Source organism: Pontibacillus salicampi (assembly GCF_042434395.1).
In the GTDB taxonomy this organism is placed as follows: Bacteria; Bacillota; Bacilli; order Bacillales; family BH030062; genus Pontibacillus; species Pontibacillus salicampi.
In genome coordinates this window covers 461374-518333 of sequence record NZ_JBHLTP010000003.1, presented here as the reverse complement: position 1 = coordinate 518333, position 56960 = coordinate 461374, and the positions used below count along the sequence as shown (strand labels likewise).

Here is a 56960-nt window from a genome sequence, read left to right as displayed (position 1 = left end):
ATTTATTCGGCGAAGTGACGAACGTGAAAGGATTCCATAATAGTGAGGGAGCTCATATTTCTCAGTGTCTTACGGTACAGTGTTATAATGGTATAGTAGGCAGTCTCTATTTCTCTGGGATGACAGCCTGGTCAAGAGAAAGCGAAAAGGTTCAAGTTACGTTTAATAACGGGTTTGCTGAAAGCGAGGAACTGAACACCCTTCGTACACACCAATCTCAATCTTTCACAGATCTGCCGTGGAAGAGCTTAGAGGAAATGGATACCGTTTTCACTCCTTCAGCTTCTCCCATGTCAGGAACAATGAGGGATTTGTATTTGAGAGGTTTCGTTGGAGAGATGAAGCATTTTCTTGCTTGCTGTGAACAAAATAAAACTCCACTTTCCAATGCCAGGGATAATGTTCATACGATGGCACTATGTGAAGCTATTTTGAGAGAGTTAGAGTCATAACCTATGAGAAAGGCATTGTCATTTATTTGTGTACCGCTCTTATGAGGAAAACTTGAAATCGGGGTATTATGTTTTTTCTAAAAGGCGAGTAGAATGGTCAGATAGCTGTGCTTTCCCGATCACTCAACTCGCCTTTTTATCTTCATAATCGAGTATCTCGAATTCATTTCCCCCAGCATCTCTCCATCATGTTAATCAACAATGGTCTTCCTGACCTTCCTCTTCTTCTAACTTTTCTTCAGTCGAATATAATAGAAACGTAATAGAGCCTCATCTGATAAGCTAGTTGGTTTAGATAATTTCGGGTTTCGGAAATGTCTGATATGATAGAACCAATTATAAGGAATATATTTCTAATAAACAGATTAAAGAGAGGGGTTTCCTAATTGAAAAAAATAGCTATTTTATTCCTAGCTACCATAGCTGTACTGGTAATTGGATGTTCTAATAAGCCGCAGCCTGAAACAACCTTTACGAGTTACATACAAGCATGGGAAAAGAAGCAATATGGCGAGATGTATGAACATATTTCCAAGGAATCCAAGCAGGCAATCTCCAAGTCTGAATTCATCGAGAGATATGAATCAATTTATCAGGGTATCGAAATGAAAGGATTACAACTGTCATATACCCTGCCAGAAGAAGACATGTCATACAAAAAAGAGGATTCTCCTTCTTTTGACTACGAAGGTAGTATGGAAACGCTTGGAGGAAAGATTTCCTTTTCTCATGCTTCCTCCCTTGTGTATGAAGAAGGGGAAGATCAGGATAAGTGGTCAATCAGCTGGAGTCCAGATATGATTTTCCCCTCCATGGAAAAGGGTGACGTTGTCAAAGCAGAATCGGAAGCCCCTAACCGTGGGCAGCTATATGATAAAAACGGAAAAGGGTTAGCAGTAAATGGCGAAGTAGTAGAAGTTGGACTAGTCCCTCAATGGATGAAAGAGGATAAGGAAGAAGTTAAACAAACACTATCCAAGTTATTAAATATGTCTGTTGAGGATATCAATAGCAAATTGAATCAATCATGGGTAAAGGAAAATTCATTTGTTCCGCTCACCTCCATACCTAGAGACTCAGAGGAGCTTATTGAAAAAATCCGCCCTCTAAACGGTACAAAAATGCCCACTAAACCAGCTAGGGTGTATCCACAAGGGAAAGCTGCTGCTCATCTAACAGGCTATGTTGGTCCTATCACCGCTGAACAGTTAAAAGAATGGAAAGATAAAGGATACACCAAGAATTCTGTAGTTGGAAAAGCCGGATTGGAGCTATTATTAGAAGATAAGTTGAAGGGCTCTCCTGGGGGCAAAGTATATATTGAAACAAAAGAAGGAGAGCAGAAGAAAACTCTCGCAAAACAAAATCCCGTCAATGGAGAAGATGTGACATTAACAATTGACGCTTCTATCCAGAAAGCCATCTATAAGCAGATGGCCCAGGACGCAGGATCAGCAGCAGCTATTAATCCGATGACAGGTACGGTGGAGGCGTTAGTCAGCTCCCCAGCCTATGATCCTAATTCCTTTATTTTAGGCATGAATAATAACCAATACAATGCTTTAAAGAGTAATCCAAAGAAGCCATTAACAAACCGATTTCGACAAAGCTATGCCCCCGGCTCTACGTTCAAGCCGATTACAGCAGCGATTGGATTGGAATCGAATGCTATCTCTCCCTCTGAGGAGGTTTCTATCCATGGACGCTCCTTCTCTAAGGATGGGTGGGGAGATTATTCAGTCAATCGTGTAGAAAGCGCAAGCTCTGATAATGCTGTCAACCTAGCAGAAGCGCTGTATCGCTCTGATAATATTTATTTCGCCAAAGCTATTCTTTCAGTGGGAGAAAGCTCGTTTTTGAAAGGGGCAAAGCCATTTGGATTTGCAGAGGACATCCCCTTCCCATATACTATTACCTCGTCCCAAATTACCGGGGAGAATGGCTTCCAAAATGAAATTCAACTAGCCGACACCGGATATGGCCAAGGGGAAGTAGAAATGAGTACGCTGCACCTCGCCCTTTCCTACACTCCGTTCATCACAGAGGGGACATTATTGGAACCTGTATTATTGAAGAAGGACGAAACAAACAAGGCTTGGCATCAAAATGTCATAAGTAAGGATACCGCAGCTATCATTAAGCAAGGACTTACAGAGGTTGTGACTAACCCATCTGGAACAGCTTACAATCCACAGGTAGAGGGAATTTCCTTAGCTGGTAAAACGGGTACAGCAGAACTGAAAACGGAGCAAGGAGAGCAAGGGAAAGAAAATGGCTGGTTTGTAGCTTGGGATACCGGTTCCTCTGACTTACTCGTATCTATGATGATTGAGGATGTAAGAGAAAAGGGCGGCAGTCATTATACAGTGGAAAAAGTGAAGGAAGTATTTAAGGAAATTTCATCTAATTAATATAAGGAGGGCCAGTTCACCCATAACTGGCCCTTCCTTTTTCGTTGATAAAAGCAGGCTATGAAGAAAACATTTACCACATAAACCTTACTTGCTTTGGTTGGAAAAAGCGATGGAGCTTCTGATTAATTCCTTCAGCACTTCTTCATCGATATCAGCTAGCTTATTAACATATAGACATGATTTCCCTGTTGAATGTTTGCCTAGCTTCTCTAATAGTTCTTCTCGATTAGGATCTCCACTTTCTAGATAAAGGCTTATTTTAGCTTTTCTCGGGGAATATCCAACAAGCGGTGCATCACCTTCATGGCCTGACTCGTATTGATAATGGAAGCTCCCAAATCCAATTATACTAGGCCCCCACATTTTAGCCGGGTACCCACTAATATTAGTAAACATGTCTAACAAACGGTAGGCATCTTCCTTTTTCCGTTTACTTTCTACTGCTTCTATAAACTCAATTACACTATTATCGTTTTCCTTCGTTTTTAATTCGTACATAATTTCTCTCCCCCGTCTATAAGGTGTTACTATGTACTTCGAGATGCATACTTCATTTCCTTCCTTTCATCCAGAAAAAAGGCTGTTCTATATAGACATCCCCTACCATCCTCATTTTCTTTTTCTCCAAACTGTAATTTCTATTGCTATAATACACATAATTAACCATGATAACCCCAGTAGGAAGCCAGCAGCAATATCCGTTACATAATGAACTCCTAGATATACTCGACTTAAACCAATTAAAAGTATCAACACTGTTAACATGATATTTACTATCGTTTTCCAAATCCGATTCCATGGAGACAGGGAAACAAAGTAGATGAGAAACCCATATAACAGTAACGAACCTGTAGCATGTCCACTAGGAAAACTAAAGCCTGTTCCATCATATTGATCCAATACATCAGGCCTTTGTCTTTCAAATCCTACCTTGAGTAGTTTAGTCATTAAACTAATTCCAAGCATCCCAATGGCAAAATATATAACATTCCACATACTTTTGTTAGAAGAAAAGAGTAAGAACACGGCAATAATGACGGAAACAATCGTTAACCATAACACAGAACCGGCCTCCGTTATATAACGGAAGGCAGTATTAAGCCAAGGAGTTTGGAAGCTGTTTACTTGGTTCTGAACTACTTGGTCTATTGCGAATTTTTCCTCCTCTAACACGTCTTCTGCAAGCTCCCCAAACAAGTAAAAACCAAAACCGATAACGATAAAGCCTATTAACAATAAGCTGATAGAAAGCTTAGGTAATTCAGAAGGTCTAGCCTTGCGTAACTCCATATACATCCTCTCCTCTTACATTCTGAGCTGATGCAATTCTTTACCTTTCCTTGACAAGAATTAAACTATTTCTATCGTATTTGGAACGATACCCTTACAATGTTATAATGATGAAGCTAATGACATCACCAAACGGAGGACCTATGCTGACATTTGAAGAAAAGCAAAATATATTAGATACCTTTACAGAATTAACAAGAAGAGAAATTTCTCTGGGAAGAATTAATTATCATTTTGAGGATAGCGCTATAGATAAGAAGAATGTTGTCTATCACCTTCACCCAAACGGTAATGGCTTTGTTTTTGCTGAGCTAGTGGATGGGTATGAAACCGATGAACGAGGTATGGTCAATATTCGCGACTACTCAGAAGAACAACTAATTACAATCGTGCGTGCCTCTATCGATTCCTTATCTGTTGATCCGGAAGAAAAGGATTTCCTGGGGTTAGAAGAGGACTATATCAACCAAGAATACCAGGTATTAACGCTTGTATATGATTTCGGATTGTTTAACATTTATGCTGACGATATGCTAGATGCCTCCTTCCCAACCTATAACGAAGCAGTTGATTATCTGGACCAAGAAGGGTTTCAAAAGAAGTAAAATAACGTGGTCTGTTAGCTTGTAGCAGCAGTTCAGCAAGTTGAAGGAAACTCAAGAAGCTATTATGGATGGCAGCTCCCGTTCCTTAAAGGAATGGGAGCTTTGTTGTATAAGTCCGCTGTCAAATAGGCTTAAACGAATTTATAGTTTTAGAACATAAACAAGAGGAACAGCCTTCTCTATGCAGAAATACAAAGATTTCTCTATCCTCCCCCTCCTGCTATGAATAACATAGCAGGATTTTTTCATTAGTAATAAACTCTATCCAAACTTCCATCTCCTTACATTTGAAAAACAAAAAAAAGTAAGATAACATGAGAAAATAAACAATTTTCTTACAATAATATTTTAAATGCAATAAAATAGGAGGGATTGTCATGCAATTCCAATTATCACCACTTGGAGATCACGCAATTGTTATTGAATTAGGAGAAGAAATTAATCTGAATACTCATGAAAAAGTTAAACGGGTATCAGCTTACTTAAATCAAACCCCATTCAGTTGGATGACAGAATATATTCCAGCTTTTACTACTGTTACGGTGTTTTATGACCCCCTCGCGGTTATGGAATCTAGTAAGGAACCTATCTCCCTTCCCTACGAGGGCGTTTCTCGTAAACTGGAACAAGTATTGGGTACATTAGAAGTTTCTAGTTCTGGTGAAACAAGGACTGTTGAAATACCAGTTTGCTACGGAGGAGAGCTAGGACCAGATATTGCTGAGGTAGCTTTACACAATCAAGTTAGCGAAGAAGAGGTAATCCGTTATCATACCAATGGGGATTATCTTGTTTATATGATAGGATTTGCTCCAGGATTTCCCTACATAGGAGGAATGCCTGAGGAAATTGCTACTCCTAGAAAAGAATCTCCACGACTACACATTCCTGCTGGCTCTGTTGGGATTGCAGGGAAGCAAACCGGAGTCTATCCCATTGAAACTCCAGGTGGATGGCAACTAATTGGCAGAACTCCATTAGCCTTATTTGAACCTTCCGAGCAGTCCCCTACCTTATTACAAGCGGGGGATAAGATTAAATTCACTTCTATTTCCAAAGAGGAATACAATCAATACATAAAGGAGGCTTCGTTATGATTAAAGTACTAAAAACAGGTCTCCTAACCACCATTCAAGACAAAGGGCGTATCGGGTATCAGAAACAGGGGATCATTGCTAGCGGTGTAATGGACCCTATTGCTCAACGAATTACCAACCTTCTAGTCGGAAATAATGAATATGAAGCAGTATTGGAAATGACGTTAGCCGGCCCAAAGCTTGAGTTCCAATCTGATGCTCTCATTGCCATTAGTGGTGGTGATTTATCTCCCTCTATTAATGGAAAGGCTGTCAAGCAGTGGCGTCCTGTGTATGTTAAAGCAGGCAGTGTCCTCACTTTTGGACAAGCCAAAAAAGGTTGCCGAGCATACTTAGCTATTGCCGGGTCTATTGATGTGCCTATTGTTATGGGAAGTAAATCTACCTATTTAAGAGCTGGTATTGGAGGGTTTGAAGGGAGAGGATTACAAAGTGAAGATCTCCTTTCTACTGGCTCACCTTCAGATATTGCCCAAGAAAGGGTTGCTGAATTGGCGAAAGAGGCGAATGGGAACGCGTTTTTAGAAATGGACTGGTATGTTGCCTCCGATTTTGCCCCTAACTTTAATGAACAGCAAGAAGTTAGAGTGATAAAAGGGAGAGAATATGAATGGTTCTCGGCTAAAAGTAAGGAGGATTTCCTTACCTCTTCCTACACTATCAGTACACAATCAGATAGAATGGGGTATCGATTAGAAGGGACCTCCCTATACAGAGATAATGAAGCGTCGTTACTTTCCGAGGCGGTGGCATTTGGAACGATTCAAGTACCGTCTAATGGTCAACCTATTATTCTGCTCGCTGACCGACAAACCACTGGGGGTTATCCAAAAATTGCTCAAATTGCAAGTGTAGACTTACCCATAATCGGCCAAATAAAGCCAGGCTCTACGATTCGATTTACCGAGATATCATTGGATGAAGCGCAGGAACTCTATTTGCAAAGGGAAAAGAAAATACAAGAACTAATACAAGGAATACAGTTAAAAACGAAGTCACGTTAGGAGGAAGCAATATGCATAAGGTGGATATTAATTGTGATATGGGAGAAAGCTTTGGCACCTATACAAAGGGGCGAGATGAGGAAATAATGCCCTACATTACCTCTGCAAATATAGCATGCGGCTTCCATGCCGGTGATGCAGCAACTATGAGAAAAACAGTCCAATTAGCCTTGAAGCACAATGTTGGAATAGGTGCTCATCCAGGCTTAGATGATTTAGTAGGCTTTGGCAGAAGGCCGATGGATATTTCGCCTGAGGAGGCATACGATATCGTTCTCTATCAGATTGGAGCATTACAGGCCATCTCCCATGCAGAAGGAGGAAGCTTACAGCATGTAAAGCCTCACGGGGCTTTATATAATATGGCCGCTAAAGATCCATCCTTATCTAAAGCAATTGCTGATGCTGTTTACGATGTGGATCCCAGTTTAATTTTATTCGGACTTGCCGGACAGGAATTATACAATGCCGGGAAGGAACGTGGGCTCCGTACTGCTAGTGAGGTATTCTCCGACAGAACATACCAACACGATGGCTCCCTTACCTCCAGAAGAGAGGAGCATGCGTTGATAACTGATCAGGAAACATCTGTAAACCAAGTTATACGAATGATTAAGGATAACAAAGTCCACTCTTTGCAAGGTGTAGATGTCGATATTGAAGCAAACACTATTTGTATTCACGGCGACGGACTTCATGCTTTAGATTTTGCACGCTACATTCAGGCTGCATTACAGGAAGCAAACATAAATGTGCAACCAGTTAATCAATTTCTTTAATCACACAACCAAGGAGTGTAGCATATGGACAAACGAGCAAAACTGAGGTTATTATTAGGAGCTGCTTTTTTAATGGCAACATCTGCCATTGGACCTGGATTTCTAACCCAAACCACCTATTTCACAGAGCAGCTAGCAGCAAGCTTTGGCTTCGTTATCCTTATTTCCATCATCATCGATATAGGTGCACAATTAAATATATGGCGTATCATTTCCATTAGTGGTAAACCCGCTCAGGATATAGCCAATAACCTACTCCCCGGCCTTGGTTTTGTCTTATCCTTTTTAATTGTAGCTGGAGGCTTAGCATTTAATATCGGAAACATTGCTGGTGCAGGTCTTGGGACAAATGTGCTATTCGATATGTCTCCTAAAATGGGTGCCCTTTTCAGTGGTGTAGTAGCAATAGGAATATTCCTTGTCAAAGAAGCAAATCGACTAATGGACCGCTTTGCTCAAATATTAGGCTTTGTAATGATTGGTTTGACAGTATATGTAATGTTTACAGCCCAGCCGCCTATCGGAGAAGCAGCGGCTAGGACGGTCGCTCCAGACACGATTGATATCATGGCCATCATTACGCTAGTAGGTGGAACCGTTGGGGGCTATATAACCTTTGCTGGAGGGCATAGACTCCTAGATGCTGGTATTAAAGGAAAAGAGTCGTTAGGATACGTGAACAGAAGTGCTATTTCCGCCATAGGAATTGCTTCTATCATGCGCATATTCTTATTCCTGGCAGCACTAGGCGTTGTAGCACAAGGGATAACTCTAGATGAAGCTAACCCGCCTGCATCTGTTTTCCAAGCAGCTGCAGGGACCATTGGTTATAAAATTTTCGGGATTGTCATGTGGTCTGCTGCTGTCACTTCTGTTGTAGGAGCAGCTTATACTTCCGTTTCCTTTATTAAGACATTTAGTAAGACGATTGAAAAGCAGCAAAAATGGTTTATTGTTGGTTTTATTGCAGTATCCACTATCGTATTTGTATCTGTAGGAAAACCCGTCAGCATTCTTATATTAGTAGGTGCCTTGAATGGTCTTATCCTTCCATTAGCATTAGGCGTTATGCTAGTAGCAGCTTATCAATCCAGAATAGTTGGAGATTACAAACACCCGCTTTGGCTGACAATTTTTGGAGTAATTATCGTAATCGCGATGTCTTATATGGGTATTATTTCCATGATAAAAGAAATACCGAAATTATTCTCTTAATTATGTTGTTATATGTACCATTAAAGCCTGGAGCAGACTCCAGGCTTTGTTAATAGTATGCTATTCATGAGAATAACGAACGAATTGTAAAACGAGTAAAATACTCATCGAGCTTATGAACATCTTGTTCTTCCGCAGCAAACGCCACATAGCCATCTGGACGCAGCAAATATACTGCATGCTCCTTAAATCCCGCCTTCTCCATCTCTTTACTCCAAGGAAATACATGAAGGTCGATGTGTTTAGATTGGAGGAAGTCCCTCATCCTTTTTTCAACTACACCATATACATGTACCTGCCAATCAAAAGACTGTAGTGGCTTGAAATTGTCTCCAGAATCCAGCTCTACCCAAGGAAGGCGTTCACCTGCTTTTACATTACCAGCTTCTCCTTCACTTATGTCGCTATCCTGATAGTGGATTCTAGTTTGAGATAATGTTTTAAATGCTCCCTTCTGAGCAAAGGAAAAACCAAGCAAAAATGGTATTACATACGGAAACACTATAGTTCTAATAAGGCGCCCTCGCAGGTGATTACCAATTATATTGGTGAAAGCCTTATCCGTAGTTGAAACAAGGGTTTTGGCAAATCCAATCCGCTCCGTTTCATACGTATCTAATAAGGTGACTGCAGCTTTCCCTTTTACCACACTGGCAAGTTTCCACGCTAAATTGATGGCATCTCCAATACCAGTATTCATTCCCTGTCCACCTGCCGGGCTATGAATGTGCCCCGCATCGCCGGCAATAAACACTCTCCCTTTTTTAAAGTGTTCGCTAACTCTGTGATGGACTCGATACTTAGAGAACCAATTCACATTGGTTACATCCACATGTATCTTTTCTTTAACAGAAGGATATATGTCCCAAAATCCCACTTCCTCCTGCTGTGAAAATTGTTCTGGAACAATACCAATAATACGCATTATTCCTTTTCGTCTGACCGGCATAAATATGAGAAATCCTTCTCCATCCATATACATATAAAAATCTCCCATTATCAGCTCTTCACTGTTTGCTTCTACATCTGCGACAAAGAAAAGCTGATCATACGTTCCACCTGGAAATTCAACCTTCATTCTATGACGAACTGTACTATGTGCACCGTCACATCCGCATAGATACGCAGCTTTGATATGCTCCTCTTCCCCGTTCTGTTCTAGAATGGCATGAACTTCGTTTCCTTCATCGGTAAAGGAAACAAGCTCTGTGTTCCATTCGATTTGGACGCCACTTTTCTCCAATTCCTTTACGAGCAGCTGTTCATGTACATCTTGCGGCAGGCTTAGCACGTACGGGAAAGGACTTAGGCTTTTTCCCATATTGGAAAGCTTGAATGCAGCCTTTTCTTCATTACCTTCTCTAAGGTGGACGGATGTTAGAGGGATACCAGCTTCTACAAGCTTATCTGCAAAACCTAGCTGCTGATAATGCTCCAAAATGCGAGCTTGGACAACAAGTGCCCTGGAGGCTTCTCCTGGTCCGCTACGCTTCTCAATTATTCGAAATGAGACTCCGGTTTTCCATAGAGTTAATGCCATAGCCAGCCCAGTTGGCCCTGCTCCAACTATGAGAATCGGGTTATCTTTTTCCATTGTATCACCCTTTCAACCAAACCTATTCACCTTCCATACTTTCCCTATAAGAAGAACAGTCCATATACCTATAAAATAGGTAGTAATGTTTAAAAGAAACAACCTATAGTCTATTTTGCCAGCTTTCTCGTATTCAAATCCAAATGTATATGGCAAAGGCGGGGTTAAATTAGACCGATTCATTGTTAAAAAAGGGAAGGGATATCCTAATCTAATCTCCCCTTATGATGCATGAGCATAGTACTCCTGTAACTCTTCTTCCGTTTTCACCTCTGTACCATCCAGAAGACCACTCATGATGGTCAAAAGAATGGCAACTACTAATACTGATATATATTTCTTCATAAATGACATCCTTATACAACGTTGGTTATGGCAGGATTCCTATGGTGAATACTATTATTTGTTCACAGAGGCAATAGCCAATATAAATATAATGAAGAATACAACTCCGACTCCTAACAGAATTTGTATGATACTCACCATTATCCTCCTCTTTCTTTAACTATCTTTTATAGAGATTGCTAATTACAGTGAACCCTAAAATCAATCCTGATATTGGAAGATAAGAGTCGGCAGATTGGAACAGCCACGGTGGTGAAAGTACCCCTGGCATTATACCTAAAATAGTTAACAGAGGTAGCATAGTAACATATAGAAGAGGCAGACTAATAGCAAGCACCTTCACCCAATCATACCTCCACACTCCTTCTTTTGTAACAGTATGGTAGAGCCTGGGAGCACCGAGTACTATTCCCATAATAATGGGAAGAACGGTATTTGCAGTGACCATAGGTACCACCATGAACTGATCTCGGTAGTGATTTTCGATTCGAAATTCCATTACAATCAGGCCTAAAAACAGTAACCCAATTACCAGTGTTGTCGTAAAATATATAACAAACCGCTTCAAAAACAAACCTCCGTCTTTATTAGTCCATTTTTATGTATTGTTCATGAATGCTATGAAACATCATCTTTCCATCTTCCCATAATAATGGTGTTATAAAATTTTCCATCCGATAGCCTTTTATCAAATTTAAGTAATCCTTCTATATTAAATCCATACCTTCTATACAGGTGGATTGCTTTTATATTCGTTTCAAGAACGCGCAAATTAATCTTAAGGATATTATTATTATCCGCCCAGGCAATGGATTGAAGGAGTAAATGCTTTCCGATACCAAATCCCCAATAATCTCGTAGTACCCCTACTCCAAATTCAATGTTGTGATGTAATCTTTTCAACTCGGTTCCTTCACATCTAGAAAAACCTACTAACCTATTTTCTACTTCAGCAACTAAACATAAATTCTTTTCTTTAATAGTATCTTGTTCTATCAGTTTCCTAAATCCTATTTCATCTAAAAATGCTTCTCCTGGTTCTCGATCTAGATAGTTTGTTTCCATGTCTATCCTATTTCTTATCTTGGACATCTGTCTCGCATCATCGGGCACAGCACTCCTAATAGTATATGACAGGCTTTTATGGTTAAACGTCATGGAAGGTATAATCACCATTCTCTCCTCCTACATCCTCACTACTAAAATAAAGTGATTTTGAAAAAAATATCGTAATACCTAGTAGAATAGTAGAAATCCCCGATAAGAATATAGTATTCGAGGCCCCAATAAGATCACCTAATACTCCATATTTCATACACGAACCAAGCCAAAGCAATCCATGACACCTTTCTTCCTAAATCCAACATAAAACGAGCTAACACAAAATAAACAAAATAGTTTGTGTACTGCATAGATTTATTTTGCTTTCGTTCCCTGATGAAAAATCATTTGCCATGTATGGTTTGTTCTTTTCCAAATAGAGCTGCGTAAAGACGTTTCCCCTCTTGTTCGATCATTAAGTTGGTAGGTTGCAAGAATGACATCGGGTGCTAGCAGCTGAACGTCGAATTGGGAAAGATGCATATCTCTTACATTAATACCGTTTGGCTTAACACAATCCTTTCTGTGCCATATCACTCCAGATATACCATATTCAAAAAAGGTAGGACCTAGCAGCTTGCCCAACTCTGTTTCATTCGTTCGAACCTCTGGAGTTAGCAGCTTTTCCTCCAAGGCTTGAACATATTCTTTAAGTTCTGAAAGTTCCATATGTCAGGTCACCTCGCTTTTACCTATTGGCTCTGTTAGTTCTTGTTGAACATATATAATAATGGAAAATACTTTCTTAAATGGTCATTTTACCTTACCCCTATCTCTAAATTCAACTGTTCTTCTTACCAAGTGTCAGGACGCTTTAGCAATTACCTAATACATCTGATTATCAATTGACATCTTATGACTGATAATGATACTCTTTATCAAGAGATAAAAAAATGAGCAGCCAAAATGGCTACTCTTAAACAACAACTTAATTTTCTTGTGGTTCAAAGGTCTGGCAATCAGTTTCTTGTTGGGAAGAAGCTGTTTTGCCTACTTCACTTATTATGGAAATTTCAGATGCTCCGCACTTTTCTCCTTCGAGGTTATATACACAGTTAGCCACTTCACAAAGTACCTCCATATATTTCACCCCCTATGGTTATTTTCAGATTAACACAGCCTATATAAAACGACAATTGTTATCTATTGTATTTTAATAACTTAATAGACTGTAATCATTAGCTGCCTTGTGTATGAAATCGCACCCGCATAGTATAAAATCCCTTATGCAGGATAAAAATATCCTATTTAAGGGATTTTTTGATACTAATTGCATGAACATGTAACTAATCCTCTCATCGGAGAGGCGTTTAAGCTCATCAAATAATTGATTCTAAATATTAGCTGCTACAGGCATTGTTAAACTAGCAGTTTCTATTCTGTGGCGGCTGTACAAATAATGGTGAATCAGTACTTCTTTGATGTGCTGTCTTTCCCAATTGAAGTTTACTTTCTATCCCTTATTAGGCGGTTAAATGTTACTTAACAGTAATGCTTACATATGATATGTAGGAACGTATTTTTCACGCTACTCATATGTGGGGGTTACATGATGGATAGATTTGATCAGGAGGATCACTTACCTAAATCTGCATCAATGGAAAAGAGCAGAGACATTATTTCTTTAATTGAGGAGCATGCAGTTAGAAATAATTGTTCTAGGCTAATTTTTTTAGGTTGCAAACATATGAAAATACTTAAGCAGTTATCCAATCGACACACTGTTATATGTTTAGATCAGTTTGAGGAATGGAGCAAGTCAGGTACGGTTTCTTCTCCCACACTAAAACTAGTCCCCTTTACCTTTAATCAACAGAAGCAGCTTCCCATACACCAATCAGTATTAAAGCATTCTATGGTTGTGTGTTTAGATACAATTGATACGATGAATAATCCCCAATACGTATTTGAAGCATTTAATACAGCAATGAACCATGCATCGATAGGGCTGATTACAAAATGTGAACCTACAGACACTTCACCCGGAATGAGAGATATTGATACGTTCAAAACTATGATGGACCATTACAACTGTAACGCACAATTCGTTGGATATTCATACACAGATACAGGAAATAAACGAATCGTTGGTATTATAGGAAACACTCATAATTATAGAGCTCCCATAAATAATAGTTCTTTTAAAGTTATTGCTCTCATGGCTGTATATAACGAAGAAGACATTATTGAATACTCCTTAAATAAACTTATTGAACAGGATATCTATGTTTATGTGATAGATAATTGGTCCACCGACCGTACGCTGGAAATCATACAAACCTTTAGAGATGATCCTCATATAATTGGATATGAATCCTATCCTTCCAAAAATAATGCCCAGAAGAAATTTCACTTCCTAGAGATTTTACACAGGAAAGAAATCCTTGCAGCCACTCTAAATGCTGATTGGTTCATTCATTGTGACGCTGATGAAATAAGAGAATCGCCTTGGTTTGACCTAAACCTAAAGGAGGGTATCCAGTATATTGATTCTTTAGGTTACAATGCTATAGATCACACTGTATTGAACTTCTCTCCTACAAACGATCATTTTATTAGCGGAAATTTCGAGGAGCACTTTCGTCATTTTGAGATTGGTGTGTACATCAGCGGTCAAGTTAAAACGTGGAAAAAGACAGATAATAAAGTGAGCCTTGCTGTGCATGGCGGTCATCAGGCTATGTTTGAAGGCAGGAGGGTGGCTCCTTTTAATTTTCTCTTGAAGCATTATCCTCTGAGATCTCAACAGCATGCAGAACGAAAAATTTTCACAGAAAGAAAACCTAGATATAGGCTGGATTTAAAAAATATCGGCTGGCATTCGCACTATGACCAATACGAATGGGGCGCCCCTTTTATTCGTAATCCTGAAGAGCTACTAGTATATGACAAGGAGTCCTTTTACAAGAATTATGTATTAGAAAGACTGATAGGTTTCTAGTATGGAAGGAGGGAGATGCATCAATGAATGCATCCATTAGCAAAATCGCTGTTATCGGCTTAGGTAATGTCGGTTTACCCATGTCTCTATTATGCTTGCAGCAAGGTTTTGACGTAATCGGTGTAGACCTGAAGCCTGATAGTGTAATGACAAATATAAAAAACCATTATCCAGAATTGCTATCGTATATCCAGCAGGATGCCTTTCACATCTCATCACATTATTGTTATGTAAAAGAAGCCAGTGCCGTATTGATTTGTGTCCCCACCCCCCTCCGTCAAGAAGAGCCTGATTTACACCATGTTACAGATGCTTTAGAGGCTCTCCTCCCCTACCTGCAGCCTAATCAATTAATCGTACTGGAAAGCTCCACTTATCCTGGTACTACAAAAAAGGTTATGCTCCCAATCTTAGAGAAGAGCGGTCTTCGAGTTGGTAAAGATATCTTTGTCGGATATTCACCTGAAAGAATTGATCCTGGATCAGATTATACATTGAAAGAGATCCCGAAGCTCGTAAGTGGCACAACCAATGACTGTTTAGGCAAAATTTCCACCCTGTATTCCACCATGTTTAGTACAGTAGTCCCTGTATCCTCTACTGAAATTGCTGAAATGACCAAACTGCTGGAAAATAGTTATCGACTTATCAATATCTCCTTTATTAATGAGCTTGCCATTCTTTGTGATGCACTTCAATTAGATATTTGGGAAGTGATTGATGCAGCTAAAACAAAGCCCTTTGGGTTTGCTCCGTTTTATCCGGGTGCAGGTATTGGCGGTCATTGTATTCCTGTTGATCCGCTTTACCTTAATTGGATTGCAAGTAAAGCTGGAAAAAGGAGCAAGTTTATAGAGGCTGCCAAGGAAATTAATGGCCAAATGGCTCAGCATATTGTTTCACAGCTGCCAAAAGCTCTGTCAACAGCTGAATCAGGCTTGAAAGATACAACAGTACTAGTAATAGGTGTCACCTATAAGAAAGATTATCCGGATATTAAAGGATCAACAGTACTGGACTTATTCACATTATTACAACAGAAACAAGCTGTAATATCGTACCATGATCCGTATGTACCACTTCTCACAATTGGAGACAAGGTTCATTACAGTACACCACTCACCGTACAGACGTTAGCATCCATCGATTGTGTTCTTATCCATACCGACCACTCCTCCATCCCCATCCAATTCCTACTAGATCATGCAAAGGTCATATATGACACGAAAAATGTCACGAAGAATTACACTGGTAAAGCTCGTGTTTTTAGAATGGGAAGTGGAAGGAACCAACAAGACCAATCATAAAATAGATATGAATTACTGCCTATTTAAAATAACTTGTGTACTAGTACAACCCGACCTTCCTTTACTTTTATATAGTATGGATAGGGAAATAATAAAAGCCCTTTATTCCATATTGGAGAGGAGGCACTAAATGGGTTCTCCAAGCTTTTATGAGGTAACAGTACGAGGTGATATTAACAATTGCTGAACCTAAATTAGTGTCACCTGGAGGTATAATAAGCAATATAGAGGTCGTCCTGATTGATGGATTAGGTACGATTACTCTGAACGGGATTCCTTGCCCTACTATTATTATAAACTTAAATCTAGGCTCCAATTTAGTCGGTACCATAATGGTTGAAGTACGAGAGATTCCTTAACCACCTTCCGAATGTTCATGGTAGAAAGCAGACATAAGCTAGCTAACTTAGTATTCTTATGTAATCTTTATACCACCAGCCTATTTTCTCGAAACTACACAGAAGTACAACCAATCCCCCTTTTTCTTCCATATAGTAATAATAGGGACATAGCAAAAGCCCTAGTACACATTATTGGAAGGAGGTACAATATGGGCGCACCTAGCTTTTGTGAAGTAAACGTGTCTGGTGATATTAATGGAGTGCCGCTGCTCGCAGACCCTCTTTTAGTGTTACCAGCTGATATATTAAATAACGTACAGGTAAACTTACTAAATGGGGTTGGTACCATTACCCTAAACGGAATCCCTTGCCCTACTATTGACCCAGTTGTTATAGAGTTAAACCTATTAGGATTGGCAGTAGGAACTATTGTAGTTAACGTAACAGAAGTGCCTTAAATGCTAGAAGCCACCAACATGTTGGTGGTTTTTTACTAACAGCAATTTCATATAAGACAATCTGTAAAGAGCAGTTCTAAGCGCCTATTTGCTTCAAGAATAAGCAAATGGTACAACCGGCTTCCCTCTTCTTTCATATTGTAATAATAAGGCCAATACAGATACCTATGGTCTCATTATAGAAGGAGGTATAGTATGGGAGCGCCTACTTTTTGTCAGGTAGAAGTAACAGGTGTCTTAAATGGGGTAGAAATTATATCTGATCCAGTTCTAGTTACTCCAGCACCCATTCTAAACGGCGTAGAAGTGGACCTTGGCACCTTAGGAACAATCATCCTGAATGGAATTCCCTGTCCAACAATTGAGCCTATTACTCTTAACCTTGAATTGCTTGGATTATCAGGAGTTATTTCCATCTCGGCAACAGAGGTATTTTAAAGCATGAAAAACCACCTCCTTATTGGTGGTTTTTCTATGAAGGATTGGAGGGATTATATTGGAGGATTATATTGGCTTTTGTGTGTCAGAGGAACACTATCCTGGTTTACGATTAAGACTTTCAGAGAGAATCAACACGTCTTCGATAAATCGTACATTCATTAGATTTGAATCACATTTAGTAGATTTCCACCATCAACTAGTGGCTGGAGAAAGGTATGACCACAATCAAAACGAATGGGTCATAGGGACATTTCCGATACCAAGAGTCATTTTTATACAATGCAAAGCTTCTCCCGTATTTATTCGTAAAATAAAAGAAGCGTCAGGTGCTATTGTTTTTAACGACTTTATATTTGATAAATGGCAAAGTTGGATGATTCTATCCCGTAATCAGCATTTATATCCCCATTTGCCCGAGACAAGAATATGCAGGTCTGTTGAAGATATAAACTATTTCATGGAGTCCTATAAGGATTTTTTAATTAAACCTATTATGGGGGATAGCAGCCAGGGGATTGTTCGCATTAACAAGAAGGACAGCGGTTATAGTGAAATGTTTGTTACCAATGAAAAAGATGTTACCAGAAAATGGTTCACTCCTTCGAAAGAATTTCAACACTATTTATGTACACAGTATGGAAATGGAGAATACGTCCTGCAGCAAAAAATCCAAACCATTTCCCAAGGAGAACAGGTAACAGATATCCGAACAAACATGAACAAAAATGGGGCTGGAGAGTGGGAACAATCTCTGCTATTATTCAGAATTGCTACCAATAGTTCTGTCGTTATCCCTAAATCCATCTCTGCGTATTTATTAAAAGGGTTTCTTAACTCCAGACTTTATGATCAAGCAACAATGGGAGACATAGAACAATCTATTCTTCATTTAGCTAGAGAAATATGCCATACCTTCGACCGTTCCTCATTCCATATGGCCGACTTTGGTATTGACTTGGGATTAGATAAGGCAGGAAAGCTGTGGATTTTTGAAGTCAATCCCCTCCCCTTCCCTACAAATGGAGCAGCTGACAACCGCCCTTTATCTTTACCAATACAGTATGCTGACTACCTTATTAAGCAATAAAGTAATCAAGGAGAAGCTGAGTTATCTGAACTCAGCTTTGTTTATGAATAGTAGGAGATTAGGGGCTATTATAAATTACAGCTGAAGCTTCCATGGTATTAACCAAATTCAAATGCTGCTTACGAAGATGGAAGCTATTTTCATTGCATAAGAGAAGTTACTATGATTGCAATCCCATTCATTGCTCCATGGATAATAATAGCGGGGATTACCGATTTAGATTGCTCATATGTCCAACAAAAAACGACACCAGAGATGAAATTGATAAGTAAAGTGTTATAGGTTGGAATATGAGCTATAGTAAAGATAATAGAACTTCCCAGCACACCACCAGCAACGCCCCACTTGGAGCGAAACCATTTATATAGAAATCCCCGATAAAAGATTTCTTCATAAACAGGTGAAATCACAGCAGCTGATAGGATGCCTACACCGAAGCGAAACCAGTTCCAATCCGTAGTTAAAGCGGTTGTTTTACTATTTTCTACTCCTAGCTGCAAGAGGTCCATTATTATAACAATAATGGTACTGATAGTAAGTATTGCTAATATCCAGAATACAATCCACTTCCAATACTGTTTAGAAAAAGCACTCATCCCAACATTGGACCATCCGATTCGGTTAGGTCGTAGCACTATATAATACACTCCCATTACAAATACGACAGCCATAACAAAGCCTGTAATGGTACCAGCATACAATTCATCTTGCAGCATATGTAAAAGCCAGGCATGAAATGCATATTCAATCCCGACTGGCACTAGTACCAAACAAAGAAATAACAATAATATCCCATCTCTATCCCTCATACTACCGTTATCCCATATACTCTTCTTCATTTAAAATCCTCCTATACTAGTTGTTACCCTATACTTTACAAGGTGACGTAACGTTACCTTCAACTAGTTTATGTGAAAAAATATCTTATTTTACATAATTTTGGTAGGATGCTAGATAAGAGGTAAAGTGTAGCCATATGGAATGTACCCCACTCATGCACCATAGTTTAGTGGACATAGATTTCCTTAACCGGCTAATACTTTAGTCATCCATTACTAAAGGAGTGATAAGGTGAGTAGGCTGAATAATAATAGTAAACCTGAACAAACCAAGGTGGAGTCACAATTTTCTTCTCCTTCTAAAGTAAATAATCAGCCTTTAGAGAAAGAGGACATCAAGAACTTTCATTCACAAAATGAAGAAACTAAGAAACAAATGACGAGCTTCCTACTATCCCAAATGACGCCGGAGGAAAAAATAGGACAGCTTGTTATGCCTTCTACACACGACGAACAGAACCTAATGCCTAACGAGCTTACAAAAAAGCTTATACAAAAATATAAGGTAGGGTCTGTCATTATATATGGTTCTAGTGACAGCAGTAGTCTAGCGGAATATAATAATCAATTACAAAAATGGGCGTACGAGACAAGGTTGCCGATTCCTTTGTTCACTACCACTGATTTGGAATACGGTGTAGCTCAACACGTCACAGACGGAACAGCCTTTCCAAGGCAGATGGGATTAGGTGCTACCTGGCAGCCGGCATTGGCTGAAAAGGCTGCCAGCATTATCGCCAAAGAAGCAAGAGCAATCGGATTCAATTGGAATTACTCTCCTGTAGCGGATGTGAATACGAATCCCTCTAATCCTGTGATAGGTGTTCGCTCTTTTAGTGAACAAACATCACTAGTCAGCGATATGGCTGAAGCCATGGTATTGGGGCACCAAAGCAATAGAGTCATGGCAACCGCTAAACATTTCCCTGGACATGGCGATACGGAGGTAGACTCTCACCTCGGTCTTGCCAAAGTGACGTACAGTAAGGAAACATTAGCATCTGTACACCTGCCACCCTTCCAACGAACCATTGATGCCGGTGTCGATTCTATTATGACAGCTCACGTCATCATTGAAGCGATTGACCCAGACTTACCAGCAACCTTATCAAAAAAAGTATTAACCGGTTTACTACGTGAAGAATTAGGATTTAACGGAATTATTGTTACGGACGCTATGAGTATGCACGCTATCCAAAAACATTTTGGTGCTGGACAAGCGGCTGTGATGGCAGTTCAAGCAGGAGCAGATATTGTCATGGCTACTGGAAGCTTTGATGAACAAATAGAAACCTATGAAACACTATTAACAGCATATAAAACGGGTGCTCTCTCCCATGAGCGAATTCACCATTCCTTAGAGCGAATTCTCATGAAAAAAATGGACTACCAACTCTTTGCAGATAGATATACTTCTCCTTCTGAAGCTAAACAAGTGACAAATGAACCTTCTCATAAACAAGCAGCTAGGGAAATCGCCAACCAATCCATTACATTGCTTCGAAATGATGGGGCACTTCCTTTCTCAAACCAAGCAAGCGAAACGACACTCGTGGTAGGACCCATTATATATTCTAAGGACACACATGTGCTAAATATTGCTAAATCAATAGAACGGCATACAAGTGGTACCGTTACAACTTGTTTGACAAATACAGATAACCCTACGGAAGAAGAGATAAAGCATGCATTGAATCAGGCGCAAAACGTAGATAGAATCATTGTAGCTACCTTTTCGTCCAGCAGCTTACCAGAAGGACAAAGAAAACTGGTGAATGCGTTAGTGAAGCTAGACAAGCCAGTAGTCGCGATATCTTTAGGATTACCTTATGATATTAAGCATTTCCCACAAGTTAACGCTTACCTTGCTACTTATGCACTCGATAGATGGGGATCGCCTATTGATTCTTCCATCTTAAAAGCAGTGGACGTACTTTTTGGTGAACAACCTGGCGGTAAACTATCAGTGTCCATTGATGGACAGTACCCTCTTCAATTCGGGCTGCAATATAACCAATAAACCCTTTCCTAAAAAACAGGCTGACGTCCCCTTATCGTCATCCTGTTTTTTTATGGTTGAAAGAAAGCAGTCAGCGTATTCTATGTGATAAGATATAGAGGTCAGAACAATTATGATATGTCCGTAAAGGATGTGATCTATTCCAATCTACATTTATGATAAATTTCCATACTAACCATATAAAACCATCGTACTATTAAAAGTACAAAGGAGCTCTAAGCCTCTAGTTGGATTCTTTTGTACGTCAAACTAAGTATAATAAACTCTAGAAGGAATAAAGTGAAATGATAAAGGGTGAGAATACAAAATGAAACAATGTATATCCATTTTGTTCACAATATTGCTAGTAATAGGACTAGGGAGCAATTCTGCTAGTTTTGCCTCCACTAGTAATAATGAAGGAATAAATGAGAAGTTAGGAGTACCTATCGCAGTATATGGCGAAACATTATCTGATTCCCAGGAAGAAGAGGTTCGTGAATTACTAGAGGTACAAAATAGAGAAAACGTAGATGAATTTCGTGTAAATGGACAGGATATCGCCAATTATATTGGTGGAAATGCTAATTCCAGAATGTTCTCCTCTGTGAAAATCACTCCACAGGAGACAGGTACAGGGCTTACCGTAAATCTCGTAACCCCTGATAATATTACACAAGTTACAAAAGAAATGTATGCTAACGCCCTATTAACTGCGGGTGTGGAGGATGCAGTTGTGGATGTAGCTTCCCCAGTCAAAGTTAGCGGCCATTCAGCATTAACTGGTATATATAAAGCATATGATTCTAAAGGTGCCAAGCTTAATGAAGACCGAATGAAAGTTGCTAGCGAGGAACTGGATGTCGCTACAAAACTCGCTGAGCAATCTGGGATGGATCAAGAGAAAGTTAGCGAGCTGCTTACAGAAATTAAAAAAGAAATAGCCAATCAAAATCCTGCAACTAGAGAAGAAGTAGAGCAAATTGTTAAAGAACAGCTCAACTCCTTAAATATTCAATTAAGTGATGAGAATATAAAGCTTCTAACAGACCTCTTTGATAAAATAAGAAACTTAAACATTGATTTTGGTCAAGTACAAAAGCAACTTAACGATATAACTGCCAACGTAAAGGAACTGTTAAACGACGAAGGATTCTGGAATAGTATCGGTAACTTCTTTTCCACTTTTATCAGCGCTATCGGCAAGCTGATTAGCGGATTAATTGATAGTATTAGCAGTGCTTTTTCATAGAAATGAACTAAAACGACCACCATATCCCAAACTTATTGGATGCTGAAGCTCCCTTTCCGCTTAAAGGAATGGGAGCTTTATTGTGCCTTTCTGATACAATTTCCTTCTTACATATGTAAAATCCTCATTCGTTTTTCCATGTGAGATTTGGTAATTCCAGCCCAATCAACGCTAAAAGGAACGTTCAAATCCCAGAGATAGTAGTTTTTAATCTACTAATAGAAGAGAATGAAAATAATTTCCCGAGATTAATTGAATTTCCTCTTCCCGTTCCTTATTGTACGAAATAATAAAACAACTGGATGGTCCTGCTGATTTTTGAACATTTACTTCTGCCATTATGGTTCTGTCCAATGGTAAATGATTATCCTCTAACACCGTATTCAATTCCTGTTCTATACCTCTGGAGCCGACAGGAAGGATTTCATAAACGTGCTCATTGTTTAACAGCTGTTGAAATAACCTTAATGGCGCCATATCCTCTTGTTTTGTTAGCACTTCTTCTCCCACTAGCGGCTCGCCAATAACAGCAAACGCAGCATGATTAGGCGTATTTCGCTGGAAGCTTGCATGCTTTGGTACTTTACTAATGATGGAGAGACCAAATGCAGATTGCGGTAAAGGAAAGTTCGTTTCTGTACTACCCGTAATGGGAACCGAGTAACCTAATGAAGCGGTCATATTCTGAATAGCTTCCACGAATACATCCCATACTTTATGATCTGAAAAATTAAAGAGAAGTGCAGCTACCGGAACTCCACCAAGCGCCATACCTTCCATGATTGCCACCCTACACAAGGATAAGGCAACGATGGAATATGGTGCTTTAATTTGGTCTAGCTGCTGCTCTCCAATGTTAGCCGCATTATCTGACGTAATGACGAGATTATATGTTTCGTCTAACGGTAATATTTGTCCATCTCTCATTCATCAACCCTCCATTTTATAAATCGCGCTGAAATTCGCTTGTAATTTAGGAAGGACTAGTATCGTTACACCAATATTACATAGTGCTCCAATCAATAAAGATGGAGCGATGGTTATATAAAACGTCTGACCAATAATAAGATGAAAAGGCCCGAGAGGAAACCCTCCTGTTAATGCAGAAAGGAAGTGCCCCGCTCCAGCCACCAAGCCTCCTGCCATAGGACCGAGAAATAGAGATGCAAGTATAGCTGGCGCAGAATCGAGAGCTATACTACCAAATCCAACAGGCACTTTCAGTATGCCACCCATAGCAGCTAATGCTATCCAAAGAGCTAGCATGACAAATCTTCTCATTCCTCCTGCTTACTCTGTTTGCTGCGGAATACCTCTTCGCTCCGAACATACTCTACGTCTGCTACACTATTTGCATAATTAACATACCTACTCAGCGCAAAAAAGTAATCAGATAAGCGGTTTAAATATTGCAAGCATACCGCAGAAGTATCTTCTACCTTCATAAGAGAGACAACTAACCGTTCTGCTCTTCTCGTTATAGTTCTTGCTATATGAAGCGTTGCAGCAGCATCATTCCCTCCAGGCAGAATAAACCGCTTTAAGTCAGGAGTCTCCTCCACATAGAAATCCATTCTTTCTTCAAGCCACTTTACACTAGTATCCTCAAGCTTGAAGGGACGATTAGATTGTTTGTTAGCAAGATCTCCACCGCAATCAAACAACTCATGCTGAATTCGTTCCAGCTCTTCATCTACTTGTTTATCCGCTGCTTTACCAGCTAATTCTGCCCTTGCTTTTCCGACGAAGCTGTTTACTTCGTCGACCGTTCCGTATGCTTCGACACGTACGTCATCTTTATCGACCCTTCCACCAATAATGCTCGTCTGTCCCTTATCCCCGGTTTTAGTATATAATCTCATTTTCATTCCTCCTTCATTATTTCAACTGCTCCGAAAGCCCAAACCAAATAAGAAAAACTCTATTTGCTTGCTGTATAAGATACTGATAAATGAATCCAACTGTGTCCCGCCATGTGCGGTCTGCTTTTTCTAAAGGGACGATTCCTTTTGTAATATCTGTCCCGATAAAAATAAGCTGATGCTCCTTACAGCTTTTCTCCCATTCCAGCAACTGGTCTACGTGCTCTGTAAGCAAGGACTGTTGAAGTTGCTCTATATATGTATTTATGACACTCTCCAAATGATATATAACTACGACGGAAGTATGAATGTCTTGGCTATCTGGTAATGTAGAAAGATTGCTGCCATCTATCCAACTGTACTCCTCCTGATCGTGCAGCAGCTGTTCTTTTACCCACTTCCCTTTGCCATTATAGACTCCACCTGTAATAAAATCCATTTATCATCCTCCTTCTTTGTAATGGTAAGCTTATATCCTTCTCCAGGTTGACAATGCCATTCCCAAGGAGATGAAGACGAGCTATGCAACCTATATATAATTTCCCTCAAAGGGCCGCCATGAGTAATGACAGCAGTGGATACTATTTTCTCCTCACAGGAAAGGAGATGCAGTAACGCTTTTAGCCACTCTGAAACCCGCAACCGAAAAGCTTCGTACGATTCTCCATTATTAGGATGAAAAGAATCAGGGGATTGCAGCCATTCGTTATAATCAGACCGATGCTCTACCTCTTGGAAGGTGCAAAGCTCCCAGTCTCCAAAATGAATCTCTCTTAATTGACTTGTTTGATAGACGGAGCAATTTGGAAAAAGGAGAAAAGCTGTTTCTACACATCGCTGTAAATCGCTGCTATATACCCTGTCACATTTATCGGGGAGAGACGGCAGAATAAAACACAATTCCCTTTTTCCTTCGTCTAGTAACGGTACATCTGTCCACCCTAGATACCGTTTTTCCTTGTTTGCAGCTGTTATACTATGACGAATAAGGTACAAATCCACAGTACGATCCATAAAACAGCTTCTCCTCCTTCTACCACTGCCCCTAATACATCCCCTGTTATACCGCCGAATGATTGACGTATAACATATCTCCCTAGAAAGAACATAGCTATTGAACATCCAAACAATAGAATAATAGGAAGGAGCAAACTAGACCAAATGGATGTTAGGACAATACCAATAATCATCATACAGACAAAACTAGTAATAATGTGATTAGCTTGCATGGAGCGAGAAAATAGAAAGCTTAACCCTTCGCGTTTCGCTAAAGGTGTCCAAACAAAATGAGCCAGTATTTTCATTCTTGCCACAAAAGGGATACCTATTATTCCTATAACAAAATAGAAAAAGGATAAATTCAGTACTTCCATCATAAAAATAAAACGAAGTACGAGCAGAACGATAACAGATATTACACCAAAGGCCCCTGTTCGAGGATCATCCATTATCTTCAAACGATCAGCAGTCGGCTGGTACGAGAAGAAAGCATCACTGGTATCCATCCACCCATCCAAATGTATTCCACCTGTCCAAACAATCATAGTTACTAAGCTGATTGCCGCTACACCCGCCATGCTCATTGTCGTATAATTCACTAATAAATAGGAAATGAGTAGCGTTAAAGAACCCAATAGACTACCAAGCCAAGGAAGAAATAAAATAGCACCTCTTAATTGAGTGGTATTCATTGGAATTTCTCTTCTAATAGGGAGCACAGAAAAGAATTGGATAGCTAACAAGATGCCTTGCCACCTCTTGTTCATAACGAATTCTCTCTTTGATTAATGATGTCCCACAATTCATTCATGTTCATATGTGCAGCGAATATGTGCGCCATTTCATCATAAGGGTCCTTCTTCCTTACCGTGTACTCACGGATGGGGAAACCGTTTTCTCCTCTAATTCGATTCAACCACGATGTTCGAAACGTATCATTATGAAAGCAATGGTGAAGGTGCGTTCCGATAATCCTTCCATTATCCACCACTACTCCCTCTTTCTTTTCATTAATTTGAAATAATGGTGGGAATCCATGCTCCCAATGGTCCCATTTACTATCCCCGAGATGTATTTCAAAACCTTCTATACTATAAGTCCCAAATCCACTCTTGGGATGGAGATTCCCTTCCACCCTCCTTGTCACCTTTTTTCTATGAAAATACGTGGTCATGGGTAGAATGCCTATTCCATCCATCACTTTCTCCTCTTCAACTAAAGTAGTTGAAAGCATCTGATACCCTCCACAAATACCTGCTATGGTGCCACCCTGCTGTATATAGTTCATGATAGCTTGCTCAAGGCCGCTGCTTCGAAGCTGCTGAAGATCCTCCATTGTACTCCTAGTACCTGGTATGATTAAGGCATCAGGGCTACCAAGATCTTCTTGTCTATACACATATCGAATATCAACATCCGCTTCTAAATAAAATGGGTCTATGTCTGTGAAATTTGATAGGTATGGCAGGGCTACTACCGCAAGATCAATCTTTGTTTTATGTGGTGTAGTTCTCTTTTCGCGGAGGGATAAACTGTCTTCCGCTTCTATGTGATGGTCTACATGAGGCATAATCCCAAGCACTTTAATACCAGTATAGTTTTCAATCCATTCTACTCCATCCTCAAATAATTGCCGATCCCCTCTAAATTTATTAATTATTATCCCCTTCACACGCTTACGCTGATGTTCAGAAAGTAACTGTAAGGTACCAACAATAGAAGCAAATACACCCCCGCGGTCAATATCGGCTACCAGGATAACCGGTACATCCGCCATTTCAGCAATAGACATATTGACAAGCTCTTTATCGTTTAAATTTACTTCAACAGGACTACCGGCTCCCTCGATAATGATATAGTCAAATTGCTTCTCTAGCTGCTGTAAGGAGTGGAGAATAGACGCTTTCCCCTTGTCATAAAATGCATCACGGTATTCCATTCCTGAATATGTATGAATAGACTCGCCTAAACAAATAACTTCAGCACGTTGATCATTTCTCGGCTTTAATAATATGGGGTTCATTTCTGGTATAGCAGTTGTCCGCGAGGCTTCTGCTTGCACTCCTTGTGCTCTTCCAATTTCGGTCCCGGCACGGGTTACGTAGGAGTTATTAGACATATTTTGAGATTTAAAAGGAGTAACTTTATATCCATGGTTGCTTAACCAGCGGCATAGCGCAGTTACAACAATACTTTTACCCACATTCGAAGACGTACCTTGAATCATTACACCCTTCATGTTCGTACTCCCTTTCTAATTCGTTTCTGCCCAAATTCCATTTGGATGACGGTATCTGCCCCTTGAACGAGCTTTTGATGTAATCCGCCCATGAGAGACAGATAGCTTTGAACGGAATCTGAAAATGAAATAGCATCAGAGAACAAATCATTAGATACGATGATTAACTCCTTACCATGTTGATGGATTTTTTCAATTTGGCCCATGATGGAAGAAATAAGAGGCTGAATATCGTCATGGCTTGTTTCCATCCATTCATTAGCCGCCCAAGTAGTCAAACAATCCAGCACGATAACTGCACCCTTTGGAATAGGTGCCTTTAATAGATTGGTAGAGTGTTCATATGTTAACCATGCTTCACTGGCTGCCTCTCTTTTAACTTGATGATTACGTATTCTTTGATTCATTTCATCATCTGTTGGGACGCTTGTTGCGATATAGTGAAGCACACTAGCTCCTGTTTCTGCAGCAATTGTTTCTGCAGCAGTACTTTTTCCGCTTCGTACCCCTCCAATAATTAAGGTAAGCATACTTGTTTCCACCTTTGTAGAGCATCGAGTAATAAACTATTCTCCTCTTCCCTTCTTACAGCAATTCGAATATATCGGCCATTAAGGGGATGGAAGTTGTATGTATGACGGACAATCAACCCGTTTTCTAGTAAAAAACGAAATAACTCCTCTGTATCGTGATGGTACGGATCTTGTAAAAGAAAGAAATTGGTATAGCTTGTCTCTGGTTCATATCCCATCTCTCTCAAATAGGAAAAGACCTTTTGTTTATTCGCTTGTATGGATGTGGAACATGTTTTCCGATAAGCTTGTTCCTCTAGACAATACAATCCTGCTTCTTGTGCAAGACCATTAAGACTCCATGTCGGCTGTAGCTGGTGCAGCTTGTCTACGATTGGTTCGGGGGCAACAAGATATCCTAACCGCATACCAGGAATAGCGTACATTTTCGTTAAGGAACGAAGAAGTATAACCTTTGAATAACTACTAATTTCCGGTGTGAAAAACGCACCCTCTTCGACAAAATCATGAAAGGCTTCGTCGATTACAAGCCACACTCCCTTTTGCTCACATTGCTGTATTAAATTTTTTAGAATCAAGGGGTTATACACTTTTCCTGTTGGATTATTTGGATGACAAAGGAATAGCACGTCCAACTTATCAAGCCAGTTTATATAATTCACTTGCCTTAGCTCCCAATCATGTTTGTCATCAACTGGCAAAGAATAAACTGTACATCCGTTCGCTATGCAGGCTTCCCTATACTCAGAGAAGGTTGGCTCGAATACACCTATGCTTTGACCTCGGAATAACTGCGCCAGCAGGTATATTAATTGAGATGCTCCATTCCCAACTAGGATATGTGATTCTCTAATTCGGTAAGCAGACGCTAGGGCGGCAGTCAGCTTCTTACTGTCATGATCCGGATAGGAATAACATTTATCCATATGTAGCTGAAGATGCTCTGTCAACCCAGGTGGAGGGCCATATGGGTTTGTGTTCACACTAAAGTCAATATAGTTTTTCTCGTTTTCATCTAGTTTCCATTGCTGCAATAGCAGTTGTGGATTAGCTCCATGAGATGGCCAATGCACGTATACCCCCTCCTATCCAAAGTAGTATTATCCAACAGAATACAGTTCTTTGTAACAAAGTATTCATGGATGGAATGTGGCTTGCTTTTAATTTTGTCCTTGGTATCCCTATTGTCGGTCTATTCGATTTCTCTCCAAAGTAATAATTCACTCCTCCTAATTGAACTCCTAGCAGTAATGCTGCTGCCGCCTCTCCCCATCCACTATTAGGACTGGGATGCTGAACAGCTTCTTTCGGAAGGTTGCAGAGCACTTCCATTTTAGAACAATAAACAGAAGAAGAAACGAAAATCATTACAATAGCTGTCAGCCGACTAGGTATCACATTTACTATATCGTCCAATCGTGCCGAAGCCCAGCCGAATTGTGTGAACGGTTCTTGACGATATCCTACCATGGAATCGCACGTATTTACCGCCCGATACGCAGCAGCAAGTGGCGCTCCTCCTAGAAATGCGAATAACAGTGGAGCAGTTACCCCATCACTTATATTTTCCGCTACTGTTTCAACAGCCCCCCTTACGATTCCCTCTTCATTTAAATAGTGTGTGTCTCTCCCCACTATTTCGGACAGCTTCGTTCTGGCCTGTTCCATCTGGTTATTAGACAGCGGCTCATACACAGCATTTGCTGCTTGTCGTAGTCCTTTTTCAGCTATCGTGGTCCAAATAAGCATTCCTTCTACCAATACCCCCGCTAGAGTACTCCATCGATAAGAGAATAATACAGCCGCATAAGCGACAGCAAATACGGTTACAACGACGGATATCGTCATAATCATACCCTTCCCTTTCCGAAAGCGGCCTTTATTACATTTAGATGTAATCAAAGCTATCATGCTCCCCATCCAAACGACGGGGTGAGCCCTTCCCTTCGGATCCCCCCATATGTAGTCAAGGACATATGCGATGGTTATCGCAAGAAGGTGTGCTGTCATTGGGAGTTTCCAACTCTATACTGATACTGTTCTATCGCTTCTTTAGTTGCTTCATAGACCGCTGTTCCAATCATTTTCCCTAACAAGGAAATAGGTCCTCCATATGCAAGTGTTTTTCCCTCTTGAGTACTAGCGATTAACGTGCTGTCTGTAGAAGTGCCGGTTGCAAGAGTACCTGTTACTGCATCTCTAATATCCAATTCAACTAGAGCTCGCACTTTTGCTTCCGTAGCCGTCATGATACTTTGAATATACGCTTCCTCGGCTAGTACACCATCCACAAAAATCCAAGTATTGATTGTTCCGGCATGACAATCGGAGACGTGCTGATTTCCATGCACAACATCAACGGCGTTACTCGTTCCTGCGGTTACAACAACCAACAGTGTTACACCGTCTTCTGTCCTATAACGGTAACTGCCATCCTTTAAATGTGCGGCAGTCATCATTCCGACAGTGTGGTGAATTGGCATACCCTCACCTTCTGCGTAAGCCTTTACATAATCTAAAGGATCCTCCATGGAAAAGGACTTATCTACGTGAACGTTCAGAAAATCCTCATACCATCCAAAGCCCGCGTTCATCACGGCTGAGGAATAGCATTTAAGCGGCTTAGGGCTATGGTAATGAATATGCTGGTCTGTAATAAGCAGCCTGGAGCGCTCAATATGGGACTTACCATGGATATCCGTATAATGAGGGACTACATGCATTAGTGGTTTAGCCAGGTGAGGATTTGCATTTACTTTAATAGTAGACTGGTAAATATACTGCAGTGTCTCCTCCTTCATAATCTCTTCCGGTGTGTTTAACGCATGTATAGTCCCATCGTTCAATAGTAAAAGACGGTCGCAATAAAGACTAGCTAAATTCAAATCATGGAATATAGCTATAACCGTTAATTTCTCCTGTATAGACCATTCCTTCAAAGCATCCAGCATTTGCTTCTGATAGCTAAAGTCTAGGTGGTTAGTCGGCTCATCTAACAGTAAAATGTCAGGCTGTTGTGCCAGAGCTTGAGCCAGAAAAACCCGCTGGCGTTCCCCACCACTTAATGCTTGAATGGTTTGGTGACGAAATGAAGCGATACCCGTTTGGTTCATCACCTTTTCCACCAGCTCATAATCCTCTTTAGTCCATTGCTTAAATAGCCCTCTTTGATAGGGGTATCTTCCCATCAGTACTGTCTGCTCCACCGTAAAGGAGAATGATATATCCTGATGCTGAGGCAGGACTGCCATCTTCTGAGCAATTTGCTTAGAAGATAAAGAGGTGACGGAAACACCTTCAATGGATATGTCACCTTGAGCATTCGAAATAGTACGATTAATTGCCTTAAGCAATGTTGTCTTGCCGCTGCCATTAGGCCCGAGAATCCCAAACATTTCCCCTTTGTGAACGGAAAAGGAGACATCCTTTACAACGTAGGTATCGTACCCAGCATATAAATGTGATGCTTCAATCATAAGAGACGCCTCCCTTTCTCCTTTGCATTAAAATAAATGCGAATGTAGGTGCACCAACTAAAGAGGTGATCACCCCTATCGGCAATTCTGAGGGTGAAACTATGGTACGAGCTATTAAATCAGCTACAATGAGAAACCCACTACCCACTAACAAGGATAGTGGAATAAGGTGACGGTGATCACTGCCAAACAATTTCCTGCAAATATGTGGGATAACAAGGCCTACAAAGCCTATCGTCCCTGACACAGCTACAGAAGCCCCAGTTAAAATGGAGGCTGCTGCAAGAATTAGATATTTTTGTTTTTCCACCTGAACACCAAGCTGCTTTGCGCGCTCTTCTCCAAAGGTCATAGCATTTAATTCCTGCCCTTGTACGGCAAGCAAGAACACCCCAACGAAAAAAAACGGTAGCATAATATACACGTAATCCCAGCCTCGCATCCCGACGCTGCCAAGCAGCCAATGGACAATCTGGCGAAGCTCCTCGCCAGTCAGCGCAATCATTAACGAAATGAGAGAGCCTAAAAAGGAGCTAAAAATAATTCCAGTTAAAATAATAGTGGATATAGACATAAATCGATCAACCATACGAGCGAAGCCAATAACTAGAAAAATCGTAATAACAGCAGCTGCTATACTAATAATCGGCAATGTAAACTGCCCTACAAACGGCAAACTAATACCAAGAAAAAGGACAGCCACTGCACCAACAGAGGCCCCCGATGACACCCCAAGTGTGTATGGATCTGCAAGCGGATTTTTTAACAGCCCTTGAAAGGCTGCACCCGATATGGAGAGAGCACCGCCCACAAGAGCTGCAAGTAATACACGAGGTAACCTTATTTGGAGCACAATACTTTTCTGCATCTCATCTATTCCATCTGTTAAAGAAAGAAAAGGAAGTAATTGCTCACCGATTATACGAGCAATCACTGAAAACGATATGGATACACTTCCCATCGATATACCGGTAAACATACAGGCAAGCACAAATAGAATACTACCTGAATAATGAATAAATCTCTTATTGGAATGTATCTGGATATACTGCTTTTGCAAGTTCATTTACCCCTTCAATAAGACGAGGACCTGGACGTGTCACTAAATCAGAATGAACATCATATACTTGCTCTTCTTTTATAGCAGGTACAGAATCCCATCCCTCTCTGCTCATGACTTTCTCTTTAGGATTTTCCGTATAGTAGCCATAGGTCGTTACAATAACCTCAGGTTGTAATTCTACGATAGCTTCATTGTTCATCTTAATCCAGCCCTCTTGATCTCCTACAGCGTTAGTTGCATTGATTGTGTTCAGCATTTCGTTGAGAAACGTCCCTTTCCCCGTTGTATATATTTCTGGAGCAGGGGATACTTCCATAAAGACTTTCTTCTTTTCTTCATTAGGAATATCATCTGCTTTTTGCTTTATTTCCACTAAACTTGCTTTCATTTCTTCTACAATCGTGCTCGCCTTCCCGCTTGTTCCAGTAATTTTACCAACGGAAGCAAGAGTATCATAAACAGATTCAAAGGATGTCGCGTCCTGCACGACATACACTGGAATACCAGCATCTCGTAATTGCTGCAATCCTTGCTCCGAATTATGAGCACCTGAAGCGTGAGCCATTACAACATCTGGCTCAAGGGACAAGATTTTTTCGATATTCAGCTCCTGCCCGCCGATTTTTTCTTTAGATGCTGCTTCTTCAGGATAATTGGCAAAGTCACTAACTCCAACCACTCGATCTCCTAAGCCCAGTGAGAATAAAATTTCAGTATTACTTGGAATTAAACTTACTATTTTCTTAGGAGCCTCTTCAAATGTAACTTCATTATCCATTGCATCTCTTATTGTAAGTGGATATGTATCGTCTGAATCGTTATCCTCAGAGCTTGTCTGCTCCTCTGCTGCTTCACCTTCTGTATTAGCTTGCTCTGCCTCATCATTTCCGTTAGATGCACATCCTACTAATAAACTAACCACCATGAGTATGGCTAGCAACTGTTTCCACATGTTATATCTCATTATTTTCCCCTTTTCTAACCCTGTTGAATAATCAGAGTCCTACTATTATTCCACACTAAAAAACACATCTTCCTAGCATGAAGATGTGCGAGTCCATGAAAACGCCACCATGAAGCAGCGTACCGTTATTGACTACACACCTCCCTATCCTCGTAGGTAATATTGGTGTTAAAAGCAGGTAGGTCTCCTGACTCCAGATCTTAGCCAGCTTCTCCCCTTCCCATGCATTCGCACAGTGGTATGACAAGACAGCTCCCTGTTACAGTGGCGGGACCGTGTTGGATTTTCACCAACTTCCCTATTAAGCAATAGAACCCTATTGCGCCTGCTTTTCCAATATGTAATTCTTTCTTCTATTGTAAAGGAATTAATGAAAAAATGCTCGGGTTTTTTCCTATTTTGTAAAAATATCAAAGCACTCGTTTAGTATATTTTACCATGGGGAACTATCCTTCTATAACAATGTTCAATTAGGAAAGAAGGTTATCTCTATGTCAGCACAAGTAATTGGGTTTAGTTTATTAGTTTTAGGAGCATTTCTCATCATAGGGAATTTAATCCGTATGAAAGTGACGATATTGCAATCATTATTTTTACCTAGCTCTATCATAGGTGGTTTTACAGCCCTGCTGCTTGGACCGCAAGTACTAGGTGCTGGACTGACACCCTTGGTAGGAGAAAATTCGTTTTGGTCAACGGGAATACTAACGAAGGAAATTGTAACAGTGTGGAGCTCCCTTCCTGGTTTAATGATTAATGTTATCTTCGCATCGCTATTTTTAGGGAAAACGACACCAACCCTAAAGAAAATATGGAACAATGGTGGCCCACAGCTTGCTTTTGGCTGGACGATTGGATGGGGTCAATATGTAGTGGGCCTATTGATTGCATTACTAATCCTCGTTCCCGTTTTTGATTTACCTGCTATGACAGGAGCGTTAATTGAAATTGCATTTGAAGGCGGGCACGGTACTTCAGCCGGTATGAAAAGTACGTTTGAAGAATTAGGCTTCCCAGAAGCGTATGATTTAGCAATTGGTCTCGCTACAGTTGGCGTATTATCAGGTGTTATTTTTGGTATTATCTTAATCAACTGGGCAGTGCGAACGAATAAAACGAATACGAGCCAAGGAAAAGTCGGCTACAGTAGGCTACAGAAGCTTGGCATTAAGGAATTTGAAAACCGAGAACCAGCTGGTAACATCACACTTCGCCAGGAAGCTATCGAAACCTTCTCCTTCCACTTTGCCATGGTCGGAATAGCAATCTTAATCGGTTACGGCATTCAGCAAGGATTAATCGGGATTGAAAATATCACATGGGGAGCTTGGAGCGGTACGTATATTATGAAGTATATCCCACTATTCCCACTGGCAATGGTAGGTGGAATTCTGCTTCAAATGGTTGTGGATAAAGTGGATCGTTTTCAAGTAATTGACAGAAGCTTAATCAATAGAATTCAAGGATTTTCCCTTGACATACTAATCGTTAGCGCTCTTGCTACGATATCCTTAGCTGTAATTGGAGAATATTTTGTACCATTCCTCTTACTTGCTGCAGGAGGTATCCTTTGGAACATATTCTGTTTTATGATTTTTGCGAAACGCATGATTCCTACGTATTGGTTTGAAAGAGGAATTGGAGACTTCGGCCAGTCTATGGGTATTACAGCTACAGGGCTATTATTAATGAGAATTATCGACCCTGAGAATGAGACGCCTGCTTTCGAAACATTTGGTTATAAGCAGTTAGTGTATGAGCCGTTTCTAGGAGGAGGCTTAGTTACAGCTCTTTCTGTTCCACTCATACATTCTCTTGGAGCAATTCCTTTCTTATTATTTTCCGTAGCTATGGTCATCTTGGGAATGGTAACTGGATTGTTTTATTTTGGAAAAAGCTCCAAAACTCAGTCCAGCCAAGGAAGTTATTTCTAAAGCATATATCTTGAAAAAAAGATGTTTTTTTAATATGCTACAAAGGGAAGATAAGAAGTAGGATGTAAGATAGCTTACATCCTTACCTATCAATAATAAGTAAAATAAGACATGAGACTGGATAACCTTTCACATGATAAATGAGGAGGTATTTGATGATTACCGTATATCTTTCTCCAAGCTGTACCTCTTGCCGTAAAGCAAAAGCATGGTTAGAAGAACATAATCTAGAATACGAAGAACGCAATATATTCTCTCAGCCGCTATCTGTTGAAGAAGTAAAAGGCATCATTCGTATGACAGAGGATGGTACAAAAGAAATCATATCTGAACGTTCTAAAGTCTTCCAAAGCTTAGACGTCGAGCTTGATGATCTATCCATGCGAGATCTTTACACATTAATTGCTGATAACCCAAGCATTTTAAAGCGTCCTATTATTATGGATGAAAAAAGAATGCAAGTCGGCTTTAATGAAGATGAAATTCGCAGCTTCCTACCTCGGAAAGTACGTACGTTTGAGCTTCAGGAAGCTTTATCTGAAGCAAACTAATCCTACTCTTGTAACGATAATAAAACATCTCCCGAACACGGTTCGGGAGATGTTTTTCTTTCGTAAAAGCTATCGGAGCTTTATATTAGGAACTATATTCGGTTTGCTTTGGCGTCACAACATGATAATCAAGAGATGTTAAGGATTCACCGAACCCTGGATGTGGGTAATGAGGGAAGGTTAGATCCTCTTCTCGAGCTACCATTTCTAAGGCTACGGTACCTGTAGAGATTAACTCAACTGCCCCAGCTCCAATGGCGTGAAAGCCGAGGACGACTTCGTTTTCTTCATTTATTACTACCTTTAATAGTCCTTCCCGTTTCCCATGAATGGTAGCATAGCCATTAGCACCATAAGAGAATTGTCCAATCCTTACTTGGAATCCATTTTTTATTGCCTGCTCCTCTGTCATGCCCACTGAAGCTACTGGAGGCAAACTATGCACTACAGTAGGAATAAAAGTTGGGTCGAATTCTGCCGCTTCTCCAGCAATCGTATTAGCAACGACTTCTGCCTGCTTAATAGCCTTTACGGCAAGCATTGGACCATCTGTTACGTCTCCAATCGCATACACATGAGGGAGACTAGTTCTCATCATCTGATCGACCGCAATCCTGCCATTATCAAGCAGTTCTAATGAAAGCCGATCTGCTCCAATACCCTCCAGGTTTGGACGATAGTCAGAGGATATATAAAGATGAGATCCTTCTATTGATTGCTGTTCACCATTTCTGACGAAGGTGCATGAAATTCCGTCTTCCATTCTCTCGAGCTTTACATCCGTCACATGCTGATAACATTTAATTTTTTGTTTCTTTAATACTCTGATTAGCTCTTTTTGGATAGATGTATCGAAAGGGAATTCCTCATTCTCTTCCGAGAGCACAATGGATACATGACATCCAAACGTTCGGTAGGTCATTGCTACTTCCATTGCGTATGGAGTATTTCCATGGACAATCAAATGTTTCGGTAAGGAGGTTACCTTATAGATAGATATATCATTGAATACCACATCATGATCTACGTTAATGATAGAGTTTTCTTTTAGGGAACTGCCGGTTGCAATGATAGCGTGGTTAAAGTGATACACATCAAATTGATGGCCGTGATCCACACCAATTCTATCCTCTGAAAGAAAGGAGGCGTGACCTTCAATAATTTCAATTTTATTCGCTTTACAAAGCGACTCTACCCCTTTCCGAAGCTGCTCTACTACTTTCCCTTTATAGGCTTGCAGCTGTTCAATATGGAAAGTGGTCTCTTTCGTTTCAATGCCAAAATTGGAGAGAGTCTCCGTATCCTGCAGCTTACTGGCAGCAGTAGTAAATACTTTGGATGGAATACACCCTTCATGAAGACATACACCACCAATCTTACCTTTTTCTATTAATGTAACATCATATCCTTTAACGGCAAGGTGGATGGCTGCATTATAACCACCAGGCCCGCCACCAATAATGACTACGTCTTTTTGCTCTGCAATTTCGCCTACAACCATTTATATCATCTCCAATGCGAGCAGTTGTGGAGATTCGATAATGTCCACTAATCGGTTTGTAAATTGAACTGCTGTACCACCATCAGCAACACGATGATCGAACGTCATTGATACATTCATCATAGAACGAATGACTATTTCATTATTCACAACTGCAGGACGCTGCTTCGTTTTATGAAACGCCATCAGCCCTGTTTCAGGATAGTTGATAATCGGGGTTGCACCAGTACTACCTTTTAATGGTCCTACATTACTAATGGTAAATGTTCCCCCACTGATATCCTGTCGGCTCAATTGGTTATTCAGTGCCTTTGCGGTTAGTTCCTTCATTTCGGTTTGTATCTTATAGATTGATTTTTGTTCTACATGAGGAATAACTGGGACGATTAAGCCGTCCTCTGTATCTGTCGCCAAACCAATATGATGGTCCCTGTTAAGATGGATTAGCTCCTCTTCTTCGTCTAATCTGGCGTTAAAGATAGGGTAATCCTTTAATGCTATCGATACAGCCTTAACAAAAAATGCAGATAACGAAAAATTCTTTCCTGCTGCTTTACTTTGCTCTTTCCATTCTAATAAAGTCGTTACATCAACTTCTTCAAAATGAGTACAGTGGGCTATCGTATGTAGCGATTGTGTCATCTTCTTTGCTATTTGTTTTCTTCTGCCCTTAAAAGGTATCGTTTCAGGCTCCGATGTTCGTGTAGATGGAATAGCTTGGACCGCTTCTCCGTCCATTTCTTCTGAAGTAACCGAAGCTTCTTTCTGCTCGCTTTCCTGACTTTCGAGATACCTGTATATATCCTCATCGAGTATTCTTCCTGAAGGTCCGCTACCTTTCACTTCCTCAATATTCACGCCTTGATCCCGGGCTATCTTTCTCGTAAACGGTGATGCCATAATAGGCTTATTACGCTTTGGCAAAGTTACTGTTGTAGAGGATGGCTGGCGCTTAGACCCTCCACTCTGTTCGACAGGGGATGGTCCTTCCGTACTAGAAGCAGTTCGAGGGGATACAGCACTAGTCATCGTCAAAACCGTCGTTCCTACTTCTATCGTCTGTCCTACTTCTACAAGCAGCTCTTCAATACGACCGTTTGCCGGCGCTGGTATTTCAGCAGTCATTTTATCCGTTTGCACTTCTAATAATGGATCGTCCGCTTTAACCGCGTCACCAGACTTCACAAAAAAATGAAGAACCTCTGCTTCTGTCATTCCTTCACCAATATCATGTAATTTTACTTCCATACATTTATCCTCCTTTCTTAAAATGACATTACTTTTTGGACAGCCTTCACTACACGCTCAGAAGTCGGTAAGTAATGATCCTCGTAGGCAAAGAATGGAACCGGGGTATCAAATCCTGTTACACGTTCCACCGGTGCCTTTTGATACAAAAAGGCGTAATCATTAATTAGGGATAGGACATCGTTACCCACTCCACTCGTTTCATGTGCTTCATGTACAATAACGGTTCTTCCCGTTTTTTGGACAGTATCTTGCACAATCTCTCTATCCAATGGATAGAGCGTTCTCATATCAATAACATCGCAATGTACCCCTTGTTCTTTCATGTGCTCTGCTGCTTTTTTTGCTACTGGAACCATGGCTCCCCAAGCGATTATAGACACGTCTTTCCCTTCCATCACTCGTTTGCCTTTGCCAATTTCAATCGTGTACGATTCTTCTGGGACTTCTTCTTTACCAGCGCGATAATTACGCATTGGTTCGAGAAATAATACAGGATCTGGATCTAACACACTTGCAATTAACAACCCCTTTGCGTCATAAGGGGTAGATGGACAAACGACCTTAATACCCGGCATATGAGTGAAGAGAGCTTCCACTGAGTCTGAGTGTATTTCCGGAGCTCTTACACCAGCACCATATGGAGCTCGAATAACCATAGGTACCGAATAGTGTCCCATTGTTCTAGCTCTAATTCTAGAAGCATGTGTCATAATTTGTTCATAGGCTGGGTAAACAAAACCAAGAAACTGAATTTCCACAATTGGCCTGAATCCATTGACAGCCATCCCAATGGCAGCTCCTGTAAACCCTGCTTCACTCAAGGGAGTATCGACTACACGGTCTTCTCCGAACTCTGCCTGTAAACCGTCCGTAGCACGGAAAACTCCACCGTTCACACCAACGTCTTCCCCTAATACAAGAACATCCTCATGGTCTTGAAGCAATGTTCTCATTCCATCTGTAACAGCTTGCACTAACGTTAACGATTTCGTTCCAACTGTTGTTTGCATATTATTGGTCCTCCCCCATCGCAGCAAAGTAAGCCTCTTTCTGCTTTTCGATTGGCCATACTGGTTCAGCAAATACATAATCAAACAAATCAGCTGCATTTGCTTTTGGTGCGCTCTCCATTTCCTCTATCGCCTCATCTACTTCGCTGGATGCCTCCTTCTTCACCTGCTCCAGCCAGCCTTCTTCACACACTCCACTGTTTAATAAGTAAGCCTCTAAGCGAGAGATAGGATCCTTCTCTTTACGTCTGTCATCACTTTCCTCTTGGTTACGGTATTTCGTAGGATCATCAGCAGTGGTATGAGCGCCATATCTCCACGTAACAGCTTCAATTAACGTCGGACCTTCCCCTGCTCTTGCTCTGTCCAGTGCCTTTTTCGTTTCTTGGTAAACAGCAAAGACATCATTCCCATCCACTCTCACGGAAGGTATGTCATAGGCTAACGCTTTTTGCGCAATAGTGGATGTCCTCATTTGTTTCGACATCGGGACAGAAATGGCATACTGATTATTCTGGTTGAAGAAGATAACGGGTGCTTGAAAGACACTTGCAATATTTAACCCTTCATGGAAATCTCCTTCTGACGTTGCTCCATCTCCAAAATAAGCAATCGCTGCATTAGACGTACCCTTCTTTTTTTCCGCTATCGCAACGCCTGTGGCATGAGGAATCTGGGTTGCAATGGGTACCGCAGGTGGAAAAATATTTCTGCCTGCTGGTGGAACACAGCTTTCATTCCTGCCGTTCCAATAAAGCAAAATCGTTGTCAGCGTGTGACCAAAAGTCATCGTCGCTGCATGATCCCGGTAGGTAGGAAACATCCAGTCCTGTTCACCAAGAGCTAAAGCACTCCCAACCTGCGCCGCTTCCTGTCCTTCGAAAGGAGCATATGTGCCGATTCTACCTTGCCGCTGCAAGCTTATACACTTTCTATCGAACGTTCTGGTACGCATGAGATGCTTGTAGACGGTTTTAACGAAATCATGATTTTGCAGCTCTTCCGGTAAAGACTCTTTCAGTGTACCGTCTTCTTTCAACAATTGAATAATCGGAAATTGATTTTCCATTTCCTCTTCCTCCTTATGTTCGAACCGCCCATTTAGGACGCTTCATATGTGAAAAGAAACTATTGCGCTTCTTACGGAATTCAATACGGTCTTCACAAAATTCATTCGCTGCTTCTGCAGTTGACATATGGTTTAATTCCGCCTGCTGATAAATGGTCAGCAGGGATGTATAAATGGCTTTGGTTTTGCGGAGCACTCGATCCTTATTTGGCTCATACAGCTCATCGGCCACTTGAATCAAGCCTCCGCTGTTAACTATGTAATCTGGAGCATACAAAATTTGTTTATCCGCAAGCATTGTTCCATGATGCTCCTCTTCTAATTGGTTATTGGCAGAACCTACTACAGCTCTTGTTTTGAGCCGAGAGATTGTGTTATCGTTCAACACTCCACCAAATGCACAAGGAACAAAAACATCTGCCTCGACGTCATAAATCTCATCACCACGAACTACCTGAACAGTTACACCGTGGAGATTTGCCTTCGTTTCTATTTCATCTAGTGCCTGTTTATTAATATCGGTAACATACAAGGAAGCACCCTCTTCGATGAGGTGAGCCGCTACTTTACTGCCTACCTTGCCTAACCCCTGAATTGCATAGGTTCTTCCCCGAAGCTCATCTGTCCCCCATAGAGCTTGATTGGTAGCCTGCAAGCCATATATGACTCCCGAAGCAGTGGGAACAGAACTATCACCACTTCCACCATAAGCTTCAGGAACACCAACAATACAATTGGTTTCCCTTAAAGAATGAATGAAATCCTCTGGTAGAGTCCCCATGTCCGTCCCCGTATAAAAACGACCGTTCAAAGACTCTACAAATTGGCCAAAAGCTCTGAATAATTCTGGCGATCTATCCTTTTCAGGATCACCTAAAATAACGGCTTTCCCGCCGCCAAAATCCACATCAGCAGCTGCGCATTTATAGGTCATTCCCTTGGAAAGTCTTAAAACATCCTGTAACGCCTCGTCAAAACTAGCATAGGGCCTCATTCGGCAGCCGCCAAGCGCTGGTCCAAGCGTTGTATTATGAATAGCTATAATAGCCTTTAAACCTGTTTGTGGATCGTTACAAAACACTACTTGTTCATGCTCATAAATATCTTCAAATAAATCCATATCTCTATACCCCTCTTTCTACACGTTAAGGAAACGCTTTCAAAAAACGCGTTATGCTTTCATACTGGCCTCTATTTTTTCTGTAATACTCTCTTTTGGTAAAATGGCCTGCGTTACTTCTCCCTTACCAATAATGCCTATTTCATTTCTTGCTTCCACAGACGTGATAACTAAATGCTTTTTCAGTTCTGTAACGGTAGCAGTGACCTCAATATTGGTCCCAACCCCTGTAGGAGCCATATGCTTTACTGTAACGGAGGCACCTATCCCCTCTTCCCCTTCTTCTAAATACGGAAGAATGATGTTCCTAGCTGCCCATTCCATATGATAGACCATAGAGACCGTAGAATAAGCTTCATGGACGATTTGCCCTTCAAATTGAGCAACCATTTCCTCCGTCACAATTGAAGTAATCGTAGCTGTTTGACCTACGTAAACGCCTTCCTTCATACTTGCCCCCCTTTTCCCGCTAAGACAAAAGAGCTCTATCACTAACCATCTGCTCTCCCTTAATCTTTTGAAATTCTTCCAGCAGTTTCTCCACTGTAAGCCCTTGCTTTTCCTCTTCGTCAAAGCCTAAAATAATCTTCCCTTTATCCATCATGATTAATTTATTGCCAAGATCTAATGCTTGCTGCATGTTATGGGTGACCATTAATGTTGTCAGATGATGCTCCTCGACGATTTCCTTTGTCAGGTTAGTGATTAACTCCGCTCGAGAAGGGTCAAGCGCTGCTGTGTGCTCATCTAACAATAAAATTGCCGGTTCGGTAAAAGTAGCCATCAACAGCGATAACGCCTGCCGCTCCCCACCTGATAGAAGACCCACCTTAGCATTTAATCGGCCTTCCAATCCTAAATGCAGACTTTCTAATGCTTCCTTAAATAACTGTTTTCGTTTACGATTAACGCCAAGCTTTAAGGTTCTCCGTTTGTTCCGGTTATAAGCAATTGCAAGATTCTCCTCAATCGTCATAGAAGGGGCTGTTCCAGCCATTGGATCCTGGAACACCCGACCAATCAGTCGGGAGCGCTTATACTCAGGCATTACTGTAACATCGGTCCCATCAATTTGAATGGTACCGATATCCGGCTGAAAGACGCCTGATATTACATTCATGAGCGTTGATTTCCCTGCTCCATTACTGCCAATAACCGTGACAAAATCCCCCTTTTTTAAAGAGAGATCTACTTCGTCTAGTGCAATTTTTTCATCGGGAGTACCTTCATTAAAGACTTTATGAATGTGTTCGAGATGAAGCATGTTGGTCATCCTTTCCGGTCGAGGCCATTTGTAAAGAAGCTAAACGTTCTTCATTTCGTCGCTTTTTCATTTTCCGAGACTTATAATCATCCATTAGCTTTGGAAGGACTAGTGCTAAAATAACAATAGCCGCGGTTATTAATTTCATATCACCAGCTTCTAAAAATTCAACGCGGAGGGCGATACTAACGACGATACGATAAACAATGGCACCGCCTATTACAGCAAGTGTCGTCCGTGCAATAGATTTAGTACCAAACAATGCCTCACCAATAATAACGGAAGCAAGCCCAATGATAATCATTCCGATTCCCATTCCAACGTCGGCAAATGAAGTAAGCTGGGCGATAAGCGCACCAGAAAACGCTACAAATGCATTAGAAATGCCGAGTCCTAAAATGATGAGACCATCTGTATTAGCAGAAAAGCTTCGTATCATTTTTTTGTTATTACCAGTAGCTCGAACAGCTAGACCCACTTCTGTTTTCAAGAAACGATCTGTTACAAATTTAAACAAAAGGGTCACCACAATCATAAATACGAGAATTCCCCATGTTCGTGGCAAGCTATCTCCTAACCCAACTGCACTCATCATGCTATTCAACACAGTATTAAACCCCATATTGTCCCAAATAGATGATACAGTGTCTAAAGATGTATCATAGTTTAGTAGAGGGATGTTCGATTTGCCCATAATCCTAAGATTAATAGAGTAAAGAGCAATCATCATGAGAATCCCTGATAACAAAGGGTTGATGCCCCCTTTTGTATGCAGCAGTCCAGTGATACACCCAGCAATAAAACCGGCAAGTAAAGCAATGCCTGTCGCAACAAATGGGTTATACCCTTGCACAATAAGCATCGCTGCCACAGCAGCTCCCGTCACAAAACTTCCATCAACTGTTAAATCCGGAAAATCCAAAATTCGAAAGGATATATACACACCCAACGCCATAATGGCGTATATAATGCCAGACTCAAATGCTCCGAAAATTGCTAGAGACATTAACTGCTCCCCCTTCAGATACAGCTCCTGCTGTCTTTTTATACGAATAAAAAGCCCAGTGATAGGTTTTACTAATTGATATTCACTGGACCTCTATCGTTCCATTAGTTACTCGATAAACTCAGCCTTATCGTTCCATTCTTCTTTTAGTTCCACACCCATTTCTTCTGCCGCTTGTTTATTAATAACAAGCTTCAGCTTACTTGGCACCTCGGGGGAAATTTCCGATGCGTCCTTTTCTCCTTTTAAAATACTAACTGCCATTTCACCAGTTTGATAGCCAATGTCATAGTAATCAAAGCCATACCCTGCAAATCCGCCTCGTTCCACAGAATCTAATTCCCCAACGAATAATGGAATATCCTGGTCCTTGGAAACGCCAATGACAGATTCTAAGGCGGAAACTACCGTGTTATCTGTGATAATATAAAAAGCATCCACTCGGCCTACTAGTGATTCAGCAGCCTGCTGTACTTCTGCAGAGTTAGAAACAGAAGCCTCTACTACTTCTAAGCTAGTACCGTCCATCGCTTCCTTCACAATATTTACTTGTGAAACAGAGTTTTGCTCTCCAGAATTGTAAATCATCCCTACCTTATTAATACCGTCCATTTCTTCTTCCATGAATTGCACCGTATTCGGCACTGCCTCTGGATGTGTATCGGTTGTCCCTGTAATGTTAGAACCGGCTTCCTCTAAAGAAGGTACTAAATCTGCTCCAACTGGATCTGTTACAGACGTAAACAGAATAGGTATTTCACTCGTAGCATTTAATGAAGATTGAGCACTTTGCGTTGAATTCGCAAAAATTAGATCCACATTATCTCCGGCAAAGTTGGTAGCAATCGTCTGGCTGTTAGACATATCACCTTGTGCGATCTGGACGTCATACTCCACATCATCCAGTCCACCATCTTCAATTGCCTTTTGAAATCCTTCAAACGCTGCGTCTAATGACGGGTGTTCAACAATTTGTGTAACCCCAATTTCAAAAGGACCTTCCGTAGCAGCTTCCTCAGATCCACTTTCTGCTTCCTCATTTGCTTCTCCTTGAGTATCTTCTGTAGACCCACAAGCAGTAAGGATACATAAACCAACCATTACTAAAAAGATTAGCCACCCATTTTTTTTCATGACGCTCCCCCTTATTAGTTTGAATCTTTATGTAATTCATGGATGCGTAATGTAAACGGTTTCAAAGGATTGCAAAAATTTTTACTGGCAATAAGCAAAGTCATTTGTATGATATTATTTTTCTTGTACGTATTTATATCGTAATAGTAAAGGAGGGCGAGTAAAATGTCAATAAATTTTCAAAAAATTAAAAAATATTAAAACAATTGCTCGAATCAAACTTTACCACGTCGAAGGAGTAGAGCACCTTCACTCCATAATGTACTTTGAAGGCATTGTATATTACATAATTAATTTTATACGCTTGAATTATTTTTGTCATATAAAATAATGGAATACAGTACCCTTTTAATATAAAAATCCAACCTGCAAAGCAAGCTGGATTTTTATCATAAATTTTTATTTTATTGGCAGCTGATATTGCTCTAAGGTAATGATGCTTCCCCTTAGCTCCTCCAGCATACTGTTTAACAGTTGTTGTACTGTTGGGATATCCTTCACGATTCCAGAAATTTGTCCAGCATTGATAAACCCTTCTTCCAACTTCCCCTCCAGCGCACCAATTTTATGATAGTGTTCTGATGTAAGCTCTGAGAAGTTATCGACATCTGCTCCAGATTGCTCAAGCTGCTTTAGCTTTTCTGCATAGGGAGTATTCATAATTCTCCTCACCCTACCTACTTCGCGTCCGACAATCGTCGTTTGATGATCATTAGCTTCCAGTAAAGCCTGCTTATAATGATTGTGAAAAGGTGCTTCCTTGGTAGCAATAAATCTTGTTCCCATTTGTACACCACTCGCTCCTAACGCAAGTACAGCAGCTAGCCCTCTCCCATCACCAATTCCACCAGCCGCAACTACTGGCACATCAACCTGATCTACTATTTGTGGTAGGAGAGTCATCGTGGTCGATTCCTGTGTCGCATTGATTCCTGCTGCTTCGTACCCTTCTGCTACGATAATATCTACACCTGATTTATAAGCTTTCACAGCTTGCCTTACTGTCCCTACAACCGTCATCACTTTTATATGGTGATCATGTAAAAATTCTATGTAAGGTGCAGGGTTGCCAGCAGATAGCGAAACAACTTCTACTTCATATTTTACTAATAGATGAATGATGTCTTTAGTGTAAGGGCTTACATTTATCGGTATATTAACTGCAAAGGGTTTCCCTGTCTTGTTCTGAGTAGCCTTAATAAGTGCTTCTACTTCTTCAAGCTCCATCGTTCCTACACCGATTGTCCCTAGACCTCCAGCGTTGGAGATAGCTGCAGTTAATGGTGCATTACTTATATTCCCCATCCCCCCTTGAATGATAGGGTAATCTATACCTAAATAACGACAAAGATCATTCATTACATTCCCTCCTCGTCTTAAAAGTGTTATACTTTTCTTAAGATTATCACAATTAGAGGAGGAATGAAATGATTTATCCGTATAACCAGGTGCTTCCTAAGGTCGATTCCACGGTGTTCGTAGCTCCTGGGGCTCATATCATTGGGGATGTAACGATTGGTAAAGAATCTAGTGTGTGGTTTAATGCTGTAATTCGAGGAGATGAAGCTCCTATTACAATAGGAAAGCGCTGCAGCATCCAAGACAATGTGACATGTCATTTATATGAGGAAGCCCCCCTTCACGTTGGTGATGAAGTAACAGTAGGTCACAATGTTATCCTCCATGGGTGTACTATAGGCAATAGATCTATTATCGGTATGGGATCTACCATTTTAGATGGAGCACACATCGGAGAAGAGTGCATTGTAGGAGCTAATACTCTAATATCACCAGGTAAATCTTACCCACCTAGAACATTAATTCTAGGCTCACCAGGAAAAGTGGTCCGAGAACTTACAGAGGAAGATTTATCCTTAATACAAATGTCCATCGACTCCTACGTCCAAAAAGGAAGAGAATTCAAAGAGCAATTAAAGTAACTACGTGATAAACAGAACCTACCATTGGTTCTGTTTTTTTTGGACCATTTTGGACTAACAGCCTCCTACACATATGAAGAGACGGTACTCATTTTTCATTAGTTTAATTTGGTAATGAAGTGGAATATATAAAAGGCAAGTCATTATATTAGAAAAATACAATAATCTAAACGGAATGACATTTAAAACAGATATACAATTAGAGGAGGATAAGCATGACAAACCGTTATAATCGACAAATAGATGGTCAGCCTGCACAGGAACAAAATCGCCAGCCTGGCTATGAAGCCCCGATGAATCCAGCACCTCTTCAAGCAGATGAAGACTATCAAAGCGGCAACAAGCTGAAAGGCAAGGTAGCTCTCATTACTGGAGGTGACAGCGGCATCGGTCGTTCTGTTGCTATTGGATATGCCAAAGAGGGTGCTGATGTTGCAATATCCTACTTGGATGAACACGAGGATGCACAATACACTAAACAAAAAGTAGAAGAGGAAGGGCGTAAAGCCATTATCATTCCTGGTGATGTAGGCTATGAAAATACTTGCCGTGACATCGTAGAAACAACAGTAGACCAGTTAGGGAAGCTGGATATACTTGTGAATAATGCTGCCGAACAACATCCGAAGGATTCCTTAGAAGATATTTCAGCAGAACAGCTTGAGCAAACCTTCCGAACAAATGTGTACTCCATGTTCTATATGACAAAAGCTGCCCTCCCTCATTTACGTAGTGGTAGCGCCATCATTAACACGGCTTCTATTAACCCATATGTTGGAAACGAAGAATTAGTGGACTACACTTCTACAAAGGGTGCCGTGGTTGCGTTTACCCGATCTATGGCGCGTCAATTAATAAACCGTGGCATTCGAGTAAATGGGGTAGCACCTGGCCCAATTTGGACACCATTAATTCCTTCAACCTTCCCGGCAGACGAAGTCGAAAGTTTTGGTCAGAACACTCTAATGGGACGTACAGGACAGCCTGTTGAGCATGTTGGCAGCTACGTCCTGTTAGCTTCTGATGACTCATCGTATATGACCGGACAATTTATTCATATAAACGGAGGCATGTTTACCTCCAGTTAACTTTAAGCTGCCCTCAAACGGGCAGCTTTTTTTGTTAAACTTAAATGGGGAAAGGGCTGTTAATATCCGTGAGTCTTTTATGAGATGAGTATTTATTATTGAGACGTGTAACCAGCAAGACAAATAAAAGCTGAAAACCCTCTGTGAGAGTTCTCAGCTTTTCCTTATTTTTGATTTGGTTTTAGTATTAAAACGACATAGCTTAAATCCTGGTTAAAGTCCCAATCTACAAATGCATCCCCTACTGGTAATCCTAAAATTTGTTCAAAGGAAGCGGTATTAATTAATCGTTTCTCTAAGTGTCGTTTCACTAATTTCAGCTTTTGCTCAAAACCTGATCGTATTAGTTCTTTTTCAATAGGGACGAGTATTCCTTTTCGGATGATTAATAACGTTCGATCATTTATATAAAAGGATTCTATCTTTTCCGGTGCCTTTTCTGCCTGTTTGCTAACGTGATTAATTTCCTCGTGCACCTCGGCCTTCTCTTCATATTCATCTGTATGAGATACATGATCTTCTTGATGCATCACTCCTATAATAATGCCAGATCGATTGGATAGACTCCAGTCGTAGTACATTTCTTGCAGATGTATATCAGCTGTTACATTTATGGTTGCCTTCATTTCCGGAAGTAGTTCGCGCATGAGCATGTCTCTTGTTTGTTCCACACGTTCCTGTTCACTCTGATTAACTAGTATCTTTTCCATTGGTGCTAGAAAGTCTCGGACATGAATCGTAATGAATGGTTTTTTTATGGATACATATACGGATGAAGGTCCTTTACCAAAATTATCCCGAAGCAATTTACCTACGTAGCTTGATATCTCTGATTCAATTGGCTTATTAGACATTATGACAACCCCTTTGTTACAGTTGGAAGATTTCAATGTAGAAATCTATATGTATAGTATGTACCCAACCTGTTCGCTCTTAACCCTATAAAAAAGGCACTGATTTCATTTGAAATCAGTGCTTTTCCTACTCCATCATTAGCGGATGATTATATACATTGTATGCTTTGTCCTTTTGTGTTAATTCATTTCCGTTTCGAAACACTTCCTCAAAGAAGCGGTTAGCTGGTTCTGCCAATTCTTTGTAGTAGTCTGAGAACAATGAGGCTGCATGGCCTCCGTACCATTTAGATGGTAGTAATTCTTCAGGTAAGCCTGGGTCCACGAATAAGAATTTCCGATACTCATGGACAAGCTTCGTTCTTTCTACAAAACATTGGGCATCTGACATATCACCTTGATGGATTTTATTCTTATCAATGATGAACCTTTGGCTGTAATGGCGGATAAACTCACTGTACCGATTATTTATTTCCTCCAGGTCCCAGCTTTTTTCTACAATCCGCTCATTCTCATGGGGACCATTATATTCAGATAAGAACACGTCTACATACTCCTCAATGTCATATTTTTCAATTAGACGATTAACCTTATCCTCTAAACGGTTTGGAGATATCCACAAACTACTCGATAGTGAGCCAAAGCCGCTCCAAATCAATTCCTTTCGCAGCTCATCACGCAGACTTCTTTTTTCTTCGGGGATGGAATACAATAGCATCCGCCATTTACCATCCCAAGTGTCTGGCTTTAATTTGAAAATACGCTGACCAGCTTCATCTATACGTTTTACACCACGGCTTGTAAGCGAGTAATAGCTTTTGTTCCCTTGTTTTTCTCCCTCCAGCCAACCTTGCTTACTCATTCGAGACACAGCAGCTCTAACAGCCTGTTCATTATGCCCAAACTCCTTCAATAATCGTATTAGGCTGCCAATCCATATTTGGTTTCCGTAATGACGTATATAGTCACCGTATATAGTAAAAATCATCGATCTCGTATTCATTCCCATATGGAACACCCTTTACCTCATCATTTTGCCTATCTTCTTGAAATTATGACAATTATAACACGTAAAGGGAGAAGTCCATATCCTATAAATCGTCATGATTCTACAAATTCTCCGCATACGCCTATATATTTTCGACAACAGTTGCGATCCCTTGACCCACACCTACGCACATCGTAGCAAGCCCAAGCTCTACATCTCGTTTCTTCATTTCATGTATTAACGTAGTAAGGATTCTAGCACCACTTGCCCCTAATGGGTGACCAAAGGCAATAGCTCCACCATTCACGTTTACTCTTTCTTGGTCTAATTCTAACTGTCGGATACATTCTAATGATTGCGCCGCAAACGCTTCATTTAATTCTACTAGACCAAAATCATGACTGGACACACCACTTCGTTCCATTATTTTTCTAGTAGCATTTATTGGACCCAGCCCCATAACAGCAGGCTCTACCCCAGCTGTAGCAGCCATACGATATTTTACAAGAGGCTTCAATCCTAATGATATTGCCTTTTGCTGAGACATGAGGAGTAACGCCGATGATCCATCATTAATACCAGAGGCATTTCCGGCTGTAACCGTTCCATTCTCAAACAAGGAGGGCAATGCACTCAGTTTATCGAAGGTAGTACCGGGTCTCGGGTGCTCATCGAGGTCCATCACGGATTGCTCCCCTCGCTTATTTGTAGAAGTAACCGGTATAATTTCGTTGTCGAATCTTTTAGATTCCATGGCAGCTTTAGCACGTTGTTGACTTTGTAATGCAAACTGATCCTGTTCTTGTCGGGTAATATGATAGCGTTTGGCAACATTCTCTGCAGTTTCAGGCATACTATCTGTTCCATACATTTCTTTGAGCTGATTGTTTACAAACCTCCAGCCTATGGTTGTATCATAGAGCTGCTGATTTCCCCGTTGAAAGGCCGTTTCGTTTTTCCCCATTACATAAGGTGCTCGTGTCATACTCTCTGTGCCTCCAGCGATGAACACGTCTCCCTCACCGGCCATAATAGCTCTCGCAGCATAGTTGACAGCATCTAAGCCTGATCCACACAACCGATTTAGTGTTGTACCTGCAACACTAACTGGTAACCCAGCTAGTAATGCGGACATTCTGGCGACATTTCTATTATCCTCGCCCGCCTGATTGGCATTTCCTAATATCACTTCTTCGATATCGTCACCTGATAATTGTGGATTCTGCTCCATAATTGCCTTGATTGCAATAGCTCCTAGGTCATCTGGTCTAATATCCTTTAAAGCACCTCTGTATCGCCCAATCGGTGTCCTCACTGCATCCACTATTACTACGTCCTGCATGATTTCCTCCCCTTCCTGCTACTGATAATTATACACACCTCGACCTGATTTCTTCCCTAGCCTTCCAGCTTTCACATACTGCTCTAACAAAGGAGCTGGTCGATATTTCTCCCCTAACTTATCATGGAGGTATTTTAAATTATTCAACCTGGCATCTAACCCAACCAAATCGCCTAGTTCAAACGGTCCCATTGGATAGTTCAGCCCTAGCTTAATTGCCTTATCTATCTCTTCAGGTGAGCCGACGCCTTCCTGGAGCATATAAAATGCTTCATTACCTACCAGAGCGGAGATGCGGCTTGTTACAAACCCAGGAAATTCATTTACCACTACGGTTTCTTTTCCCATTTGTTCCGCTACATTCCGAATAATCTGTGCTGTTTCATCGCTTGTTTCCAATCCCTTTACCATTTCTACTAGCGGCATTTTATGTACAGGGTTAAAGAAATGCATCGCCATTACCATTTCTGGTCGTTTCGTGTAGGAAGCAATTTCTGTTGGACTCATCGTGGATGTATTAGTTGCAAAATAACAGGAGGGATTTGCATATTGATCAATTGCTTCAAATACCTTCTGCTTTACCTCTGCTATCTCTGGCACCGCTTCAATTATGAGCTGAGCTGATGCCGCCGCCTCTTCCAACGAGCTTGTGTAAGTCAGGCGTTTAATACCAGCCTCAGCCTGTTCGGTTGAGAGCTTTTCACGCTGAACGCCTTTTTGAAACAGAGTAAGCAACTCCTCTTCCGCCCGCTTTAACTGCTCTTTATTTACATCCACAACCGTAGTAGCAAAGCCCCCAACTGCACTAACATACGCAATACCTCTTCCCATTACACCTGATCCAACAACGACAATTTGTTCTACTTTCATAGGAAGTCCTCCTTATTCTTTCTCGTAAAAGAAAGGAATGTAAGCTTGTCACTTACATTCCATCTCTCTTTTATATACCTAGTGGATTCAAATGCTTGTTTCCATAGTAGGAAAGGATACTCTTCGTTTCTGTATAGAGTTCAAGGGTTTCAGTAGAGAGCTCACGCCCAAAGCCGGATTGCTTGTAACCACCAAACGGTGTACCCGGGAATGCAGAGAATGGGCAATTTACCATTACAATACCTGCTTTAATGCCATTCGCTACACGAGTTGCTCTTCCGTGGTCTTTTGTCCAAACCGCTGAACCCAAACCATATTCGCTATCGTTTGCTAGCTTTAGAACTTCCTTTTCATCAGAGAATTTCATAACTACTACCACTGGTCCAAAAATTTCTTCTCTAACTGCTTTCATAGTATGATCCACATCAGCAATTATGGTCGGCTCATACCAATATCCTGCTTCAAACCCTGGTACAGAAGCTGCTTGGCCACCAGCAAGTATCGTTGCTCCATCTGCTTTTGCGGACTGAACATACCCATCGATAACATCGACCTGATCCTGATTAATGATAGCTCCAATATGTGTTTCCTGTTTCATTGGATCATCTAATTGGAGCTGCTTGGTTTTAGCAACAAATTTCTCCATAAATTCATCGTAAATGTCTTCATGTACATATAATCGGGAACGGGCTTCACAAGATTGACCTGTGTTATAGAAAATACCGAACAATGAACCATCCACTGCTGCATCGACATCAGCGTCATTGAATACGATGCTTGGCGATTTGCCGCCTAGCTCTAATGTTACGCGTTTTAAAGTCTCAGACGCTTTACCCATAATGTCCTTTCCAACTGGAGTTGATCCGGTAAAGGCAACTTTATCTACTTGATCATGCTCTACTAGATAGTTCCCCACTTCTGAACCAGATCCTGTTACAATATTCACTACTCCTTCTGGCACGCCAGCCTCAGAACAAATTTCCCCAAGCACTATGGCAGTAAGCGGTGTTAAGGAAGCTGGTTTTACCACTACGCTACAGCCAACAGCGATAGCAGGAGCAATCTTCCATGCAGCCATCATCATTGGATAATTCCAAGGGATGATTTGGGCACATACTCCAACAGGCTCTTTTTCTGTATAATTGTGAAATTGACCAGGAACTGGGTTTACTTCACCCTTATGTCCAACAATAGCACCTGCATAAAACTCAAAATCCTCAATGGACTGCATAACTTGCCCTTGAGCGGCTGCTAGTGTTTTTCCACTATTCATTACCTCTAGCTCTACAAGCTCATTAAAACGAGAGCGCATAATGGAAGCAATTTTGTTAAGCACACGGGACCGTTTTCCTACTGGATATTTTCTCCATTTACCGTTATCAAAAGCATGACGAGCGGCAGCTACTGCTTGATCAACATCTTCTCTAGTAGCTTTTGGAAATGTTGCAATTGCTTCCCCAGTAGCAGGGTTATATGTAGTCATAGTCTGAGATGATACAGATTCCACTCGCTCCCCGTTTACAATCATTTGATAATGCTCCCGCTTCATTTCTAATACTTCTAATTTCGCATCCTTGGTTGTTGCCATGTTATCCTCTCCTTATATATTATTTACCCTGAAACACTGGTTTCCTTTTTTCCATGAAAGCATACACACCTTCTTGATGATCCTCAGATAGCCCAGCTATCCGCTGTCCATATGCTTCTTTCTCTAAATAAGCTGGTAAGCTGGTATTCCAGCCTTCTTTCATGTATCGCTTAATTAATCCAATCGCTTTGGTAGGCATCTGCGCGACGTGTAAAGCAAAAGCGCGCACCTCTTCTTCAAAATCATCAGCAGCAAATAGTCTCGTTACCAGATTAAGTTCTTTTGCTTCTTCAGCAGAAATCTTTTCTCCAAGTAAAGCTAATTCTAGCGCCTTTGCCTGCCCGATTAACTTTGGTAAATAATATAGATTTGCAGCATCTGGAATAAGCCCAATATGAACGAATGCTTCTACAAAGGTAGCTTTATCAGACACTAACCTAAAATCGCACGCTAATGCTAAGCTGAATCCAGCCCCTGCTGCTACTCCATTCACTGCTGCTATTATTGGTTTCTCACAGGCATCTATTTCTTTTACAACTGGGGCATAGCTAGTACGTAGCACTTCTCCATAATCTGTTCCTTCTTCTACATCCCCAAGATCCTGTCCAGAACAAAATGCTCTGCCAGCACCAGTTAGGACTACGGCTCTTACTTCATGATCACTTGAGGCTTGTTTGACAGCTTTTCTTAATTCACTATTTAATTGCAGTGTGATGGCGTTCAGCTTGTCCGGTCGATTCAAAGTAATCGTTGCTACTCCATCCGTAACGTCGTACGCAATTGTTTCGTACATGTGAACCCCTACTTCCCCTTAAATTGTGGATTACGTTTTTCTATAAAAGCATGCATTCCTTCTTTCTGGTCCTCTGAAGAAAATAACAAGTAGAAATTCTTTCGTTCCAGCTTCATACCTTCTTCCAACGGATAGTCCTCTGCCTTTTGTACTGACTCCTTAATTAGACGAACACCAAGCGGTGGCTTTTTTGCAACCGTTCGAGCAAACTTTAACGTCTCCTCCATCAGCAACTCTGGTGCGATAACACGATTAACGATGCCCCACTCCAAAGCTTGTTCGGCAGATATCTTATCCCCTGTCCAGATGTATTCCAATGCTTTTCGTTTGCCAATTATTTTCGTTAGCTGCTGTGTTCCTCCTGCTCCTGGCATCACCCCAAGGTTCACCTCTGGAAACCCGAACTGTGCCTTATCTGTTGTGAACAACATGTCACAAATAAGCGCTAGTTCAAAACCCCCGCCCAATGCCAAACCATTAATGGCTCCAATGACAGGCTTTCTTGTTTTCATCAGCTGATCCCAATCTGCAAATTGATCAAGCAGCTCTAAATCCATTGGGCTTGCCTCTGCCATTTCCCCAATATCAGCGCCAGCTGCAAATGCACGCCCCTTTCCCGTGAGCACTATAGCCTGTACATGATCATTTTCATCACAAGCTCGAAATGCATCAACCAGCTCCAGCACCATATTGTGATTAATAGCATTCAATACTTCTGGACGATTCAGTTCAACAATAGCTATTCCATCTACTACTGTCGTCTCAATGTAAGAATACTTATTCATCCACTTCTTCCCCAATCATCATAGTGACAAGGTTGCCTGCAAAGCCCATTAAATCTTTACCAGAAGCCTTAGCCTCATCCGTTCTCATTGCTTCTTTTAGCGCGTCATGGCTGTCATAGTACATTTCACACATGAGATAAAATTTGCTCTCCTTGCCCATTGGATCCCCTACTATTTTGGTTACCTTCATATCTCGAAGACCGGGGATTTTTGCTGTAATAGGACCGTGAGTATTGAAATAATGCTCATCAAAGCTCTCTTTATCTTCTGGCTGTTTGTACAATGCAATTAGTTTTACCATCTATCTCGCTCCCTTTCTTTTTGTAATCGCTTTCTTTTTTTGCTATAACGTTGATACTGGCTTCATTGCCTCAAATGGATTCTTGCATGCTTTACAATATAATATACTTCGGCATGCAGTAGGCCCGAAAATATTGTCCAGTGTCGTATAGGTGGATCCGCAATAAGGGCAGTTCACATGCCACTCTCCCGTGCTCACCATTTTTTCAGGTGGCGGGGCAATCCCAAACTCCCTCAATTGTACGTGTCCCTGTTCAGAAATTCGGTCAGATGTCCAAGGTGGATGGTATATGAATTGAACATGGATATCCTCTATCTCTCCCAAAGAACTACGAATTTCCGATTCTACATTCTTTTGGATGATTTCTAATGCAGGACAGCCCATAAATGTAGGTAGTAGACTAATAGAAATGGATCTATCCTTCACTTCTACATGTTCTACCATTCCTAAATCTATAATATTGACGGTATCAATTTCAGGATCTTTCACATTTCGCAACACTTCATACACGTTCATTGTGTCAATTGTCACAGGAAACACTCCTTTCCTATGGATAGACTTACCAGGCTGCTGTTGGATCCTGTTGGTACACTTCACTTAAAGTATTCAGAGCAGAAACTAAATCCTCCGTATGCTCCCCAATGCGTCCATTCCCGCTTTTCATCTTAATGGCCACCTTATTTGGGATACGATGATTTTGCAGTAATAGCTTCATGTCAGCTAGCCAGGCTTCCGATAATTCATCTTCCGAAATAATAATCCCATTCTCAGCCAATTCTTTCCCATAAGTCCCCAGATGGAGCACACCTTGCATCTCATCACATACGAGCTGAAATGCCGCTAACATTCTTTCCTGTGGCTCGCCTGGAATAGA

General features: G+C 40.9%; 61 protein-coding genes and 1 riboswitch (2 of these 62 only partly in view). Of the genes, 19 read left to right on the top strand and 42 right to left on the bottom strand.

The features are described from left to right. Nucleotides 1-452, top strand: the end of a protein-coding gene (locus ACFFGV_RS04055; protein WP_377345297.1) for a Gfo/Idh/MocA family protein. It extends 544 nt beyond the left edge of the window; only the last 452 of its 996 coding nucleotides appear in the window; its start codon lies beyond the left edge, outside the window; its stop codon occupies nt 450-452. A gap of 386 nt (nt 453-838) precedes the next feature. Beyond that, the gene (locus tag ACFFGV_RS04050; protein ID WP_377345296.1) at nt 839-2863 is read left to right on the top strand and encodes a penicillin-binding transpeptidase domain-containing protein; all 2025 of its coding nucleotides are present in this window, start codon (nt 839-841) and stop codon (nt 2861-2863) included. Between the two features lie 87 nt (nt 2864-2950). On the opposite strand, the gene ACFFGV_RS04045 is transcribed toward ACFFGV_RS04050, so the two are convergent. Together ACFFGV_RS04045 and ACFFGV_RS04040 are read right to left on the bottom strand one after the other, a co-directional pair. Beyond that, nucleotides 2951-3364: a DUF1801 domain-containing protein gene (locus ACFFGV_RS04045; RefSeq protein ID WP_377345295.1), complete on the bottom strand. Its 414-nt coding sequence runs from the start codon at nt 3362-3364 to the stop codon at nt 2951-2953. 111 nt (nt 3365-3475) lie between these two features. Beyond that, complete coding sequence (locus tag ACFFGV_RS04040) at nt 3476-4156, bottom strand: phosphatase PAP2 family protein (RefSeq protein ID WP_377345294.1); 681 nt, start codon at nt 4154-4156, stop codon at nt 3476-3478. A 143-nt stretch (nt 4157-4299) separates the two neighbouring features. On the opposite strand from ACFFGV_RS04040, the gene ACFFGV_RS04035 reads away from it, so the two are divergent. From ACFFGV_RS04035 to ACFFGV_RS04015, 5 genes are all read left to right on the top strand, one after another. Continuing rightward, complete coding sequence (locus tag ACFFGV_RS04035; protein ID WP_377345856.1) at nt 4300-4761, top strand: hypothetical protein; 462 nt, start codon at nt 4300-4302, stop codon at nt 4759-4761. Between the two features lie 377 nt (nt 4762-5138). Next, nucleotides 5139-5858 (top strand): 5-oxoprolinase subunit PxpB, encoded by a 720-nt coding sequence (gene pxpB, locus ACFFGV_RS04030; RefSeq protein ID WP_377345293.1) that lies wholly within the window; start codon nt 5139-5141, stop codon nt 5856-5858. Further along, complete coding sequence (locus tag ACFFGV_RS04025) at nt 5855-6862, top strand: 5-oxoprolinase subunit C family protein (RefSeq protein WP_377345292.1); 1008 nt, start codon at nt 5855-5857, stop codon at nt 6860-6862. The genes pxpB and ACFFGV_RS04025 overlap by 4 nt, the downstream gene beginning before the upstream one ends. A gap of 11 nt (nt 6863-6873) precedes the next feature. Further along, nucleotides 6874-7641: a LamB/YcsF family protein gene (locus ACFFGV_RS04020; RefSeq protein WP_377345291.1), complete on the top strand. Its 768-nt coding sequence runs from the start codon at nt 6874-6876 to the stop codon at nt 7639-7641. Nucleotides 7642-7665: 24 nt separating this feature from the next. Continuing rightward, nucleotides 7666-8856, top strand: a complete 1191-nt coding sequence (locus tag ACFFGV_RS04015; protein ID WP_377345290.1) for an NRAMP family divalent metal transporter — start codon at nt 7666-7668, stop codon at nt 8854-8856. 64 nt (nt 8857-8920) lie between these two features. Here ACFFGV_RS04015 and ACFFGV_RS04010 read toward each other — a convergent pair whose 3' ends face one another. The 6 genes from ACFFGV_RS04010 to ACFFGV_RS03985 form a co-directional block, all read right to left on the bottom strand. Then, nucleotides 8921-10450: an FAD-dependent monooxygenase gene (locus ACFFGV_RS04010; protein WP_377345289.1), complete on the bottom strand. Its 1530-nt coding sequence runs from the start codon at nt 10448-10450 to the stop codon at nt 8921-8923. Between the two features lie 222 nt (nt 10451-10672). Beyond that, entirely contained in the window at nt 10673-10795 is a 123-nt protein-coding gene (locus ACFFGV_RS04005; RefSeq protein ID WP_377345288.1) for a hypothetical protein, read from the bottom strand. Nucleotides 10796-10955: 160 nt separating this feature from the next. Next, nucleotides 10956-11363 (bottom strand): hypothetical protein, encoded by a 408-nt coding sequence (locus ACFFGV_RS04000; RefSeq protein ID WP_377345287.1) that lies wholly within the window; start codon nt 11361-11363, stop codon nt 10956-10958. Between the two features lie 50 nt (nt 11364-11413). Beyond that, nucleotides 11414-11971 (bottom strand): GNAT family N-acetyltransferase, encoded by a 558-nt coding sequence (locus ACFFGV_RS03995; protein ID WP_377345286.1) that lies wholly within the window; start codon nt 11969-11971, stop codon nt 11414-11416. Between the two features lie 240 nt (nt 11972-12211). Beyond that, on the bottom strand, nt 12212-12565 hold the full coding sequence (locus ACFFGV_RS03990; RefSeq protein ID WP_377345285.1) for a nuclear transport factor 2 family protein: 354 nt from the start codon (nt 12563-12565) through the stop codon (nt 12212-12214). A gap of 259 nt (nt 12566-12824) precedes the next feature. Next, nucleotides 12825-12977, bottom strand: a complete 153-nt coding sequence (locus ACFFGV_RS03985) for a DUF1540 domain-containing protein (protein ID WP_377345284.1) — start codon at nt 12975-12977, stop codon at nt 12825-12827. A 606-nt stretch (nt 12978-13583) separates the two neighbouring features. On the opposite strand from ACFFGV_RS03985, the gene ACFFGV_RS03980 reads away from it, so the two are divergent. The 6 genes from ACFFGV_RS03980 to ACFFGV_RS03955 all read left to right on the top strand — a co-directional run bounded on the left by ACFFGV_RS03980 (nt 13584) and on the right by ACFFGV_RS03955 (nt 18471). Next, nucleotides 13584-14837, top strand: coding sequence for a glycosyltransferase family 2 protein (locus tag ACFFGV_RS03980; RefSeq protein ID WP_377345283.1), 1254 nt, complete (start codon nt 13584-13586; stop codon nt 14835-14837). A gap of 23 nt (nt 14838-14860) precedes the next feature. Next, a complete protein-coding gene (locus tag ACFFGV_RS03975) occupies nt 14861-16144 on the top strand; it encodes a nucleotide sugar dehydrogenase (protein WP_377345282.1) in 1284 nt (427 codons plus the stop codon). Nucleotides 16145-16311: 167 nt separating this feature from the next. Continuing rightward, nucleotides 16312-16503, top strand: coding sequence for a hypothetical protein (locus ACFFGV_RS03970; RefSeq protein ID WP_377345281.1), 192 nt, complete (start codon nt 16312-16314; stop codon nt 16501-16503). A 191-nt stretch (nt 16504-16694) separates the two neighbouring features. Then, a complete protein-coding gene (locus ACFFGV_RS03965; protein WP_377345280.1) occupies nt 16695-16943 on the top strand; it encodes a hypothetical protein in 249 nt (82 codons plus the stop codon). Between the two features lie 195 nt (nt 16944-17138). After that, nucleotides 17139-17381, top strand: coding sequence for a hypothetical protein (locus tag ACFFGV_RS03960; protein ID WP_377345278.1), 243 nt, complete (start codon nt 17139-17141; stop codon nt 17379-17381). A 58-nt stretch (nt 17382-17439) separates the two neighbouring features. Beyond that, a complete protein-coding gene (locus tag ACFFGV_RS03955) occupies nt 17440-18471 on the top strand; it encodes a YheC/YheD family protein (protein ID WP_377345277.1) in 1032 nt (343 codons plus the stop codon). Between the two features lie 140 nt (nt 18472-18611). Here the strand turns inward: ACFFGV_RS03955 and ACFFGV_RS03950 are convergent, their stop codons facing one another. Next, nucleotides 18612-19310 (bottom strand): CPBP family intramembrane glutamic endopeptidase, encoded by a 699-nt coding sequence (locus ACFFGV_RS03950; RefSeq protein ID WP_377345275.1) that lies wholly within the window; start codon nt 19308-19310, stop codon nt 18612-18614. A gap of 232 nt (nt 19311-19542) precedes the next feature. Between ACFFGV_RS03950 and ACFFGV_RS03945 the strand changes: the two genes are divergently transcribed. Both ACFFGV_RS03945 and ACFFGV_RS03940 read left to right on the top strand, forming a co-directional pair. Then, nucleotides 19543-21330 carry a glycoside hydrolase family 3 protein gene (locus ACFFGV_RS03945; RefSeq protein WP_377345273.1) on the top strand — a complete coding sequence of 596 codons (1788 nt, stop codon included), beginning with the start codon at nt 19543-19545 and terminating at the stop codon, nt 21328-21330. Nucleotides 21331-21637: 307 nt separating this feature from the next. Next, nucleotides 21638-22561, top strand: coding sequence for a DUF1002 domain-containing protein (locus tag ACFFGV_RS03940; protein WP_377345272.1), 924 nt, complete (start codon nt 21638-21640; stop codon nt 22559-22561). A gap of 207 nt (nt 22562-22768) precedes the next feature. On the opposite strand, the gene ACFFGV_RS03935 is transcribed toward ACFFGV_RS03940, so the two are convergent. Genes ACFFGV_RS03935 through ACFFGV_RS03875 form a run of 13 tightly spaced genes read right to left on the bottom strand, consistent with a single transcriptional unit; the run spans nt 22769 to nt 33697 of the window. Next, entirely contained in the window at nt 22769-23488 is a 720-nt protein-coding gene (locus ACFFGV_RS03935) for an ATPase (protein ID WP_377345271.1), read from the bottom strand. Between the two features lie 3 nt (nt 23489-23491). Next, nucleotides 23492-23842: an ECF transporter S component gene (locus ACFFGV_RS03930; RefSeq protein WP_377345270.1), complete on the bottom strand. Its 351-nt coding sequence runs from the start codon at nt 23840-23842 to the stop codon at nt 23492-23494. Continuing rightward, nucleotides 23839-24423 carry a cob(I)yrinic acid a,c-diamide adenosyltransferase gene (locus ACFFGV_RS03925; protein ID WP_377345268.1) on the bottom strand — a complete coding sequence of 195 codons (585 nt, stop codon included), beginning with the start codon at nt 24421-24423 and terminating at the stop codon, nt 23839-23841. The genes ACFFGV_RS03930 and ACFFGV_RS03925 overlap by 4 nt, the downstream gene beginning before the upstream one ends. Before the next feature lie 16 nt (nt 24424-24439). Next, the gene (locus ACFFGV_RS03920; RefSeq protein WP_377345267.1) at nt 24440-24862 is read right to left on the bottom strand and encodes a bifunctional adenosylcobinamide kinase/adenosylcobinamide-phosphate guanylyltransferase; all 423 of its coding nucleotides are present in this window, start codon (nt 24860-24862) and stop codon (nt 24440-24442) included. After that, nucleotides 24814-25437, bottom strand: a complete 624-nt coding sequence (locus tag ACFFGV_RS03915) for a histidine phosphatase family protein (RefSeq protein WP_377345266.1) — start codon at nt 25435-25437, stop codon at nt 24814-24816. Before ACFFGV_RS03915 ends, ACFFGV_RS03920 begins: the two co-directional genes overlap by 49 nt. Continuing rightward, nucleotides 25395-26189, bottom strand: a complete 795-nt coding sequence (locus ACFFGV_RS03910) for an adenosylcobinamide-GDP ribazoletransferase (protein ID WP_377345265.1) — start codon at nt 26187-26189, stop codon at nt 25395-25397. The genes ACFFGV_RS03915 and ACFFGV_RS03910 overlap by 43 nt, the downstream gene beginning before the upstream one ends. Next, entirely contained in the window at nt 26186-27661 is a 1476-nt protein-coding gene (locus ACFFGV_RS03905) for a cobyric acid synthase (RefSeq protein WP_377345264.1), read from the bottom strand. The genes ACFFGV_RS03910 and ACFFGV_RS03905 overlap by 4 nt, the downstream gene beginning before the upstream one ends. Continuing rightward, nucleotides 27658-28191 carry a bifunctional adenosylcobinamide kinase/adenosylcobinamide-phosphate guanylyltransferase gene (locus ACFFGV_RS03900; protein ID WP_377345263.1) on the bottom strand — a complete coding sequence of 178 codons (534 nt, stop codon included), beginning with the start codon at nt 28189-28191 and terminating at the stop codon, nt 27658-27660. The genes ACFFGV_RS03905 and ACFFGV_RS03900 overlap by 4 nt, the downstream gene beginning before the upstream one ends. Next, nucleotides 28179-29267, bottom strand: a complete 1089-nt coding sequence (gene cobD, locus ACFFGV_RS03895; protein ID WP_377345262.1) for a threonine-phosphate decarboxylase CobD — start codon at nt 29265-29267, stop codon at nt 28179-28181. The genes ACFFGV_RS03900 and cobD overlap by 13 nt, the downstream gene beginning before the upstream one ends. Beyond that, nucleotides 29242-30204 (bottom strand): adenosylcobinamide-phosphate synthase CbiB, encoded by a 963-nt coding sequence (cbiB, locus tag ACFFGV_RS03890; RefSeq protein ID WP_377345261.1) that lies wholly within the window; start codon nt 30202-30204, stop codon nt 29242-29244. Before cbiB ends, cobD begins: the two co-directional genes overlap by 26 nt. Continuing rightward, the gene (locus ACFFGV_RS03885) at nt 30201-31670 is read right to left on the bottom strand and encodes an adenosylcobinamide amidohydrolase (RefSeq protein ID WP_377345260.1); all 1470 of its coding nucleotides are present in this window, start codon (nt 31668-31670) and stop codon (nt 30201-30203) included. The genes cbiB and ACFFGV_RS03885 overlap by 4 nt, the downstream gene beginning before the upstream one ends. Then, nucleotides 31663-32730, bottom strand: coding sequence for a FecCD family ABC transporter permease (locus ACFFGV_RS03880; protein WP_377345259.1), 1068 nt, complete (start codon nt 32728-32730; stop codon nt 31663-31665). Before ACFFGV_RS03880 ends, ACFFGV_RS03885 begins: the two co-directional genes overlap by 8 nt. Next, nucleotides 32696-33697, bottom strand: coding sequence for an ABC transporter substrate-binding protein (locus tag ACFFGV_RS03875; protein ID WP_377345258.1), 1002 nt, complete (start codon nt 33695-33697; stop codon nt 32696-32698). The genes ACFFGV_RS03880 and ACFFGV_RS03875 overlap by 35 nt, the downstream gene beginning before the upstream one ends. 160 nt (nt 33698-33857) lie before the next feature. Continuing rightward, nucleotides 33858-34041, bottom strand: a riboswitch (cobalamin riboswitch). Nucleotides 34042-34188: 147 nt separating this feature from the next. On the opposite strand from ACFFGV_RS03875, the gene ACFFGV_RS03870 reads away from it, so the two are divergent. Together ACFFGV_RS03870 and spxA are read left to right on the top strand one after the other, a co-directional pair. Then, a complete protein-coding gene (locus tag ACFFGV_RS03870) occupies nt 34189-35631 on the top strand; it encodes a sodium/glutamate symporter (RefSeq protein WP_377345257.1) in 1443 nt (480 codons plus the stop codon). Nucleotides 35632-35786: 155 nt separating this feature from the next. Then, nucleotides 35787-36182: a transcriptional regulator SpxA gene (spxA, locus tag ACFFGV_RS03865; RefSeq protein WP_377345256.1), complete on the top strand. Its 396-nt coding sequence runs from the start codon at nt 35787-35789 to the stop codon at nt 36180-36182. Nucleotides 36183-36267: 85 nt separating this feature from the next. Here spxA and ACFFGV_RS03860 read toward each other — a convergent pair whose 3' ends face one another. From ACFFGV_RS03860 to ACFFGV_RS03815, 10 genes are all read right to left on the bottom strand, one after another. Next, a complete protein-coding gene (locus ACFFGV_RS03860; protein WP_377345255.1) occupies nt 36268-37683 on the bottom strand; it encodes a dihydrolipoyl dehydrogenase family protein in 1416 nt (471 codons plus the stop codon). Next, on the bottom strand, nt 37684-38931 hold the full coding sequence (locus ACFFGV_RS03855) for a dihydrolipoamide acetyltransferase family protein (RefSeq protein WP_377345254.1): 1248 nt from the start codon (nt 38929-38931) through the stop codon (nt 37684-37686). It abuts the gene before it with no gap. A 17-nt stretch (nt 38932-38948) separates the two neighbouring features. Next, nucleotides 38949-39944 carry an alpha-ketoacid dehydrogenase subunit beta gene (locus ACFFGV_RS03850; protein ID WP_377345253.1) on the bottom strand — a complete coding sequence of 332 codons (996 nt, stop codon included), beginning with the start codon at nt 39942-39944 and terminating at the stop codon, nt 38949-38951. Nucleotide 39945: 1 nt separating this feature from the next. Beyond that, complete coding sequence (gene pdhA, locus ACFFGV_RS03845) at nt 39946-41013, bottom strand: pyruvate dehydrogenase (acetyl-transferring) E1 component subunit alpha (RefSeq protein WP_377345252.1); 1068 nt, start codon at nt 41011-41013, stop codon at nt 39946-39948. 13 nt (nt 41014-41026) lie between these two features. Beyond that, the gene (locus tag ACFFGV_RS03840; RefSeq protein WP_377345251.1) at nt 41027-42133 is read right to left on the bottom strand and encodes a Leu/Phe/Val dehydrogenase; all 1107 of its coding nucleotides are present in this window, start codon (nt 42131-42133) and stop codon (nt 41027-41029) included. 51 nt (nt 42134-42184) lie between these two features. Continuing rightward, nucleotides 42185-42583: a thioesterase family protein gene (locus ACFFGV_RS03835; protein WP_377345250.1), complete on the bottom strand. Its 399-nt coding sequence runs from the start codon at nt 42581-42583 to the stop codon at nt 42185-42187. Nucleotides 42584-42602: 19 nt separating this feature from the next. Then, entirely contained in the window at nt 42603-43397 is a 795-nt protein-coding gene (locus ACFFGV_RS03830; RefSeq protein ID WP_377345249.1) for an ABC transporter ATP-binding protein, read from the bottom strand. Continuing rightward, nucleotides 43372-44403 carry an ABC transporter permease gene (locus ACFFGV_RS03825; RefSeq protein WP_377345248.1) on the bottom strand — a complete coding sequence of 344 codons (1032 nt, stop codon included), beginning with the start codon at nt 44401-44403 and terminating at the stop codon, nt 43372-43374. The genes ACFFGV_RS03830 and ACFFGV_RS03825 overlap by 26 nt, the downstream gene beginning before the upstream one ends. 108 nt (nt 44404-44511) lie before the next feature. Then, the gene (locus ACFFGV_RS03820) at nt 44512-45537 is read right to left on the bottom strand and encodes an ABC transporter substrate-binding protein (RefSeq protein WP_377345247.1); all 1026 of its coding nucleotides are present in this window, start codon (nt 45535-45537) and stop codon (nt 44512-44514) included. A gap of 399 nt (nt 45538-45936) precedes the next feature. Further along, complete coding sequence (locus ACFFGV_RS03815) at nt 45937-46896, bottom strand: NAD(P)H-dependent flavin oxidoreductase (RefSeq protein WP_377345245.1); 960 nt, start codon at nt 46894-46896, stop codon at nt 45937-45939. Nucleotides 46897-46964: 68 nt separating this feature from the next. Here ACFFGV_RS03815 and ACFFGV_RS03810 point away from each other — a divergent pair, with 68 nt between their 5' ends. Both ACFFGV_RS03810 and ACFFGV_RS03805 read left to right on the top strand, forming a co-directional pair. After that, nucleotides 46965-47477 (top strand): gamma carbonic anhydrase family protein, encoded by a 513-nt coding sequence (locus ACFFGV_RS03810; RefSeq protein WP_377345244.1) that lies wholly within the window; start codon nt 46965-46967, stop codon nt 47475-47477. A 215-nt stretch (nt 47478-47692) separates the two neighbouring features. After that, entirely contained in the window at nt 47693-48565 is an 873-nt protein-coding gene (locus ACFFGV_RS03805) for an SDR family oxidoreductase (protein WP_377345243.1), read from the top strand. Nucleotides 48566-48729: 164 nt separating this feature from the next. Here the strand turns inward: ACFFGV_RS03805 and ACFFGV_RS03800 are convergent, their stop codons facing one another. The 10 genes from ACFFGV_RS03800 to paaC form a co-directional block, all read right to left on the bottom strand. Further along, nucleotides 48730-49419 (bottom strand): Na-translocating system protein MpsC family protein, encoded by a 690-nt coding sequence (locus ACFFGV_RS03800; protein WP_377345242.1) that lies wholly within the window; start codon nt 49417-49419, stop codon nt 48730-48732. 127 nt (nt 49420-49546) lie between these two features. Further along, entirely contained in the window at nt 49547-50422 is an 876-nt protein-coding gene (gene paaX / locus ACFFGV_RS03795; protein WP_377345855.1) for a phenylacetic acid degradation operon negative regulatory protein PaaX, read from the bottom strand. Nucleotides 50423-50549: 127 nt separating this feature from the next. Next, on the bottom strand, nt 50550-51749 hold the full coding sequence (locus ACFFGV_RS03790; protein ID WP_377345241.1) for an acetyl-CoA C-acyltransferase: 1200 nt from the start codon (nt 51747-51749) through the stop codon (nt 50550-50552). An 18-nt stretch (nt 51750-51767) separates the two neighbouring features. Then, nucleotides 51768-52619 (bottom strand): 3-hydroxyacyl-CoA dehydrogenase, encoded by an 852-nt coding sequence (locus ACFFGV_RS03785; RefSeq protein ID WP_377345240.1) that lies wholly within the window; start codon nt 52617-52619, stop codon nt 51768-51770. Between the two features lie 70 nt (nt 52620-52689). Beyond that, complete coding sequence (locus tag ACFFGV_RS03780) at nt 52690-54207, bottom strand: aldehyde dehydrogenase family protein (protein ID WP_377345239.1); 1518 nt, start codon at nt 54205-54207, stop codon at nt 52690-52692. Between the two features lie 19 nt (nt 54208-54226). Further along, on the bottom strand, nt 54227-55000 hold the full coding sequence (locus tag ACFFGV_RS03775; protein WP_377345238.1) for an enoyl-CoA hydratase-related protein: 774 nt from the start codon (nt 54998-55000) through the stop codon (nt 54227-54229). Between the two features lie 8 nt (nt 55001-55008). Further along, nucleotides 55009-55785, bottom strand: a complete 777-nt coding sequence (locus ACFFGV_RS03770; RefSeq protein WP_377345237.1) for an enoyl-CoA hydratase/isomerase family protein — start codon at nt 55783-55785, stop codon at nt 55009-55011. Continuing rightward, nucleotides 55778-56086 carry an EthD family reductase gene (locus ACFFGV_RS03765; RefSeq protein ID WP_377345236.1) on the bottom strand — a complete coding sequence of 103 codons (309 nt, stop codon included), beginning with the start codon at nt 56084-56086 and terminating at the stop codon, nt 55778-55780. Before ACFFGV_RS03765 ends, ACFFGV_RS03770 begins: the two co-directional genes overlap by 8 nt. A gap of 42 nt (nt 56087-56128) precedes the next feature. Beyond that, nucleotides 56129-56602 carry a 1,2-phenylacetyl-CoA epoxidase subunit PaaD gene (paaD, locus tag ACFFGV_RS03760; protein ID WP_377345854.1) on the bottom strand — a complete coding sequence of 158 codons (474 nt, stop codon included), beginning with the start codon at nt 56600-56602 and terminating at the stop codon, nt 56129-56131. Nucleotides 56603-56645: 43 nt separating this feature from the next. After that, nucleotides 56646-56960: the 3' portion of a 1,2-phenylacetyl-CoA epoxidase subunit PaaC gene (paaC, locus tag ACFFGV_RS03755; protein ID WP_377345235.1), read on the bottom strand. The gene runs 501 nt beyond the window's last position; the window shows 315 of its 816 coding nt (coding positions 502-816); its start codon lies beyond the right edge, outside the window — the gene reads right to left on this strand; it ends in the stop codon at nt 56646-56648.

What these genes read in the sequence shown, in the direction of transcription:
- ACFFGV_RS03765 (WP_377345236.1), bottom strand. Translation starts at nt 56,086, where the DNA reads ATGGTAAAACTAATTGCATTGTACAAACAGCCAGAAGATAAAGAGAGC.
- ACFFGV_RS03965 (WP_377345280.1), top strand. Translation starts at nt 16,695, where the DNA reads ATGGGCGCACCTAGCTTTTGTGAAGTAAACGTGTCTGGTGATATTAAT.
- ACFFGV_RS03925 (WP_377345268.1), bottom strand. Translation starts at nt 24,423, where the DNA reads ATGAGATTATATACTAAAACCGGGGATAAGGGACAGACGAGCATTATT.
- ACFFGV_RS03885 (WP_377345260.1), bottom strand. Translation starts at nt 31,670, where the DNA reads ATGATTGAAGCATCACATTTATATGCTGGGTACGATACCTACGTTGTA.
- ACFFGV_RS03915 (WP_377345266.1), bottom strand. Translation starts at nt 25,437, where the DNA reads ATGGATCGTACTGTGGATTTGTACCTTATTCGTCATAGTATAACAGCT.
- paaD (WP_377345854.1), bottom strand. Translation starts at nt 56,602, where the DNA reads ATGAACGTGTATGAAGTGTTGCGAAATGTGAAAGATCCTGAAATTGAT.
- ACFFGV_RS03815 (WP_377345245.1), bottom strand. Translation starts at nt 46,896, where the DNA reads ATGAATGATCTTTGTCGTTATTTAGGTATAGATTACCCTATCATTCAA.
- paaX (WP_377345855.1), bottom strand. Translation starts at nt 50,422, where the DNA reads ATGAATACGAGATCGATGATTTTTACTATATACGGTGACTATATACGT.
- ACFFGV_RS03805 (WP_377345243.1), top strand. Translation starts at nt 47,693, where the DNA reads ATGACAAACCGTTATAATCGACAAATAGATGGTCAGCCTGCACAGGAA.
- ACFFGV_RS04025 (WP_377345292.1), top strand. Translation starts at nt 5,855, where the DNA reads ATGATTAAAGTACTAAAAACAGGTCTCCTAACCACCATTCAAGACAAA.
- ACFFGV_RS03930 (WP_377345270.1), bottom strand. Translation starts at nt 23,842, where the DNA reads ATGAGAAGATTTGTCATGCTAGCTCTTTGGATAGCATTAGCTGCTATG.
- ACFFGV_RS03935 (WP_377345271.1), bottom strand. Translation starts at nt 23,488, where the DNA reads ATGAGAGATGGACAAATATTACCGTTAGACGAAACATATAATCTCGTC.
- ACFFGV_RS03825 (WP_377345248.1), bottom strand. Translation starts at nt 44,403, where the DNA reads ATGTCTCTAGCAATTTTCGGAGCATTTGAGTCTGGCATTATATACGCC.
- cbiB (WP_377345261.1), bottom strand. Translation starts at nt 30,204, where the DNA reads ATGACAGCACACCTTCTTGCGATAACCATCGCATATGTCCTTGACTAC.
- ACFFGV_RS03800 (WP_377345242.1), bottom strand. Translation starts at nt 49,419, where the DNA reads ATGTCTAATAAGCCAATTGAATCAGAGATATCAAGCTACGTAGGTAAA.
- ACFFGV_RS04040 (WP_377345294.1), bottom strand. Translation starts at nt 4,156, where the DNA reads ATGGAGTTACGCAAGGCTAGACCTTCTGAATTACCTAAGCTTTCTATC.
- ACFFGV_RS03870 (WP_377345257.1), top strand. Translation starts at nt 34,189, where the DNA reads ATGTCAGCACAAGTAATTGGGTTTAGTTTATTAGTTTTAGGAGCATTT.
- ACFFGV_RS04045 (WP_377345295.1), bottom strand. Translation starts at nt 3,364, where the DNA reads ATGTACGAATTAAAAACGAAGGAAAACGATAATAGTGTAATTGAGTTT.
- pdhA (WP_377345252.1), bottom strand. Translation starts at nt 41,013, where the DNA reads ATGGAAAATCAATTTCCGATTATTCAATTGTTGAAAGAAGACGGTACA.
- ACFFGV_RS03830 (WP_377345249.1), bottom strand. Translation starts at nt 43,397, where the DNA reads ATGCTTCATCTCGAACACATTCATAAAGTCTTTAATGAAGGTACTCCC.
- spxA (WP_377345256.1), top strand. Translation starts at nt 35,787, where the DNA reads ATGATTACCGTATATCTTTCTCCAAGCTGTACCTCTTGCCGTAAAGCA.
- ACFFGV_RS03950 (WP_377345275.1), bottom strand. Translation starts at nt 19,310, where the DNA reads ATGAAGAAGAGTATATGGGATAACGGTAGTATGAGGGATAGAGATGGG.
- ACFFGV_RS04010 (WP_377345289.1), bottom strand. Translation starts at nt 10,450, where the DNA reads ATGGAAAAAGATAACCCGATTCTCATAGTTGGAGCAGGGCCAACTGGG.
- ACFFGV_RS03840 (WP_377345251.1), bottom strand. Translation starts at nt 42,133, where the DNA reads ATGGATTTATTTGAAGATATTTATGAGCATGAACAAGTAGTGTTTTGT.
- ACFFGV_RS03900 (WP_377345263.1), bottom strand. Translation starts at nt 28,191, where the DNA reads ATGCTTACCTTAATTATTGGAGGGGTACGAAGCGGAAAAAGTACTGCT.
- ACFFGV_RS03980 (WP_377345283.1), top strand. Translation starts at nt 13,584, where the DNA reads ATGAAAATACTTAAGCAGTTATCCAATCGACACACTGTTATATGTTTA.
- ACFFGV_RS03790 (WP_377345241.1), bottom strand. Translation starts at nt 51,749, where the DNA reads ATGCAGGACGTAGTAATAGTGGATGCAGTGAGGACACCGATTGGGCGA.
- ACFFGV_RS03940 (WP_377345272.1), top strand. Translation starts at nt 21,638, where the DNA reads ATGAAACAATGTATATCCATTTTGTTCACAATATTGCTAGTAATAGGA.
- ACFFGV_RS04015 (WP_377345290.1), top strand. Translation starts at nt 7,666, where the DNA reads ATGGACAAACGAGCAAAACTGAGGTTATTATTAGGAGCTGCTTTTTTA.
- ACFFGV_RS03960 (WP_377345278.1), top strand. Translation starts at nt 17,139, where the DNA reads ATGGGAGCGCCTACTTTTTGTCAGGTAGAAGTAACAGGTGTCTTAAAT.
- ACFFGV_RS04005 (WP_377345288.1), bottom strand. Translation starts at nt 10,795, where the DNA reads ATGAAGAAATATATATCAGTATTAGTAGTTGCCATTCTTTTGACCATC.
- ACFFGV_RS04020 (WP_377345291.1), top strand. Translation starts at nt 6,874, where the DNA reads ATGCATAAGGTGGATATTAATTGTGATATGGGAGAAAGCTTTGGCACC.
- ACFFGV_RS03995 (WP_377345286.1), bottom strand. Translation starts at nt 11,971, where the DNA reads ATGGTGATTATACCTTCCATGACGTTTAACCATAAAAGCCTGTCATAT.
- ACFFGV_RS03920 (WP_377345267.1), bottom strand. Translation starts at nt 24,862, where the DNA reads ATGGATTTTATTACAGGTGGAGTCTATAATGGCAAAGGGAAGTGGGTA.
- ACFFGV_RS03875 (WP_377345258.1), bottom strand. Translation starts at nt 33,697, where the DNA reads ATGAGATATAACATGTGGAAACAGTTGCTAGCCATACTCATGGTGGTT.
- ACFFGV_RS03855 (WP_377345254.1), bottom strand. Translation starts at nt 38,931, where the DNA reads ATGGAAGTAAAATTACATGATATTGGTGAAGGAATGACAGAAGCAGAG.
- ACFFGV_RS03780 (WP_377345239.1), bottom strand. Translation starts at nt 54,207, where the DNA reads ATGGCAACAACCAAGGATGCGAAATTAGAAGTATTAGAAATGAAGCGG.
- ACFFGV_RS03905 (WP_377345264.1), bottom strand. Translation starts at nt 27,661, where the DNA reads ATGAAGGGTGTAATGATTCAAGGTACGTCTTCGAATGTGGGTAAAAGT.
- ACFFGV_RS03860 (WP_377345255.1), bottom strand. Translation starts at nt 37,683, where the DNA reads ATGGTTGTAGGCGAAATTGCAGAGCAAAAAGACGTAGTCATTATTGGT.
- ACFFGV_RS03990 (WP_377345285.1), bottom strand. Translation starts at nt 12,565, where the DNA reads ATGGAACTTTCAGAACTTAAAGAATATGTTCAAGCCTTGGAGGAAAAG.
- pxpB (WP_377345293.1), top strand. Translation starts at nt 5,139, where the DNA reads ATGCAATTCCAATTATCACCACTTGGAGATCACGCAATTGTTATTGAA.
- ACFFGV_RS04035 (WP_377345856.1), top strand. Translation starts at nt 4,300, where the DNA reads ATGCTGACATTTGAAGAAAAGCAAAATATATTAGATACCTTTACAGAA.
- ACFFGV_RS03910 (WP_377345265.1), bottom strand. Translation starts at nt 26,189, where the DNA reads ATGAACAAGAGGTGGCAAGGCATCTTGTTAGCTATCCAATTCTTTTCT.
- ACFFGV_RS03785 (WP_377345240.1), bottom strand. Translation starts at nt 52,619, where the DNA reads ATGAAAGTAGAACAAATTGTCGTTGTTGGATCAGGTGTAATGGGAAGA.
- ACFFGV_RS03985 (WP_377345284.1), bottom strand. Translation starts at nt 12,977, where the DNA reads ATGGAGGTACTTTGTGAAGTGGCTAACTGTGTATATAACCTCGAAGGA.
- ACFFGV_RS03850 (WP_377345253.1), bottom strand. Translation starts at nt 39,944, where the DNA reads ATGCAAACAACAGTTGGAACGAAATCGTTAACGTTAGTGCAAGCTGTT.
- ACFFGV_RS03820 (WP_377345247.1), bottom strand. Translation starts at nt 45,537, where the DNA reads ATGAAAAAAAATGGGTGGCTAATCTTTTTAGTAATGGTTGGTTTATGT.
- ACFFGV_RS03835 (WP_377345250.1), bottom strand. Translation starts at nt 42,583, where the DNA reads ATGAAGGAAGGCGTTTACGTAGGTCAAACAGCTACGATTACTTCAATT.
- ACFFGV_RS03810 (WP_377345244.1), top strand. Translation starts at nt 46,965, where the DNA reads ATGATTTATCCGTATAACCAGGTGCTTCCTAAGGTCGATTCCACGGTG.
- ACFFGV_RS03770 (WP_377345237.1), bottom strand. Translation starts at nt 55,785, where the DNA reads ATGAATAAGTATTCTTACATTGAGACGACAGTAGTAGATGGAATAGCT.
- ACFFGV_RS03775 (WP_377345238.1), bottom strand. Translation starts at nt 55,000, where the DNA reads ATGTACGAAACAATTGCGTACGACGTTACGGATGGAGTAGCAACGATT.
- ACFFGV_RS03975 (WP_377345282.1), top strand. Translation starts at nt 14,861, where the DNA reads ATGAATGCATCCATTAGCAAAATCGCTGTTATCGGCTTAGGTAATGTC.